Source organism: Ruegeria sp. CDSA221, assembly GCF_059611825.1.
In genome coordinates this window covers 1-56015 of record NZ_JBXWPK010000014.1, presented here as the reverse complement: position 1 = coordinate 56015, position 56015 = coordinate 1, and the positions used below count along the sequence as shown (strand labels likewise).

Annotated in this window: 56 protein-coding genes, 1 tRNA gene and 1 riboswitch (1 of these 58 running past the window's edge); of the genes, 32 read left to right on the top strand and 25 right to left on the bottom strand. The window is 56.7% G+C overall.

Annotation, left to right across the window (positions count from 1 at the left end; genetic code table 11):
- On the top strand, window positions 1-604 hold the 3' portion of the coding sequence (locus AC2FJ5_RS17660) for a hypothetical protein (protein WP_496794161.1). Its footprint begins 119 nt before the window's first position; 604 of the gene's 723 nt are visible here — the last part of the coding sequence; the start codon falls outside the window, past its left edge; it ends in the stop codon at window positions 602-604.
- Between the two features lie 20 nt (window positions 605-624).
- Here AC2FJ5_RS17660 and AC2FJ5_RS17655 read toward each other — a convergent pair whose 3' ends face one another.
- A complete protein-coding gene (locus tag AC2FJ5_RS17655; protein ID WP_496692932.1) occupies window positions 625-984 on the bottom strand; it encodes a DUF3307 domain-containing protein in 360 nt (119 codons plus the stop codon).
- Window positions 985-1228: 244 nt separating this feature from the next.
- On the opposite strand from AC2FJ5_RS17655, the gene AC2FJ5_RS17650 reads away from it, so the two are divergent.
- The gene (locus AC2FJ5_RS17650; protein ID WP_425595606.1) at window positions 1229-4225 is read left to right on the top strand and encodes an ABC transporter transmembrane domain-containing protein; all 2997 of its coding nucleotides are present in this window, start codon (window positions 1229-1231) and stop codon (window positions 4223-4225) included.
- Here AC2FJ5_RS17650 and AC2FJ5_RS17645 read toward each other — a convergent pair.
- From AC2FJ5_RS17645 to AC2FJ5_RS17605, 9 genes are all read right to left on the bottom strand, one after another.
- Window positions 4222-4515: an ArsR/SmtB family transcription factor gene (locus tag AC2FJ5_RS17645; protein ID WP_496794206.1), complete on the bottom strand. Its 294-nt coding sequence runs from the start codon at window positions 4513-4515 to the stop codon at window positions 4222-4224. The genes AC2FJ5_RS17650 and AC2FJ5_RS17645 overlap by 4 nt on opposite strands.
- 109 nt (window positions 4516-4624) lie before the next feature.
- The gene (locus AC2FJ5_RS17640) at window positions 4625-5857 is read right to left on the bottom strand and encodes a mandelate racemase/muconate lactonizing enzyme family protein (protein WP_496703535.1); all 1233 of its coding nucleotides are present in this window, start codon (window positions 5855-5857) and stop codon (window positions 4625-4627) included.
- A 24-nt stretch (window positions 5858-5881) separates the two neighbouring features.
- Window positions 5882-6976, bottom strand: a complete 1095-nt coding sequence (locus AC2FJ5_RS17635) for a Zn-dependent alcohol dehydrogenase (RefSeq protein ID WP_496794204.1) — start codon at window positions 6974-6976, stop codon at window positions 5882-5884.
- A gap of 82 nt (window positions 6977-7058) precedes the next feature.
- Window positions 7059-8258 (bottom strand): TCR/Tet family MFS transporter, encoded by a 1200-nt coding sequence (locus AC2FJ5_RS17630; RefSeq protein WP_496794160.1) that lies wholly within the window; start codon window positions 8256-8258, stop codon window positions 7059-7061.
- Window positions 8259-8331: 73 nt separating this feature from the next.
- On the bottom strand, window positions 8332-9057 hold the full coding sequence (locus AC2FJ5_RS17625) for an alpha/beta fold hydrolase (protein WP_496692935.1): 726 nt from the start codon (window positions 9055-9057) through the stop codon (window positions 8332-8334).
- Window positions 9058-9069: 12 nt separating this feature from the next.
- Entirely contained in the window at window positions 9070-9858 is a 789-nt protein-coding gene (pcaD, locus tag AC2FJ5_RS17620) for a 3-oxoadipate enol-lactonase (protein ID WP_496794159.1), read from the bottom strand.
- Window positions 9859-9915: 57 nt separating this feature from the next.
- The gene (locus AC2FJ5_RS17615) at window positions 9916-10890 is read right to left on the bottom strand and encodes a threonine ammonia-lyase (RefSeq protein ID WP_282022271.1); all 975 of its coding nucleotides are present in this window, start codon (window positions 10888-10890) and stop codon (window positions 9916-9918) included.
- The gene (locus AC2FJ5_RS17610) at window positions 10887-11714 is read right to left on the bottom strand and encodes an alpha/beta fold hydrolase (RefSeq protein ID WP_496794157.1); all 828 of its coding nucleotides are present in this window, start codon (window positions 11712-11714) and stop codon (window positions 10887-10889) included. The genes AC2FJ5_RS17615 and AC2FJ5_RS17610 overlap by 4 nt, the downstream gene beginning before the upstream one ends.
- Window positions 11714-12400 (bottom strand): haloacid dehalogenase type II, encoded by a 687-nt coding sequence (locus AC2FJ5_RS17605; RefSeq protein WP_496794156.1) that lies wholly within the window; start codon window positions 12398-12400, stop codon window positions 11714-11716. The genes AC2FJ5_RS17610 and AC2FJ5_RS17605 overlap by 1 nt, the downstream gene beginning before the upstream one ends.
- 109 nt (window positions 12401-12509) lie before the next feature.
- Between AC2FJ5_RS17605 and AC2FJ5_RS17600 the strand changes: the two genes are divergently transcribed.
- Entirely contained in the window at window positions 12510-12938 is a 429-nt protein-coding gene (locus AC2FJ5_RS17600; RefSeq protein ID WP_142639411.1) for an FKBP-type peptidyl-prolyl cis-trans isomerase, read from the top strand.
- 15 nt (window positions 12939-12953) lie between these two features.
- On the opposite strand, the gene AC2FJ5_RS17595 is transcribed toward AC2FJ5_RS17600, so the two are convergent.
- From AC2FJ5_RS17595 to fabA, 4 genes are read right to left on the bottom strand one after another with little or no spacing between them, the layout of a single operon-like run.
- Complete coding sequence (locus tag AC2FJ5_RS17595; RefSeq protein ID WP_496692941.1) at window positions 12954-13139, bottom strand: hypothetical protein; 186 nt, start codon at window positions 13137-13139, stop codon at window positions 12954-12956.
- A 59-nt stretch (window positions 13140-13198) separates the two neighbouring features.
- On the bottom strand, window positions 13199-13990 hold the full coding sequence (locus tag AC2FJ5_RS17590; RefSeq protein WP_496692942.1) for an enoyl-ACP reductase FabI: 792 nt from the start codon (window positions 13988-13990) through the stop codon (window positions 13199-13201).
- A 5-nt stretch (window positions 13991-13995) separates the two neighbouring features.
- On the bottom strand, window positions 13996-15225 hold the full coding sequence (fabB, locus tag AC2FJ5_RS17585; protein ID WP_142639417.1) for a beta-ketoacyl-ACP synthase I: 1230 nt from the start codon (window positions 15223-15225) through the stop codon (window positions 13996-13998).
- Between the two features lie 31 nt (window positions 15226-15256).
- A complete protein-coding gene (gene fabA, locus AC2FJ5_RS17580) occupies window positions 15257-15766 on the bottom strand; it encodes a bifunctional 3-hydroxydecanoyl-ACP dehydratase/trans-2-decenoyl-ACP isomerase (protein WP_496750987.1) in 510 nt (169 codons plus the stop codon).
- Between the two features lie 187 nt (window positions 15767-15953).
- Between fabA and irrA the strand changes: the two genes are divergently transcribed.
- Window positions 15954-16370 (top strand): iron response transcriptional regulator IrrA, encoded by a 417-nt coding sequence (irrA, locus tag AC2FJ5_RS17575; RefSeq protein ID WP_142639421.1) that lies wholly within the window; start codon window positions 15954-15956, stop codon window positions 16368-16370.
- A 2-nt stretch (window positions 16371-16372) separates the two neighbouring features.
- Here irrA and AC2FJ5_RS17570 read toward each other — a convergent pair whose 3' ends face one another.
- Window positions 16373-17263: a LysR family transcriptional regulator gene (locus AC2FJ5_RS17570; protein WP_496794155.1), complete on the bottom strand. Its 891-nt coding sequence runs from the start codon at window positions 17261-17263 to the stop codon at window positions 16373-16375.
- Window positions 17264-17349: 86 nt separating this feature from the next.
- Here AC2FJ5_RS17570 and AC2FJ5_RS17565 point away from each other — a divergent pair, with 86 nt between their 5' ends.
- On the top strand, window positions 17350-18147 hold the full coding sequence (locus tag AC2FJ5_RS17565) for a phytanoyl-CoA dioxygenase family protein (RefSeq protein ID WP_271951572.1): 798 nt from the start codon (window positions 17350-17352) through the stop codon (window positions 18145-18147).
- A 5-nt stretch (window positions 18148-18152) separates the two neighbouring features.
- On the opposite strand, the gene AC2FJ5_RS17560 is transcribed toward AC2FJ5_RS17565, so the two are convergent.
- The gene (locus AC2FJ5_RS17560; RefSeq protein ID WP_496794203.1) at window positions 18153-19016 is read right to left on the bottom strand and encodes a glycosyltransferase family protein; all 864 of its coding nucleotides are present in this window, start codon (window positions 19014-19016) and stop codon (window positions 18153-18155) included.
- 121 nt (window positions 19017-19137) lie between these two features.
- On the opposite strand from AC2FJ5_RS17560, the gene miaB reads away from it, so the two are divergent.
- The 19 genes from miaB (at window position 19138) to AC2FJ5_RS17465 (ending at window position 39116) form a co-directional block, all read left to right on the top strand.
- The gene (miaB, locus tag AC2FJ5_RS17555) at window positions 19138-20457 is read left to right on the top strand and encodes a tRNA (N6-isopentenyl adenosine(37)-C2)-methylthiotransferase MiaB (RefSeq protein WP_496794154.1); all 1320 of its coding nucleotides are present in this window, start codon (window positions 19138-19140) and stop codon (window positions 20455-20457) included.
- Between the two features lie 182 nt (window positions 20458-20639).
- Window positions 20640-21404, top strand: a complete 765-nt coding sequence (locus AC2FJ5_RS17550) for an outer membrane protein (protein WP_496794152.1) — start codon at window positions 20640-20642, stop codon at window positions 21402-21404.
- A gap of 142 nt (window positions 21405-21546) precedes the next feature.
- Window positions 21547-22569: a PhoH family protein gene (locus AC2FJ5_RS17545; RefSeq protein WP_142639428.1), complete on the top strand. Its 1023-nt coding sequence runs from the start codon at window positions 21547-21549 to the stop codon at window positions 22567-22569.
- A 39-nt stretch (window positions 22570-22608) separates the two neighbouring features.
- Window positions 22609-23103 (top strand): rRNA maturation RNase YbeY, encoded by a 495-nt coding sequence (gene ybeY / locus AC2FJ5_RS17540; RefSeq protein WP_496794151.1) that lies wholly within the window; start codon window positions 22609-22611, stop codon window positions 23101-23103.
- Between the two features lie 35 nt (window positions 23104-23138).
- Window positions 23139-24026: a hemolysin family protein gene (locus AC2FJ5_RS17535; RefSeq protein WP_142639432.1), complete on the top strand. Its 888-nt coding sequence runs from the start codon at window positions 23139-23141 to the stop codon at window positions 24024-24026.
- Window positions 24023-25519 (top strand): apolipoprotein N-acyltransferase, encoded by a 1497-nt coding sequence (lnt, locus tag AC2FJ5_RS17530; RefSeq protein ID WP_496794150.1) that lies wholly within the window; start codon window positions 24023-24025, stop codon window positions 25517-25519. The genes AC2FJ5_RS17535 and lnt overlap by 4 nt, the downstream gene beginning before the upstream one ends.
- A gap of 42 nt (window positions 25520-25561) precedes the next feature.
- Window positions 25562-25610, top strand: a riboswitch (SAM-SAH riboswitch).
- Window positions 25611-25615: 5 nt separating this feature from the next.
- Window positions 25616-26797 carry a methionine adenosyltransferase gene (metK, locus tag AC2FJ5_RS17525; protein ID WP_142639436.1) on the top strand — a complete coding sequence of 394 codons (1182 nt, stop codon included), beginning with the start codon at window positions 25616-25618 and terminating at the stop codon, window positions 26795-26797.
- Between the two features lie 129 nt (window positions 26798-26926).
- Entirely contained in the window at window positions 26927-27637 is a 711-nt protein-coding gene (gene trmB, locus AC2FJ5_RS17520) for a tRNA (guanine(46)-N(7))-methyltransferase TrmB (RefSeq protein ID WP_281973465.1), read from the top strand.
- A gap of 69 nt (window positions 27638-27706) precedes the next feature.
- Entirely contained in the window at window positions 27707-29059 is a 1353-nt protein-coding gene (gene aroA, locus AC2FJ5_RS17515; protein ID WP_496794148.1) for a 3-phosphoshikimate 1-carboxyvinyltransferase, read from the top strand.
- A gap of 5 nt (window positions 29060-29064) precedes the next feature.
- Window positions 29065-29682 carry a (d)CMP kinase gene (locus AC2FJ5_RS17510; protein ID WP_496794147.1) on the top strand — a complete coding sequence of 206 codons (618 nt, stop codon included), beginning with the start codon at window positions 29065-29067 and terminating at the stop codon, window positions 29680-29682.
- A 101-nt stretch (window positions 29683-29783) separates the two neighbouring features.
- Entirely contained in the window at window positions 29784-30299 is a 516-nt protein-coding gene (locus AC2FJ5_RS17505) for a hypothetical protein (protein WP_271951586.1), read from the top strand.
- 254 nt (window positions 30300-30553) lie between these two features.
- Window positions 30554-32239 carry a tryptophan halogenase family protein gene (locus AC2FJ5_RS17500; protein ID WP_496794146.1) on the top strand — a complete coding sequence of 562 codons (1686 nt, stop codon included), beginning with the start codon at window positions 30554-30556 and terminating at the stop codon, window positions 32237-32239.
- A 300-nt stretch (window positions 32240-32539) separates the two neighbouring features.
- Window positions 32540-34216 (top strand): 30S ribosomal protein S1, encoded by a 1677-nt coding sequence (rpsA, locus tag AC2FJ5_RS17495; RefSeq protein WP_142639449.1) that lies wholly within the window; start codon window positions 32540-32542, stop codon window positions 34214-34216.
- Window positions 34217-34486: 270 nt separating this feature from the next.
- Entirely contained in the window at window positions 34487-34771 is a 285-nt protein-coding gene (ihfB, locus tag AC2FJ5_RS17490) for an integration host factor subunit beta (RefSeq protein ID WP_037310872.1), read from the top strand.
- 6 nt (window positions 34772-34777) lie between these two features.
- Window positions 34778-35128, top strand: a complete 351-nt coding sequence (locus AC2FJ5_RS17485; protein ID WP_271951622.1) for a lipopolysaccharide assembly protein LapA domain-containing protein — start codon at window positions 34778-34780, stop codon at window positions 35126-35128.
- An 8-nt stretch (window positions 35129-35136) separates the two neighbouring features.
- Complete coding sequence (locus tag AC2FJ5_RS17480) at window positions 35137-35787, top strand: phosphoribosylanthranilate isomerase (protein WP_496703554.1); 651 nt, start codon at window positions 35137-35139, stop codon at window positions 35785-35787.
- A 92-nt stretch (window positions 35788-35879) separates the two neighbouring features.
- Window positions 35880-37127, top strand: coding sequence for a tryptophan synthase subunit beta (gene trpB, locus AC2FJ5_RS17475; RefSeq protein ID WP_281973469.1), 1248 nt, complete (start codon window positions 35880-35882; stop codon window positions 37125-37127).
- A gap of 366 nt (window positions 37128-37493) precedes the next feature.
- Window positions 37494-37568, top strand: a tRNA-Asn gene (locus AC2FJ5_RS17470).
- A gap of 402 nt (window positions 37569-37970) precedes the next feature.
- A complete protein-coding gene (locus tag AC2FJ5_RS17465) occupies window positions 37971-39116 on the top strand; it encodes a slipin family protein (protein WP_496794145.1) in 1146 nt (381 codons plus the stop codon).
- A gap of 42 nt (window positions 39117-39158) precedes the next feature.
- Here the strand turns inward: AC2FJ5_RS17465 and AC2FJ5_RS17460 are convergent, their stop codons facing one another.
- The 7 genes from AC2FJ5_RS17460 to AC2FJ5_RS17430 form a co-directional block, all read right to left on the bottom strand.
- The gene (locus AC2FJ5_RS17460; protein ID WP_142639459.1) at window positions 39159-39533 is read right to left on the bottom strand and encodes a DUF2237 family protein; all 375 of its coding nucleotides are present in this window, start codon (window positions 39531-39533) and stop codon (window positions 39159-39161) included.
- Window positions 39534-39542: 9 nt separating this feature from the next.
- Window positions 39543-40706: a serine hydrolase domain-containing protein gene (locus AC2FJ5_RS17455; protein ID WP_496692952.1), complete on the bottom strand. Its 1164-nt coding sequence runs from the start codon at window positions 40704-40706 to the stop codon at window positions 39543-39545.
- Window positions 40707-40788: 82 nt separating this feature from the next.
- Complete coding sequence (gene pth / locus AC2FJ5_RS17450) at window positions 40789-41469, bottom strand: aminoacyl-tRNA hydrolase (RefSeq protein WP_496794202.1); 681 nt, start codon at window positions 41467-41469, stop codon at window positions 40789-40791.
- Between the two features lie 137 nt (window positions 41470-41606).
- Window positions 41607-42260, bottom strand: a complete 654-nt coding sequence (locus tag AC2FJ5_RS17445) for a 50S ribosomal protein L25/general stress protein Ctc (protein ID WP_496692954.1) — start codon at window positions 42258-42260, stop codon at window positions 41607-41609.
- A gap of 242 nt (window positions 42261-42502) precedes the next feature.
- Window positions 42503-43669, bottom strand: a complete 1167-nt coding sequence (locus AC2FJ5_RS17440; protein WP_496794143.1) for an alpha-hydroxy acid oxidase — start codon at window positions 43667-43669, stop codon at window positions 42503-42505.
- 152 nt (window positions 43670-43821) lie between these two features.
- Complete coding sequence (trpA, locus tag AC2FJ5_RS17435) at window positions 43822-44613, bottom strand: tryptophan synthase subunit alpha (protein WP_496790183.1); 792 nt, start codon at window positions 44611-44613, stop codon at window positions 43822-43824.
- Between the two features lie 78 nt (window positions 44614-44691).
- Window positions 44692-45159: an acyloxyacyl hydrolase gene (locus AC2FJ5_RS17430; protein WP_496794142.1), complete on the bottom strand. Its 468-nt coding sequence runs from the start codon at window positions 45157-45159 to the stop codon at window positions 44692-44694.
- A gap of 212 nt (window positions 45160-45371) precedes the next feature.
- On the opposite strand from AC2FJ5_RS17430, the gene ychF reads away from it, so the two are divergent.
- Together ychF and AC2FJ5_RS17420 are read left to right on the top strand one after the other, a co-directional pair.
- Window positions 45372-46469, top strand: coding sequence for a redox-regulated ATPase YchF (gene ychF, locus AC2FJ5_RS17425; RefSeq protein WP_281995894.1), 1098 nt, complete (start codon window positions 45372-45374; stop codon window positions 46467-46469).
- A gap of 11 nt (window positions 46470-46480) precedes the next feature.
- Window positions 46481-46984, top strand: a complete 504-nt coding sequence (locus AC2FJ5_RS17420; RefSeq protein WP_496794141.1) for a GNAT family N-acetyltransferase — start codon at window positions 46481-46483, stop codon at window positions 46982-46984.
- A gap of 62 nt (window positions 46985-47046) precedes the next feature.
- Here the strand turns inward: AC2FJ5_RS17420 and AC2FJ5_RS17415 are convergent, their stop codons facing one another.
- A complete protein-coding gene (locus AC2FJ5_RS17415; RefSeq protein WP_496794200.1) occupies window positions 47047-48681 on the bottom strand; it encodes a GMC family oxidoreductase in 1635 nt (544 codons plus the stop codon).
- Between the two features lie 103 nt (window positions 48682-48784).
- On the opposite strand from AC2FJ5_RS17415, the gene AC2FJ5_RS17410 reads away from it, so the two are divergent.
- Window positions 48785-49663 carry a LysR substrate-binding domain-containing protein gene (locus AC2FJ5_RS17410; RefSeq protein WP_496704111.1) on the top strand — a complete coding sequence of 293 codons (879 nt, stop codon included), beginning with the start codon at window positions 48785-48787 and terminating at the stop codon, window positions 49661-49663.
- Window positions 49664-49667: 4 nt separating this feature from the next.
- Here the strand turns inward: AC2FJ5_RS17410 and AC2FJ5_RS17405 are convergent, their stop codons facing one another.
- Window positions 49668-50237 (bottom strand): helix-turn-helix domain-containing protein, encoded by a 570-nt coding sequence (locus AC2FJ5_RS17405; protein ID WP_282022285.1) that lies wholly within the window; start codon window positions 50235-50237, stop codon window positions 49668-49670.
- Between the two features lie 180 nt (window positions 50238-50417).
- Here AC2FJ5_RS17405 and glyA point away from each other — a divergent pair, with 180 nt between their 5' ends.
- The 5 genes from glyA (at window position 50418) to AC2FJ5_RS17380 (ending at window position 55922) form a co-directional block, all read left to right on the top strand.
- Window positions 50418-51671: a serine hydroxymethyltransferase gene (gene glyA, locus AC2FJ5_RS17400; protein ID WP_496794139.1), complete on the top strand. Its 1254-nt coding sequence runs from the start codon at window positions 50418-50420 to the stop codon at window positions 51669-51671.
- A 9-nt stretch (window positions 51672-51680) separates the two neighbouring features.
- On the top strand, window positions 51681-53063 hold the full coding sequence (lpdA, locus tag AC2FJ5_RS17395; RefSeq protein ID WP_496794138.1) for a dihydrolipoyl dehydrogenase: 1383 nt from the start codon (window positions 51681-51683) through the stop codon (window positions 53061-53063).
- A 14-nt stretch (window positions 53064-53077) separates the two neighbouring features.
- Window positions 53078-54022 (top strand): lipoyl synthase, encoded by a 945-nt coding sequence (gene lipA, locus AC2FJ5_RS17390; protein ID WP_496752447.1) that lies wholly within the window; start codon window positions 53078-53080, stop codon window positions 54020-54022.
- Between the two features lie 25 nt (window positions 54023-54047).
- A complete protein-coding gene (locus AC2FJ5_RS17385) occupies window positions 54048-55421 on the top strand; it encodes an alanine/glycine:cation symporter family protein (protein WP_282022286.1) in 1374 nt (457 codons plus the stop codon).
- Window positions 55422-55499: 78 nt separating this feature from the next.
- Entirely contained in the window at window positions 55500-55922 is a 423-nt protein-coding gene (locus AC2FJ5_RS17380) for a universal stress protein (protein ID WP_496794137.1), read from the top strand.
- Window positions 55923-56015: the final 93 nt, after the last annotated feature.

The following is a 56015-nucleotide window of genomic DNA, read 5'->3' as shown; positions in this document are numbered from 1 at the left end:
CCGCGCAGACTGGGATTTTCTGATCCACCCCGAGGATTTCCCGACCAAGAACATGCCCACATCTGTCAGTGACATTCAGCGTATAGTCACTGCAAATGAATACGTTCCGATACAGAACGATTTCGGTGGGTTTGTCTATGCCGGGGGTACGATGGCCTTTACCGCCGGATACTGGGCTTTGTCTGCATTACAGCCCTCGGTTCTGGCTTATTGCGGTTGCGATATGATCTATTCCGGACAGGGTCGGACGCATTTCTACGGCAACGGAGCCGCAGATCCGTTGCGACCCGATGTGACCTTGCGACTGCTCGAGGCGAAGTCGGCGCGACTAGGATTGTTTGCTGCGGCGCAGGGCTGTCGCACAGTGCGATTGTCCGAAGGGCCAAGCCGACTGGTTTACCCCTCGGCCAGCAGCGAAGATTTGTCTTCGGTCGAGATGCCTTCTACATCGGGGATGGCTGAGATCATACGGTCGGAGTCGGATCTTGGATATTTCGTGGAGTCTGGACGGTACTGGGAGGTTGAGACCGAGTTCGACCCGCAGAAGATTGATGCCTTGGACCAACGGTGGTTATCGCTCTATCCATCGGCCTCTCAGCTCTGAATTGCTGTGGTATTTCTGGTTCAGGCCGCGAATGTCGCCCAGGCCCAGACCATTGCCACATAGGTCAGATTATGCATGCACTGATCCAGCCCGGCTGCCCGCCAAAAGGCTGCCTGGGTTGGCATAAGCTGTTTTTTGTCGGAATAGCTGGCTTTGGCAAAATCGATGTTGAAATGAACTATCCACTCTAGCGCGGCAATGATCAGGATAAACGGCAGCGGAGCGCCGAAAACCAAAAAAACCAATACCGAACCAACAACATGCACAGCAGCATGTTGCGCGCGTCCCCAGTGAAAATACTCACCCCGGCCTGACAGCATCTTGGGCGTCTGGAGGTAAAAATCTGCAAACATATGTTTGATCTGCAATAAGCAGAGCATCAATAACACAGTGCCTAATGTGGCAGGCAAAAGACTCCTCCCGATATCGTCCTAAAGCGAACAGTAGGGGCTAATGTGAGGTTGCGCAAATGAACTTGTTCACATTCGGCAAATATCTGTTCAATTCGGAAACTATTTGCGTCTGCAGGCTTGATTGCGGTAAATTCAGACTGTTGAATTTACGAGAATTTCGTAAAGACCGGGTCAGTGATCCGCAGCAGGGGCAGGTTCCATAGAACGCACGATTTTCCGTTTTATCTGGAAATATTCAAAGCGCGACCAGCTGATTTTGCTGGCCGTAACCACGTCTTTGTTTCCGCTGCTTTACCTGACGCTGGAACTGCCCAAGCGCATCATCAATGACGCGATCGGGGCTGCGACCCCTGTTGTTGATGTGCTGGGCTACAGCCTGTCGCAAACGAATTTTCTGATCATATTATGCATTGGGTTTCTGCTCGCCGTTCTGGCGCATGGTTTGATGAAAATGCGCATCAACACCATGAAAGGCGTCCTGAGCGAACGGATGCTGCGCCGATTCCGGTATCAGATGATCAGCCGCGCCTTGAGATTTCCGCAACCCTATTTCGAACGGGTCAGCCAAGGCGAAATGGTGTCGATGATCACCGCTGAAAGCGAGCCGATGGGTGGGCTGATGGGCGATGCGATCAGCCAGCCGGTATTGCAGGCGGGACAGATGATCACGATCCTGTCCTTCCTGTTCCTACAGAGCTTTTGGTTCGGGCTTGCTGCCGTTTCCCTGATCCCGTTACAGGCCTGGTTGATCCCAAAACTGCAGCGCCAGATCAATCTGTTGAACAAAAGCCGCATCCAGGAAGTGCGCGTGCTGGCTGCACAGATTGGTGAAAACGCAGCAGGTGCGTCAACGCTGCGGGCAAATGGTGGCTGGCGGTATCGCCGGGCCATGATCTCGGATCAGCTGGGCCGGTTGTTTGAAATCCGCTTCGATATCTACCAGAAAAAGTTCTTTATGAAGTTCATCAACAACTTCATTTCGCAGCTTACCCCATTCCTGTTCTATCTGGTTGGCGGCATTCTGGTCTTGCAGGGCTCGGTCTCGTTGGGTGCGTTGGTTGCGGCTTTGGCGGCTTACAAGGATCTCAGTTCGCCTTGGAAAGAGTTGCTGACCTATTACAATCAGACACAAGATATGTCCTTGCGCTGGGATGTTGTGATCGAACGCTTTGCGCCCTCTGGAATGCAGGACGAAAGCCTGTTCGAGGGCGAGCCCGACAAACATCCCAGGCTGGACGGGGATATTGTTCTGAAACATGCGTCTGTTCGTGACATGGACGGGAATCTGGTTCTGGACGACCTCGATCTGACATTCCCAGGCGGTAAAACCATCGGAATCGCTGCGCCCAGCGAAGAAGACCGGCGTGCGGTTTCGGAATTGCTGACCCGAGAGATCCTGCCCAGTTCCGGCAGGGTAACGGTCGGGCAGGAAGATTTGTCAAAGCTGCATCAGGGAGTCATTGCTGCGCGGATCGGTTTTGCCTCATCGCGACCGGTTATGTTTCAGGGAACTTTGGGCGACAATGTGATGATGCCGATGCGTCTTCGTCCTCTGTCGACAGAATCAGACGACCCCGGCTTTGCTGAAACAAGACGAGCGGGCAACAGTACCGACCCGTTTAGAGTTGATTGGCTGGACCCGTCGCTGGCTGGTTTGAACACCGTGGAAGACCTGCGCGACTGGTGGTTACAACTGATCGACGGTCTAGGTTCGGGCGCTGCCCTGTTTCAGCGCGGTGCTGAACAGACATTCGAAGCCAACGAGCACCCCGAGTTGGTCAGAAAACTGGTTGAACTACGGCCCAAAGTTCAGGAGGCGGTGGTCAAGGCTGGGTTGCAACAGCAGGCTCTGATCTTTGACCGCAATGCATATAATGCGGCCTTGCCGGTCGCGGAAAACCTGCTTTTCGCGACACCCTGCGTTCCGGTCACTCAGGAAATACTGACCCGTCAGGGCGTGTTTTTGGGGCAGCTGCGCGAGCTGGGCTTGGACGAAACCCTGGTCAGCCTGACGCGCGATGTCATTGATATGTTGCGCCAGATCTTTGGATTGGACGGCACGGACCACCCGTTGTTCCGCAAGCTTGGCCTGCAGGCCGAAGTCTACGAAGCTGCAGTCGAACTGGTAGAGCGCACCCGAAACGAAGGTGTCAGCGGTCTGGATGATGGGCAACTGGCCAACCTTCTGGCGGTTCCGTTTGTCATCTCGGCAGAACAGATTGGCCCCGCGTTTACGGATGAATTGAAAAACCGCATACTTGAATTGCGGCAAAGCCACTCCGAAAAGCTGCTGCAACATCTGAATGATGTCTTCGTGCCGCTGAAGGAAACCGAGTTTGCCCCCGGTCTGACCGTGATGGAGAACGCTTTGTTCGGTAAGGTCAGCCAGATCGGCGGCGCGCGATCAGATGAGGTCCGTAAGCTGATCGTTGATGTCCTTTCTGAAAACGGTGCCCGACCTTTGGTGGTCGAGCTGATTTACGATGTACCGGTCTCGCTGGGCGGGCAGAACTTGCCTGCGGTTTTCGCCGAACCTTTGGCCTTTACGCGGGCTACGATCAAGAAACCCGACATTCTGATCCTTGATAATGCCTTGGCAAGCTATGACATGGAAACTCAGATTGCGGTCTATAAGAACCTGCGCGCCCTATTGCCAAATGCGACGGTGATTTATCTGAACGATCAGTACGAAAACCCTGACGTATTCGACATGTTCATAGAAATAAGGCAAGGTCGTGTGGTTTCAGACGAAGGACCCGCCGACGTGGAAGAAGATAGCGCAGCATCAGCCGATTTGGCGCGCAAGCTTCGTGCGCTGGAACAGACGCCGCTGTTTTCCGGTCTTGACCGCAGACAGCTGCGCCTTCTGGCATTTGGTGCGCGCTGGTTCCAGGCCCAACCGGGAGAGGTGGTGTTCCTGAAAGACGACCAGCCCACCGATGGGGCCTATGTCGTTTTGGAAGGCGAGGCAGGCCTGTATTTGCCGCAACCAGAAGGTCCCGATCAACTGATCGCAACGGTTGGCTCCGGCGCATTGGTCGGAGAGTTGGGGTTGATCCGAAAGGAACCCCGCGCCCTGAGCATGATTGCGGAAACCGACCTGTCTTGTCTGCGTATCGGTGAGGAAGAATTCCTGGCCGTGGTCGAAAACGATGCCGCAACCGCTTTCAAGCTGATGCAGGTGATCGCCGGCTATGTTTCGAACTAGGGGTTGGCTTCAGGTTTGCAGAACAGGTCGTATAGCAGCTGGATGACTTTCGCTGTATTTCCGTCCTGCAGGGAATAGTAGATGGTTTTGCCATCGCGCCGTGTCGACACCAGCTGTTCTTCTCGTAGGCGTGCCAACATCTGACTGACTGCGGCCTGCCGGATTTGCAGCAGTTTTTCCAGCTCACCAACCGATTTCTCGCCATCTCCCAGATGGCACAAAATCATCAGGCGGCCTTCATGCGCCAGCGTCTTCAGGAACGCGGCGGCAAGTGCGGCACTTTCTTGCATGCCGGGCGGAGTTTCGTCCGTATTCAGTGTTTCGTGGTCTTGAACTGTCACGCGCGTATAGGTTCCAAACTTGGCTTTGGCGCAATATGACTCAGAATTTCAGTACTTGTCACCCCTTTGCAGCAGGAGCACCGCCCTGAAAGGCGTTGCCGTTGGCATAGTCGCAAGGTTCTTCCTGCATCTGAAGGTGCAACCCATCGCCGGTATAGGGGTGTGAGCGGGCTAGATCTTCGTCCACTTCGATCCCCAACCCTGGCGCATTCGGTGCCACGACAAAGCCATTTTCAACGCGCAGTGAACCTTTGATCAAAGCGTCGTGATACGGCGTATCAATGGTTTCCAGCAACAGCAGATTTGGGATTGAGGCTGCCAGATGGATATTGGCGGCCCATTCAACTGGACCAGCATAGAGATGCGGAGCCATCTGGGCGTTGAATATCTCGGCCATGGCTGCGACTTTCTTCATCTCCCATATCCCACCTGCACGCCCAAGGGCGGGTTGCAGGATTTCTGCAGCACCTGCGCGCAAAACTGCACCGAATTCGGCTTTGGTGGTCATGCGTTCGCCGGTTGCCACGGGTATTCGCACGTTGCGAGCGACGCGGGCCATGTCTTCGATCATGTCAGGTGGGGTAGGTTCTTCGAACCAAAGCGGTGAATAGGGTTCCAGCGCTTGACCCAGCCGGATTGCGCCTGCGGTGTTGAACTGACCGTGGGTGCCAAACAACAGGTCGGCCCTGTCGCCGACCGCTTCACGGATCGCTTTGCAAAAGGCAACTGACATCGAGATGTCGGACATAGCAGGCATATGCCCGCCACGGATCGTGTAGGGACCAGCGGGATCAAATTTTACTGCCGTGAAGCCTCGGCTCACCATTTCAGCTGCACATTCCGCGGCCTGGTCGGGCGAAGTCCAAAAGTCGGCCAGGTCATGCCGGGGCAGGGGGTAAAGGTAGGTGTAGGCCCGGATGCGTTGATTAACCAGCCCACCCAAAAGCGCATAAACCGGACGGTCGCGATCTTTACCCAGAATGTCCCAACACGCGATTTCCAGCCCTGAAAACGCACCCATTACGGTCAGGTCGGGGCGCTGGGTAAAGCCGCTGGAATAGACGCGGCGGAACATAAGCTCGATATTCTCGGGGTTCTCGCCGAGCATATGCCGTTCAAAGACATCCCGGATTACGTGACACATAGCTTCAGGTCCAATGGATGAGGCATAGCATTCGCCCCAACCGGTGACGCCTGTGTCGGTGGTAACCTTTACCAGTATCCAGTACCGGCCACCCCAACCCGGAGCAGGGGGGGCCGTGACAATGATATCGAGATCCTGCAGTTTCATAGGATATACTCCAGCCGGGGCTGCTTAGGCCCTGTCAAACATGATGACGTTTCGTTTGGCCGATCCGGTTTTGGTATCCGCAATCGCCTCGTTGATTTGCGACAAGGACCAGCGGCCCGAGATCAGTTCATCCAGCCTCAGCCGCCCCTGTTCATACAGGTCGATCATCCAGGGAATATCACGTTGGATCACCACATCCCCCATCTTTGACCCGATCAGCCCCTGACCAAGTGCGGCCAGGACAACAGGTTCATAGCTTGCCATGTCGCCGGAATGGGGCATCCCGATCATGATGGCCTTACCGCCTCGGCCAAGATAGCGAACGGCCTGGTCATAGGCCGGGATTGCACCGACTGTGATCAGCACGGCATCGGCCCCTCGACCGCCAAGTGCGCGGTAAGCTGCCTTCCATGGTGCGTCCAAAGTGGCCAGAACGCCGTGGGTTGCACCAAATTCCTTTGCAATGGCCAGTTTGTCCTCGGTCATGTCGACAGCAACGATACGCCGGGCACCCGCAATCCGTGCGCCTTGTATGGCGTTCAGGCCAACGCCTCCGGCCCCGATCACGACGACATCCTGACCCGGGCGCAGACCGGCTGCATTCACGGCAGCGCCCACACCGGTGATCACCCCGCAAGACAGCAGACTGGCCACATCCTTCGGCATGTCCTTGGGGATTTTCACGATCTGCCGGTGGCTGACCACGACTTTTTCGGCAAAAGCCCCGCACGCCATTGCTTGCTCCAGCGGGCCCCCGTCAGCGGTGCGCAACGGACCTTTTACAGTGTCGTGGGGTGTTTCACATAAGGTTGGCTTGCCACCCGCGCAGGAGGGGCAGGAACCGCATGCACGGATCAGCGTCACCACGACGGAATCGCCAACCTCGAACCCTTCGGTCATGCCGCCCGTTGCGGTGATCACACCCGCGGCCTCATGGCCATATACAGCGGGCAGGAATCCACCCCAGGCGCCGCTGGCGAAAGAAATGTCGGAATGGCAGATCGCAACCGCATCTAGGGTGACCTCGACTTCGCCGGCGGCGGGCGGGGCGATCAGCACGTCTTCTATGACCAGGGGTTTGTCGAATGCCCGACATATGGCCGCCTTGATGGATTGCATGATGTCCTCGTATTCGGTTTTAATCACGGTGGCGCGGTTCGGAATGACCTGCAAGGCCGAAACCGTCATCGTCATGTCGTTGTTATGCAGAAATGGGGCGAGATCTGTAAAAGAGGATAAGGCCGACAATCATAAGGCACATGGCCAGAAGAAACGGCGCGCCGGGAAAATAGATGGCGGTGCCGGGCTTTGCGAACCAGGCAAATACGCTGCTCATGACCAGAGGGGAAATCACCATGGAAAGCGCGTGCAGTGAAGTTAGCACGCCCTGAAGCTCTCCTTGTTGCGAATCTGGTGTTGCGCGCGAGGCCAGAGCCTGGATTGCCGGGGTTGCGACTGCGCCGATAGCCGTGATCGGGATCAGCATCAGCGCGATTATTCCATTGGTCAGAAAAGCCAGAAGCAAAAAGCTGACAATCTCGAACACCATCCCGAGAAGGATTGTTACGCGTTCGCCGAGATAACGTGTGGCGGGGCGTATCAATCCGCCCTGAACCGCGGCCATTCCAATTCCGTAAAGACCCAGCGACACACCAATCATCTGGGGTGACCATCCAAAACGCTCGGCGGTGAAATAGGCCCAAATGGCCGGATAGACATAGATTGAGACAGAATAGAGGAAATAGACCCACAACATCGGACGGATCCCCGGCAGCGCCGCGATGGCACGCAGTGAATTCACGGGGTTAGCGCGGCGCAGGCTGAACGGGCGCCGGTTTTTATCGCTCACCGTTTCAGGCATCACTATCAAACCGACGCCGAATGTTATCGCCGAAAGCGCTGCGGCAGCCCAGAAGGGCGCACGGGTTCCATATTCGCTGAGCAATCCGCCGATGACCGGACCCAGGACAAAGCCAACCCCGAATGCCGCCCCTAACAGACCGAAATTCGCAGCTTTTTCGTGGGGTTTCGACACATCCGCCATGAACGCCGCGGCGGTGGAATGAGTTGCGGCTGTGATCCCGCCGACGATCCGACCGGCAAGTAATAGCCAGATACTGCCAGCAAGCGCCATGACCACATAGTCCAACGACATAACAAACAGAGATACCAACAATACCCCCCTGCGCCCGAAAGCGTCAGACAGGTTGCCCAGGATCGGTCCAAAGATAAATTGCATCGCTGCAAAAGCGGTGCTTAGGACGCCGCCCCAGATCGCCGCGCTGGCCAGCGTACCACCCTGAACATCAATAATGAGCTCGGGCATAATGGGCAGCACAAGGCCAATCCCCATTGCATCAATCATGACAGTGGCAAGAACAAACAGGAAAGGTAAGCGCATGGGAACCGACAAAGAAAGTTTCGGGCACCCTATCGGGGGTCAGGTTCAGAGGAAAGCCGCAAGATTTCGCAGATCAGTCAAGAGTATCAAAGCCCTGCGCGATGTCGTCCAATAGATCGGCCAGTTTTTCAGGGTGCGAAAAGAATGGCGAATGAGAGCTTTGGATGGAATGGCGCATTCCCTCGGGCATGCTGAGGCTCATGATGTGCTGGTATTCAGGCGGGATGGTATTGTCGTCGAGTGTTCGGATATATGCTTTGGGCATATCCTGAAAATGTGCTGTCAGGGTAAGCCGTGTCTCCTGAGGTGCAATGGCCTGCGGGCAAAGCCGAGCCAGCGCATAAAGCAGGACCTCTTCCGGGCAGTCGTGGTAAAACAAGGCCTTCACGCTATCGGGTTTGACCGTATAGGACAGCCCGTCAGTCGATTTTTCGACGGCATCAACTATTGTTTGCCGCGGTGATTTCCGGCGCATCTCGACCATCGACAATCCGTTCTCGGGGACGTAGGCGGACAGGAAAACAAGTCCGCGCATCGCATCCGGTCTCAATTCGGCGGCGGCACTAATGGGGTATCCCCCCCAAGAATGGCCGACGATGATCGTATCCGATCTGCTCGCAGCCAGAACGGCGTTCCGGCAACTGTCCAGGGTCACCTGGTCGATCGACGTCGGGTCAGATCCGTGGCTGGGCATATCAATTGCGCGGACCGAATGGCCGCGTGTTTCAAGTGCTGGGATCAAATCTCTCCAACACCAGGCACCATGGCATGAGCCATGGACCAACAGAAAATCCGCCAAAGCAATGCTCCTTCAGATATGACCGATGCCAGTCAAAAAGTCTTTTAGTAGGGCCGCGTATTCAATGGGTTGTTCGACGCAAGGCAGATGGCCCGCTTTGCGTATCAATTCGAAACGGGCACCGGGAATTAGATCAATGGTTTCTTTTACTAGATCCGGCGGGGTAGAGCCATCCTCACTGCCCGCAATGCCCAAAGTCGGCAAACGCAGGCCACTTGTCGGCGTGTAAAAATCGGTTCCGGAAATGGCGGCGCAACATCCCAGATAACCTTCAACAGGTTGCCGCACCATCATGTTGCGCCATAGCAGGTGCTGGGGCGACGCGTGGAAAGCCCGCGAGAACCAGCGCTCCATAGTTGAGTCGGCTAACATTTCGATGCCGCCGATCCGGACGGCTTCCATACGGTCCGCCCAAATCGCCGGGGTGGCTATTTTGGCCGCTGTATTTGACAGAACCAGCCCGCGAATCAAATCCAGGCGTTTGACGGCCAGACCCTGCGCGATCATCCCGCCGATGGACAGACCGACAAAAACGCAATCTCGGACCTTTAGGTGATCCAGAAGGCCTTCGGCATCGCGGATCAGCGCCCCCATCGAATAGGGCGCCTGAGGCGCCGAGGACAGGCCATGCCCGCGTTTGTCATATCGAATGACTCGCAGCCCATCAGGCAGGTATGGCAGCATCGCATCCCACAGGCGCAGATCGGTGCCCAGCGAGTTCGCGAACACGATCGGCGCGCCTTGTGGGTCGCCGTCGATCCGGTAATGAAGCTGTACATCCCCAAGGTCAGCTATCTGCATAAAAATCCTCAGTCTTTGCATGCTGAACTGACACGCTGCCGGAACCGACGGCGGTTGTCAGGTCAGGAACTCCATAGCTTTGGCAAAAACGTCCGGGTCCGCATTGCCACCCGATGCGACAATGATAACGGCGTCTCCTTGAATTTCGGACCTGCGAAACAACGCTGCGGCCAGGGAAACCGCACCGCCCGGTTCCAGCACGATCTTCAGGCGCAGAAAGGCCAAAGCCATGGCGCGCATCGCCTCTTCTTCGGTCACAGACAGGCCGGGACCGCACAGCCGTTGCAGGATCGGAAAGGTGATGTCGCCGGGTTGCGGGGTCAGAATGGCGTCGCAGATATTGCCAGATGTGGCCGCGTTGTTTTGTATTCGTCCCAGTGCCAACGAGCGTTTGACGTCGTCAAACCCTTCGGGCTCGCAGGGGCGGGCGCGCAGACCGGGTGCGTGCCCCTCGAGCGCAAGCGCAATACCCGAGGTCAGCCCCCCGCCGCCGCAACAGACCAGCACATCAGCCTGTTCGACGCCCAGCACAGCCGCCTGGCGCGCGATTTCCAGCCCGGTTGTGCCTTGCCCGGCGATCACCAGCGGCTCATCATAGGGGCGGATCAAGGTCAGGCCGCGCTCGGATGCCAGGGCTTCGCCGATCTCTTCGCGGCTTTCATTGGCGCGGTCGTACAGAACCACCTCGGCCTCCAGCGCGCGCGTGTTGTCGATTTTGAGCTTTGGGGCATCCGAGGGCATGATGATAACAGCCGAAATACCATGCTGTGCGGCGGCATAAGCCACGCCCTGAGCATGATTGCCCGAGGAATAGGCGATCACACCTTTCTTTCGGTCTGCTTCACTGAGGCCCGAAATGGCCGACCACGCCCCGCGAAACTTGAAACTGCCGGTGTGCTGCAGGCATTCCGGTTTTACCAACACGCGGCGTCCCGCGATTTCATCCAAAAACGGAGAGGTCAGGATTGGTGTTTCTCTGACGTGCCCTTGCAGACGCAGGGCTGCGGCTTCGATCATTTCAAGTGTGCTCATGCCGCGTCCAGTACTTTGCGAATAACGCCCAATGATTGAGGTTCGTCCAGAAACGGCACGTGTCCGCGATCGGGCACGGTAGCCGAGATCAACCCCGGATGCCGGTTCTGCATCTCGGCCAATGTCTGCGCGCTCAGAAGATCGGAATTTTCACCGCGAATGACACCCGTTGGGATGTCGTGCAGGGCCTCGAAGAACATCCACATATCCGGGATTGCCCCGGCTGCGGCCTGTTCCAGCAGCGCTGTGCGCAGGGCCGGATCATAGCGCAGGGTCAAACCCTCTGTCGTTTCCTGATTTTGAAATTCAGCAATCTGCCGCCATCTTTCCAGCGAAATCCCTGGAAACTGCGGGCCCATCATGTGCTGAAGCGCGTGCGCGGCCTCGTCATAGGTTTTCGAGACCGGTTGTTTGCCGACATATTCCATTATTTTGGCGATGCCCGATGGATTAAAGACCGGACCAACATCATTGAGCACAACAGCCGCCAGCCGCTTTGGGTTGGTGGTGGCCAAGGTCATCGCGATCAGGCCTCCACGTGAGGTCCCAATCACGGTCACCTGATCCAGGCCAAGATGATCCAGCAGATCGATCACGTCCTGAGATTCGCGTAACAGGCTATAGTTCCCGTGATCCGAGTCATGCTCGGATTGCCCGCGCCCGCGATAATCCATCGCGATCATCCGCCAATCGGTCATGTGCGGGGCAAGAAATGAGAAATCCCGGCTGTTTCGGGTAAGGCCTGCCAGACACAGGACCGGCCTGCCGCTGCCGGTGTCTTCGAAATAGAGGCGTTTGCCGTCGTTGGTCGAAAAAAATGGCATCAGAGTCCTGCAAGTTCCGGAATGGATGTCAGGTCGGACAGTACATGCGTTGGCTGCCATGGCAACCGATCCATTGGTTCGTTCGCTCGGTTGACCCAGGCGGTGACGAAACCATAGCCACTGGCCCCCGCTGCGTCCCAGCCATTTGAGCTGACGAACAAGACTTCGTCGCGCTCGCAGCCGAAGCTCTGCGCGACCAGATCATAAACCTTGGCATGCGGTTTGAAGACGCCGACGCTTTCGACCGACAGAATATCATCCAGAACGCCGCTTATACCTGCGGATTGAACCGCACCATCCAGCATCGGCGGTGATCCGTTCGACAAGATCGCAGTCTGCATCCCGCCGGCCTTCAGGGTGGCCAGCATTTCGGGAACCTCGGGATAGGCCTGCAATTCCCAGTAGAGATCAAGCAGGTGCTGGCGTAGGGCCGGGTGCTGGTCCAGCCCCGTTGCCTCTAGTGCCCAATCCAGACCGTCTTGGGTGACGTCCCAAAAATCTGCATGTGCATCGGCCACCGCACGCAGCCAGGTGTATTGCAACTGTTTCAGGCGCCAGTGATTGGCCAGATCCGGCCATTTCTGCTGTAACGCCTCAAAGCCGGGTTCTGATGCAGCTTGCCTTGCGGCTGCGGCCACATCGAACAACGTGCCGTATGCATCAAAAATGCAGGTTGTGATCGGCATCAATTCCCCTCCGTTCATTCGGTGCAGGTTTGCAAAAGTGCTAAGGGTTTACAATGTTGCTTCATTGCCTAGGTTTGACCGCTCAATTTTTTATCGGCCGGAGGCCAAAATGACAGCGATAAAACAGGGCGACACAGTTCGCATCCACTATACCGGTACGTTGCAGGACGGGAATGTCTTTGACAGTTCACAAGGGCGCGATCCGCTGGAATTCGAGGTGGGGTCTGGGCAGATCATTCCCGGATTGGACAGTGCTATGCCTGGTCTGGTGGCCGGGGACAAAAAACGTGTCGAGATCGCCTGCGTTGATGCTTATGGGCCGATCAATCCCGAAATGCGCCAGAGCATTCCACGCGAAGGTATTCCGGACGACATCCCGCTTGAACCCGGCACCCAGTTACAGATGCAAACGCCCGAAGGGCACGCATTGCCGGTAACTGTTGTCGAGGCTGATGAGGTGACCGTCACGCTGGACGCGAACCATCCTCTGGCCGGAAGGGACCTGATTTTCGAAATAGAAGTGGTTTCGGTGAATTGAGTTTCGTGATCTGGATCAGCCTGAAAACAGGCTGGTCCATGATGCAAAGATCTCGCGTACATGCGGCTGAGTGAAGAATACAAACAGCATCAGCAGCATTGTTAGGGTCATCAAGACGACGCGGCCCTTAAACCCCAGAAAACCCGGTTTTTGGCGGGAAACCCGCTTGCTGCTGGCGATGATTTGCTCTGCTTTGTTCATGCAACTATCCCTGCCTGCGAAAGATGGTCAAATCTTGGCACTGACAGGGAAAGAAATGGTCACATATGGTCCGGTTGAGGCATTCCCAGAACGTGGAAGCCACCATCAACACGAATAACTTCGCCCGAGGTGCAGGCCCCCGCATCCGAAGCCAGATAAACCGCGGTGCCGCCGACAGCCTCAAGCGTGGCATTGCTGCGCATTGGAGCGTTCTGGTCGCAGAACTTGAAAGTCTTGCGGGCCCCACCGATGGCCGCCCCGGCCAGTGTTTTCATCGGACCCGGAGAGATTGCGTTCACCCGGATTCCGTCAGGTCCAAGATCGTTGGCCAGATAACGGGTCGCTGATTCCAGCGCAGCTTTGGCCACACCCATTACGTTGTAGTTGGGCACAACCCGGTTAGACCCCTGATAGGTCAGCGTCAGGATCGTACCGCCGTTTTCTTTCATCATCGGATAGGCGCGGCGGGCCACTTCGATCAGCGAATAGGCCGAAATATCCATCGAATTCTTGAAATTCGCCCGGCTGGTGTCCAGGAACCGGCCTGTGAGCTCGGATTTGTCAGAATAGGCGACGGCGTGGACAACAAAATCTATGGTGGGCCAGCGCTGGGCAAGCTCGTCAAAAGCGCGATCCAACGACTCGTCATCGGTGACGTCCGCATCGACCATGAAATCGCTGCCAAGGTTCTGCGCCAGCGGTTCCAGCCGCTTTCCGAATGCCTCGCCCTGATAGGTGAATGCCAATTCGGCGCCCGCTTCGTGCATGGCCTTTGCGATGCCCCATGCGATCGAACGGTCATTCGCCACGCCCATAACGAGGCCGCGTTTGCCTTTCATTAGATCTGACATTCCATTCACCCGTTATACTTTGAAAGAACCATGGACCCGTTCGTCCCACCAAAGCCGAAGCTGTTGGTCATGACGCTGTCCAAACCTGCATTTTCAACTAGCTGAGTTGCAATTTCTCCGGGCTGGATGCCCTCGGCAAGCGTGTCGACGTTGATCGACGGCGTTATAAAATCATGTTCGAGCATCAAAAGGCAGAAAATAGCCTCGAGCGCGCCAGCCGCACCTTGTGCATGGCCTGTCATCGACTTGGTCGAGGAAATCGGCGGCACGCTACCCTCGCCAAAAATACGGCGTACAGCTTCGACTTCGCCGACATCTCCGACCGGGGTCGAGGTGCCATGGGCATTGATGTAGTCGACCTTGCGGCCTTCGGGCAGGGTGTCCAGCGCCAGACGCATGGCGCGTTCGCCACCTTCGCCAGATGGGGCTACCATGTCGTGACCGTCGGAGGTTGCTGCAAAACCCGTCACTTCAGCATAGATTTTGGCGCCGCGTGCCAATGCGTGTTCCAGATCTTCCAGCACGACAATACCGCCTCCGCCGGATATCACGAACCCGTCGCGGTCTTGGTCGAATGCACGAGAAGCTTTTTCGGGCGCATCGTTGTATTTCGACGACATCGCACCCATTGCATCGAACAGACAGGACAAGGTCCAGTCCAGCTCTTCCCCGCCGCCCGCGAACATTACATCTTGTTTGCCCATCATGATCTGTTCTGCGGCATTGCCGATGCAATGCAACGAGGTCGAACAGGCCGAAGTGATCGAGTAATTGATGCCCTTGATCTTGAAGGCGGTCGCAAGGTTGGCCGAAATGGTTGAGCACATGCATTTAGGAACTGCAAACGGGCCGATCCGCTTGGTCGCGCCGTTTTTCAGCACGGTCTGATGTGCGGTCAGCATAGCGCTGGTCGACGGTCCGCCCGATCCGGCGACAAGGCCGGTACGTGGGTTGGCAACCTGGTCTTCGGTCAATCCTGAATCGGCAATCGCCTGGCTCATCGCGATATGCGCATAGGCCGCTCCGGGACCCATAAAGCGCAGGGTGCGCTTGTCCACATGTTCGCTAACGTCGATTTTGAGCGACCCGGCGATCTGGCTACGAAAGCCATGTTCGACCATCTGGTCATTGGCCACGATGCCGGACTTGCCGGCCTTGAGTGAGGTCAGAACCTCTTCGGCATTGTTCCCGATGGAAGAGACAACTCCCAAGCCGGTGACAACTACTCGACGCATGTGCGTGCTCCTTATTTGGGGCCGGTCAGGCTCAGGCTTCGGACAGAACTACTTTCATGTCCTTGACATCGTAAATCATCTCACCGTCGGCTTCGACGATACCATCTGCGACACCCATAGTCAGGCGGCGGGTCTGGATCGCTTTCTTGAAGTCGATTTTATAGGTCAGCATCTTGCGGTCCGGGCGTACCATACCTGTCAGCTTGACCTCGCCCACTCCAACGGCCATGCCGCGCCCTTGCCAGCCGCGCCAGCCCAGGTTGAATCCGGTCAGCTGCCACAAACCGTCCAAGCCCAAGCAGCCGGGCATGATCGGGTTGCCGGGGAAATGGCAATCAAAGAACCAAAGGTCGGGCGTAATGTCGAATTCAGCAAGAATATGACCTTTGCCATGGGCGCCACCATTGGCCGAAATCTCGGTGATCCGATCCATCATCAACATCGGCGGGGCGGGCAACTGTGCGTTCCCGGGGCCGAATAGTTCGCCGCGGGCGCATTTCAGCAGATCGTCCTTGTCAAAGCTGCTTGGGAATTGGGCCATTCTGCGCCTCTCCTGCCAGGGGTCTTTCCATCTAATTTGGTCTCGTCTAGCACCCGTATGCAAGGTCCTGCAAGAGCAGTGGCCTACATCATGTTGTGTTTACATTATTCTCTGCGAATGAAATTCATTTGAAATTACCTGACTACAGCACTTATATATACCTCAGCAACAAATTGGTATTGGACTGATGACAGCAGATTGCCAGAGCATAGCCACAGGTTGGTTGGTTCACGCCGGATTACGTCCGACGCGTCAGCGCGTAGCATTGGCAGAGCTGCTGGTCGGTGATGGCCGCCATCGCCACGTCACCGCCGAAAGCCTGTTTGAATCGGCCAAACAGAACGGAGATGCTGTTTCTCTGGCGACGGTTTACAACACGTTGCGCGCCTTTTGCGATGCCGGGGTTCTGCAAGAAATTACCGTTGACGGATCGAAAAGCTATTTCGACACCAACACGCATGATCATCCGCATTTCTATTGGGAAGATGAGGGCCGGCTCAGCGATGCTCCGTCCGAACAGCTGGTCATCCAGCGACTGCCCGACGCGCCTGAAGGGGTTGAGATCGCGTCAGTCGACGTTGTGATCCGTCTGCGTAAAAAGTAAACTTAAGTCATCAGTCCGGTCAGGATGTGCTGTGCCTTTTCGCTATGCGGATCCATAGGGCCTGTTCCATGCCGTGCCACAACAACGGGTTCTGCTGCGATTTCATCTGACACAGGTATGCTGACCAACGGCATCCCGTCATAGCTGGTCTTGGCAGGAATGTTGGCATAGCTGATGGCAACGCCTTCGCCATGCGCCGCGAGGCTGCGTTGGATCTCGGGCGACGCGGCCCGATGTGCGACAGTTGGGTTCTGTCCGAGTTGACGGAACAGACCAAGGAAATGCTGCGCAGAGAGCCCCTCGTTCGACAGGATCAGCGGGTGGGCCACGATATCGTGCAATGACACCTGTGCATGATGTGCTAGCGGATGGCCTTCTGACATGACTGCGATGGGTCGGTTGGTGAACAAGGTGGTGGTGGAAAAGGCGGCATCCAGCGTTAGACCATAGGTCAGCGCAAGGTCGATCTCACCATTGACGAGGCCGGAAATCAGGCCCTGAAATTCGTCTACGCGATACGTGATATCAACTTTGGGCATGTTCTGTCGCAGGCTATGCAGAGCTTTTGCCAGCAGGAAAGGCGCGAGGTCGTCGAAACAGCCCAGACGCAGGCGCGTGGTTGCGGTCCCGTCTGTTCCAGAATTTTCCAAACGTGCGGCACGTGTCAGCAGGGCCTCGGCGTTTTCAATAAAGCTGCGTCCCTGCGGTGTCAGCGCCATGGCCGCTCCGCGCTTTCGGATAAACAGCGGATAGCCCAACTGGTCTTCGACCCGGGTTAGCGCATTCGACAGGGCTGGCTGCGAAACATTTAGATGCAACGCTGCAGCAGACAGGCTGCCATGCCGTCCGATGGCGCAGACATATTCATATTGGCGCAGGGTAACGTATAACATAAGGTTAACTATACATTTCAAAGATATTATTTGAATAGGTGAAAATTTCATGAGCAAATTCAGGTTAAATTCGAACGGAGGCGCAGATGGCACACCCCCTGGTTACGCAAGAGATGATTGACACATATCAACAGGACGGCGTGGTTCTGATCAAAGGTTTGTTCGCCGACTACGTGGATACGCTGCGTGACGGCATCGCGGCCAATATGGCTGAACCTGGACCATATGCGTCGGACAACCAAAAACAGGGCGAGACCGGTCTGTTCTTTGATGATTACTGCAACTGGTCGCGTATCGAACAGTTCCAGAACGTGATCCACAATTCACCGGCAGCCGAGGTCGCAGCGGATCTGATGCAGTCGCAAACCGTACAAATGTTCCATGACCATGTTCTGGTGAAAGAACCAGGCACGTCGATGGCAACGCCGTGGCACCAGGATGGGCCATACTATTTCGTCGAGGGCAGTCAGACGATCAGTTTCTGGTCGCCATTGGACCCGGTGACACAGGCCACCCTTCGTTGTGTGGCGGGTTCACATAGATGGGAGAAAGAGGTTCTGCCCACGCGTTGGGTCTCGGAAGAAGGGTTTTTCGCGGATGAAGGCCAGTACATCCCCATTCCCGACCCCGATGCCGAAGGTATGAGGGTGGTTGAATTCGAAATGGAACCCGGTGACGCGGTTGCCTTCAACTACCGTACGCTGCATGGCGCGCGTGGAAACCAGTCTGACAGCCGCCGCCGTGCTTTTTCTTTGCGGTTGGTTGGGGAGGATGCGCGATATGTGGAACGTCCGGGGCGCACTTCGCCTCCGTTTCCGGGCCACGACATGCAGCCCGGGCAGCGTTTGCGGGAAGATTGGTTCCCGGTTCTGCTGCGACGCTGAGCTGCCTAGAACCACTGCCCCGATTCGATGAGCCCCAATTCTAACAGCTGCTGGGATGACCACTGGAACCGAGCCGAATTGCGCCAGCGGAAGCTGGGGATGTCGAAGGTCGACCCCGCGTTGCTTTTAAGCGCCTTGGCTGCGCGGAAGGAACAGATCGCCGCCGTCAGATTGTGGTGCCAGGGGCAAGAATAGGTGTTGTACTCGGGCTCATTGAACGTGTGGTCGGGCAGTAACAACAGATCATTTCGCGATTTGAACAGCCCGATTCTGTCGATGCGGCGGCGTTCATAGGGGATGTGATCTTCGAACCGCCAGCGCAATCCGCCGGATATGTCCAGCTGTCTTTCCAGCGGGTGTCCTTCGGCATTGTGTCGGGCATGTGCGTAATACCCGGTGCTGTCCAGCATGGCTTGGTCAGGGGCAACCCCGTTTGGAAACGCGCCCAGGTCATCAGCATACAGGTCGATCACATGGGTTAGCATGGCGTTTCTGCGTTCTTCGGTGTGAAAGGCCAGTAACTCGCCGATCGTGCGCGTTTCGCAGAAGGGGAAGAACAGGTATTCAGCGTTATAGCAGTAATACATCCAAAGGTCAGGAGCGGCCCGGATGACCTGATTAATCGTGTCAAAGACGACGGTTCTCGGTGCGCAGGTCAGTGTCACTCTGTGGATACGCTCGGTCAGTTCAGAATCCAGCGTAAAGGCTTCGGGCATGAACACGATCAGTGATTTGAAGCCAAGGTTCAGATGGTGCCGGATGGTGCCGTCGATCTCGACATCGTCTTCGGCGAAGATCATCGCAACCGGACCTTTGGCCAACGCGGCCTTGCCGGATTGAAGGAAAGAAGTGAGACTGTCGTACTGCATTGCCTGTCCGGCCCCGTCCAACTGGAGTTTTCGGCCAAAATCGGGTAATCGCGCTGGCATTGCAAGCGGCGTTCGTTGGGTATAGATGACGCCGATCCCGCGAACGCAAAGGCCCAACCCCATGTCAGAACCCAAAAAGCTGTACATCAAGACCTATGGTTGCCAGATGAACGTCTATGACAGCGAGCGTATGGCCGAGACCCTGGGCGGGCAGGGCTATGTCGAAACCCAGAGCCCGGATGACGCGGATATGATTCTGCTGAACACCTGTCACATCCGGGAAAAAGCAGCCGAAAAGGTCTATTCCGAGCTGGGGCGTTTCAAAGGGTTGAAAGCCGAAAAACCCGATCTCAAGATCGGGGTCGCGGGCTGCGTCGCGCAGGCCGAGGGCGAAGAAATCATGCGCCGTCAGCCCCTGGTCGATCTGGTGGTTGGCCCACAAAGCTATCACCGTCTGCCTGAGATGGAAGCCAAGACGCGCGAAGGTGCCAAGGCACTGGACACGGATTTCCCCGAAGAAGACAAGTTCGAAAAGCTCAAGAATCGTCCCAAAGCCAAACGTGGCCCCACCGCTTTTCTGACCGTTCAGGAAGGCTGCGATAAATTCTGTGCCTTTTGTGTCGTGCCCTATACCCGAGGCGCCGAAGTCAGCCGTCCGGTGGACCGTATTATCCGCGAGGCACAGGATCTGGTCGAACGTGGCGTGCGCGAGATCACTCTGCTGGGTCAGAACGTCAACGCCTATCACGGTGCTGGACCGAACGGCGACATGACGCTGGCGGGACTGATCTGGGAGTTGAACAAGGTCGACGGGCTAGAGCGCATCCGCTTTACCACGTCGCACCCGAATGACATGGCCGACGACCTGATCGAGGCGCACGGCACCTGCGAAAAACTGATGCCCTATCTTCATTTACCGGTCCAGTCGGGTTCGGATCGCATTCTGAAGCGAATGAACCGCAGTCACACAGCCGAAAGCTATTTGCGTCTGATCGAGCGTATCCGCGCTGCGCGTCCGGATATTGTCATGTCTGGTGATTTCATCGTTGGGTTCCCTGAAGAAACCGACGAAGATTTTCAGGCCACCATGGATTTGGTCGAGCAGGTCAAATACGGCTATGCCTATTCGTTCAAGTATTCGACGCGCCCGGGAACGCCCGCAGCCGAGCGGTCTCAGGTTGATCCTGGGGTGGCGGATGACCGCCTACAGCGGCTGCAGGGATTGATCACGCGTCATCAGCGCGAAATTCAGGATGCCATGGTTGGACGCAAAGTCCGCGTTCTGTTCGAAAAAACCGGCCGGTTGCCGGGACAGATGGTGGGAAAATCTGAATATCTTCATTCGGTTCACGTCTCTGACGCGGATGTGGAGATTGGTGCGTTGCGGGACGTTTTGATCACCGGATCAGGTGCGAATTCTCTGGCGGGGCAGTTGCTCTGACCCGTCCTTTATCTGTGATGCGGATACCATCGCTGGTATTTGTTTCCAAGATTTACCCTTGATTTATCACTTGGAATTATGTTCCGAGAAAAGTCAGGTTTTTTCGGGGCCTAGGCTAACGCCTCCTGAAACGGCATATCAGTGCTGATCCTGGTGTCGGATCGGGATGACGGAGGGTGCGAGTGAAACTTTTGAGATTTAGTGCAGGGCCTAATATCAGGGTTGCTCTTCCCGCAATGGCCGCGTTGTTTCTGGTACTCAATTCCGCTGCCGCAGGGAATCTGGATCCGGATTTATCTGAACCGCCGGTAATATCGTCAGCACGGTATGGCAGCGATGTCAGCGCCTTCTATCTGGGTTTGACAGCCGGCTATTCGACCAGCGGCTCGGACCGCTTTGGCCTGACGACGCCTACAGATACGTTCGCTGTCGGCGAATTGGACCTCACCGGCAGTTACGGTGGTATTCGGGGCGGTTGGCGCGGTCTTCTGCCCGCAAAAGGCGGGCGTGACTACGTCTATGGGGTCGAGTTGGGCTATGATTTCGGATTTCTGGACGATGAAGTGTCGACGCAGATCGGAACCTCGGTCGTCAATGGCGGTTCAGAGATTTCGGATGTCATCTCAATTCGCTTTCGGAACGGTCTGACAAACCCAAGTGGCAGAGTGTTATACTTTATTTCCGTTGGTTACGTGCATGGCGATATAACCACGACCAGTTCGATTACATCCGGGGCAACAACCCAGTCCTTTCAGGATAAAGACAGTCGAAAAGGGTTCTCGGCCAGCATTGGCGCCGAGCACAAATTGAATGAGAACTGGTCGATCACTGGGGAATATGAATACGTCCGGTTCGATTCTGAAACCGTCGAATTTGACAACGGGTTTACGACCAAATCGACGCCCCGTTACCGTGGTTTGCGGTTTGGCCTGAACTATCAGTTCTAGGTTTGCCTGTTTAGAACGTTCGCGTTGCCTCCAACTTGATCGGCGGTTTTACCATTCTGTACGGAAAATTTGAATCTCTGGCTTGCGCCCACCAAGAAATGTTGTCTACGCTTGGGGTGAAACGCCCAGACAGGAGAGCGGATTGGCCATTGGTGCCCTGAACCCACCGCAAAATGAAACGCCCCAGCGGGAAGCGTTTGTTGAATTTCCAGACAATCGGTTATTGATAGATCTTTGCGGCGAATATGACCGCAACCTGACCGAAATCGAACAGAAGCTGACCGTGCAGATCGTGCGCCGTGGCAACCAACTGGTTGTCATGGGTGACGACGAATCCCAAAAACAGGCGATCGAAGTTCTGCAAGCGCTGTATACCCGCCTGGAAGGTGGTCGTGACGTAGAAGCAGCGGATGTAGACCGCGAACTTCGCATGGGCGGGTCGGAAACAGGAACCGGCAGCCGGGATGGCGATCAGCTTGAGATGTTCAAGGGTGGTTCGGTTGAAATCAAAACCCGCAAAAAGCTGGTCGAGCCGCGTACTGACGCCCAGAAGGTCTATGTTCAGTCCTTGTTCAACAATGAGCTGGCCTTTGGCATAGGTCCGGCGGGCACAGGTAAGACCTATCTGGCCGTGGCCGTTGGCGTATCGATGTTTATCGGCGGACATGTCGACCGCATCATCCTCAGTCGTCCCGCCGTCGAAGCGGGCGAAAAGCTGGGATATCTACCTGGCGACATGAAGGACAAGGTCGATCCCTATATGCAGCCGCTCTATGATGCGCTGAATGATTTTTTGCCCGGGAAACAACTGGCCAAGCTGATCGAGGAAAAGCGCATCGAGATTGCACCTCTGGCGTTCATGCGTGGCCGTACGCTCGCGAACGCCTTCGTTGTGCTGGATGAGGCGCAGAACGCCACGACCATGCAGATGAAAATGTTCCTGACCCGTTTGGGCGAAGGCAGCCGCATGGTCATAACAGGCGACCGGTCACAGGTTGACCTGCCGCGCGGGGTTCAGTCGGGATTGGCGGATGCAGAACGGCTGTTGAGCACGATACCAAATATCAGCTTCAACTATTTCACCTCCAAGGATGTTGTCCGGCACCCACTTGTCGCCGCGATCATCGAGGCGTATGAGGCCGATACGGGCCGTGAAACGGGTTGATCTTCTGGGTCCCGGTATCGGGATTTTGGACATGGCGGCATGAACCTGGAACTATCGGTTGAAGACCCGCGCTGGGACGGGCTCGAATTTTTGGCAGAGCGCGCCACAAGGGCGGTTTTGGATCATTGCGATCTTGATGCGGACCTGTGTGAGGTTAGTCTGCTGGGATGCGACGATGCACGGATCGCCCAGTTGAACACGGAATTCCGCGAAAAGGCGTCACCGACCAATGTGCTTAGCTGGCCAGCCGAAGATTTGGCTGCGGACTCCGCCGGGCAGACTCCGATACTCCCTGAACCCGATTTCTCAGGGGAAATTGCTCTGGGCGATATCGCGATTTCTTATGATACTTGTGCTCGCGAGGCGGCGGAGGCAGGGAAAAACATGGATGATCATGTCACACATCTGATTGTTCATGGCCTGTTGCATTTGCTGGGTTATGATCACATTCGTGATCTCGACGCCACGCTGATGGAGGGTGTTGAGGTGGAGATACTTGGCAAACTGGGTATTGATGACCCATATAATGCTTAGAGCGAGCCTTTCGGCTTATCATTTGGAATGGGAAAATGGGCGAAACAGACGGCAGTTCTATGGCGGCGCAGGGCGCGCAACCGAAGGACGGCAACGAAAATGTCACTGAGAGACCAGGACTTTTCTCTCGAATAGTGGATGCGTTCTCAACGCAGAGTGAAGACTCGGCTTCTGAGGTCAATGGGCAAGAGGTCGATCCGGCTCAACCTCGCGGCATGATTAACCTGCGCCGGATGCGGGTCGAGGATGTGGCGATTCCCACGGTCGAGATCGTGTCAGTACCGTCGACGATATCCAAAGATGAGCTGGCCCAGGTTTTCCGGGAAAGCGGTCTGTCCAGGATACCTGTATATGAAGGAACGCTGGATACGCCTTTGGGTTTTATCCACCTGAAAGATTTCGCGTTGACGCACGGGTTCAACGGCGGCTCGACTGAGTTTGATCTGGTGTCGATGTTGCGGACATTGCTGTTCGTGCCGCCTTCGATGCCGATCGGTGTGCTGATGACCAAAATGCAAACCGAGCGCCGCCACATGGCATTGGTGATCGACGAATATGGTGGTGTCGACGGGTTGCTGACGATCGAAGACCTGATCGAACAGGTTGTTGGTGAGATCGCGGATGAACATGACGCGGATGAAAGCCAACTTTGGGTTCAGGAAAAACCTGGATGTTATGTGGTGCAGGCGCGGATACCCCTTGAAGACTTCGAAGCCGAGATCGGGCGATCCCTGACCAGCCACGAGGATGTCGATGAAGAAGAGATCGACACGCTTGGCGGGTTGGTCTTCATGTTGTCCGGACGGGTTCCGGCACGAGGAGAGGTTGTTCTGCATCCGGAAGGGCCTGAATTTGAGGTGATTGATGCGGATCCGCGGCGCATCAAACGGCTGCGTGTCATGCTGCCGGATATCGTTGCATGAACCTGATACGGGCTTGGCCCATTTGGCTTAGATTTGTCCTTTCTGGTTTGTTGGGAGGGCTGGCTGCATTTGGTCTGGCTCCCTTTGGGTATTGGGTGGCTTCTGTATTGGCGCTGGTGTTGGTCGCACCGATATTTCAGAGCACCGAGACACGTGCGCGTGCGGCGTGGATCGGTTGGGCGTTTGGGACCGGGTATTTCGCACATGCACTCAGCTGGATTGTCGAGCCGTTTCTGGTGGACGCCGATCGTCACGCTTGGATGGCTCCGTTTGCTTTGGTCTTCATGGCTGGTGGTTTGGCGCTGTTCTGGGCGCTGGCATTCTGGGTTGCTCGCAGGCCCGGCACGCGCGGGGTTTCACAGGCGTTGTTTCTCGCCTTGGCAATTTCGTTGGCGGAATGTGCCCGCGGTTATGTTCTGACCGGGTTCCCCTGGGCCGGGCTGGCGCAGGTCTGGGTCGAGACCCCTGTTGTGCAGCTACTGTCACTTTTTGGGCCTTACGGGCTTGGGGCGCTGACCTTGGTGGCGACGCTGCCACTAGGGGCGGCTTTGGCGCTGCGTTCCGGAGTATTCGTGCCCTTGGGCATCAGTGTGGCATCGGTCGCATTGGCTTTGGGCTATGCGGGGACGCGGCCCGCTGTGGTCGAAACGGGACATATCGTTCGCTTGGTTCAGCCCAATGCGTTGCAACATCAGAAATGGGATCCAGAGTTTGCACCTCTTTTCTTCGCACGTCAGATCGAGTTTACTGCCGCCGAACCACAGCCAGACCTGATCGTTTGGCCTGAAACCTCGGTTCCCGCCTGGCTGGGCAGCGCGCAGCCGTATCTGGATGCCATCGCCGAGGCGGCGCAAGGCACGCCGGTTGTTCTGGGAATTCAACGAGGCGACGGGCCGCGTATCTACAACTCGATGATCTACCTTGATGTGGATGGGGCTCAGCAGGGGCTGTACGACAAACATCATCTGGCGCCTTTTGGCGAATATGTACCGTTTGGCGACGTGATGGCGCGGTTCGGGATCTATGGCATGGCTGCAACCACCGGACATGGGTTCAGCGCCGGGTCGGGGGCGGCGCTGCTGGATGCAGGCCCATTGGGTAAAGCGCTGCCGTTGATCTGCTACGAAGCTGTGTTCACCCAGGATGTCCTTTCCGCGCCGGGGCGCGCTGATTTCCTTCTGCAAATCACCAATGATGCGTGGTTCGGAACGCGCTCGGGACCGTATCAGCACCTGGCTCAGGCACAAATGCGCGCCATCGAGCAGGGGCTGCCCATGATGCGTTCGGCCAATACCGGCGTCTCCGCCATGATTGACCCGCTGGGCCGGATCACCGAGGCCCTGCCGCTTGGGCAGGCGGGCTATATTGATGCCGGGCTTCCGGCGCCTCTTCCACCGACAGCTTATTCCCGAATGGGAGATAATCCTGTCTTTGCCGTGTTATTGGTGCTGTTTAGCCTGTTTTGGTACGGGCTGCAGCGGCGAAACCTATGATTTCGCATTGACCCTCAGTTTCGGGGGGCTTATCCCCTCTTGTGCCCATCACAACGGCTTCCTGGCGTGACGGGGTAATCTTAATGGAGCACTTGTATGTCCCGACAGAACTATACCTTTACTTCGGAATCCGTTTCCGAAGGGCATCCGGATAAGGTTTGTGACCGTATTTCCGATGCTGTACTTGACGCATTTCTGAACGAAGAACCCGAGGCACGCGTTGCGTGCGAGACCTTTGCGACAACGGATCGCGTGGTGATCGGCGGCGAAGTGGGGCTGTCTGATCAGGACAAGCTGCATGACTATATGGGCCGCATCGACGAGATCGCCCGCGCCTGTATCAAGGATATCGGCTATGAGCAGGATAAGTTCCACCACGAGACGGTAGAAGTTACGAACCTGCTGCATGAGCAATCTGCACATATTGCGCAGGGCGTAGATGCGTCGGGTGACAAGGACGAAGGTGCTGGTGATCAGGGCATCATGTTCGGCTATGCTACCACCGAGACACCCGCGCTTATGCCTGCGCCGATCCAGTATTCCCATGCAATCCTGCGCCGTCTGGCCGAGGTCCGCAAGAACGGGACCGAGCCTGCGCTGGGCCCGGATGCGAAATCGCAGCTGTCAGTGATCTACCAGGATGGCAAGCCGGTTGGCGTCAGCTCGATCGTTCTGTCGACCCAGCATCTGGATGAGACGCTGAGCTCGGCCGATATTCGTGCCATTGTTGAGCCGTATATCACCGAAACTCTGCCCGAGGGTTGGCTGACCGATCAGACCGATTGGCACGTCAACCCAACCGGCAAGTTCGTCATTGGCGGTCCGGACGGAGATGCGGGTCTGACCGGTCGTAAGATCATCGTGGACACTTATGGTGGTGCAGCGCCTCATGGTGGCGGAGCGTTTTCGGGTAAAGACCCGACCAAGGTGGACCGTTCGGCGGCTTATGCCGCGCGCTATCTGGCCAAGAATGTCGTAGCCGCGGGAATGGCCGAGCGTTGCACGATCCAGCTGAGCTATGCCATTGGCGTTTCCCGGCCTCTGTCGATCTATGCGGATACGCATGGCACGGGGCAGATCGCGGATGATCGGATTGAAAAAGCCGTCGGCCAGGTGATGGACCTGACCCCACGCGGCATCCGTCAGCATCTGGAGCTGAACAAGCCGATCTATCAGCGCACAGCAGCCTATGGCCATTTTGGCCGCCAGCCGGAAGCGGATGGAGGTTTCAGCTGGGAGCGCACAGATCTAGCAGACGCGTTGAAAGCGGCGGTTTGATCTGACTGTTATTAATAGGTGCGCCCTTGCGGGCGCGACTATTTCTTGGGAATTGTATGAGAGGCGGCGGCTATTCTGCTCTGCCGCCGCCCCTTGCCTCTGAGCCGTCCCCGCAGTATGGGCACCGCCATGAGCACCCAGACCCCCCAACGCCCCCGCAGAAACTTTTATGGCCGCTTCAAAGGCAAGACCCTGAAGCAAAGCCAAAAGACGTATCTAAGCGAAGACCTCGTTGCGCTGTCTCCGGGTGCTGTGGACTGGGAGAGCAATCCTGAACGCAGCCCGCTGGATCTGAAGGCCCTGTTCGGTGGCAAGGATGTCTGGCTTGAGATCGGCTTTGGCGGGGGCGAGCATCTGGTGCATCAGGCGGCCAGCAATCCCGATATCGGTATCATTGGGGCTGAACCCTATATCAACGGTGTTGCCATGTTGTTGGGCAAGATTCGCAAGGCTGGGGTCGAGAATCTGGCGGTGCATCCCGGCGATGCGCGCGATCTTTTTGATGTCTTGCCCGAAGCCAGCATATCACGCGCCTTTCTTCTGTACCCCGATCCCTGGCCCAAAACCCGGCATCACCGCCGTCGGTTCGTGACCCCAGAGCATCTGGAGCCGTTGGCGCGGTCGTTGAAACCGGGCGCGATCTTTCGTGTTGCCACAGATATTCCCGACTATGTCCGCCAAACGTTGGAAGAGGTGCCGGGCGCTGGTTTCGAATGGTTGGCGGAACGCCCCACCGATTGGCGCGAGCCCTGGGAAGACTGGATTTCCACGCGCTATGAGCAGAAGGCCCTGCGCGAAGGGCGGACACCGCATTACCTGACCTTCCGCCGCAACGACTGATTGCGGCTGGACCAAGCGGCCCCAATTCGCTAATCGGCTTGGGAACTGATAGCGAAAACAGGAGCCCCCATGTCCGGACACGGCACGCCCATCCCGATGACCTCGCACCCTTGCGGTCCGCTGACCGGAACGGCCGAGGTGCCTGGTGACAAGTCGATCTCGCACCGATCGCTGATCCTGGGCGCGATGGCCGTGGGTGAAACCCGGATCACCGGTCTGTTGGAGGGTGAGGACGTTCTGGACACCGCAAAGGCGATGCGTGCATTTGGGGCTGAGGTGACGGATCACGGGGGTGGCGAATGGTCAGTCCATGGTGTGGGCGTCGGTGGCTTTGCCGAACCCGATCAGGTTATTGACTGCGGCAACTCGGGCACCGGCGTTCGGTTGATCATGGGTGCGATGGCGACCTCTGCGATTTCCGCGACATTCACGGGGGATGCCAGCCTCAACAAACGCCCTATGGCGCGGGTAACCGATCCTCTGGCGTTGTTTGGTGCGCAATCTGTGGGACGCACCGGGGGGCGCCTACCTATGACGATTGTGGGTGCAGCAGACCCTGTCCCAGTAAAGTACGAGGTTCCTGTTCCCTCCGCACAGGTGAAATCTGCCGTTTTGTTGGCAGGTCTGAACGCACCGGGCAAGACCGTGGTGATTGAGGCCGAAGCGACCCGGGACCATTCCGAACGGATGCTGGCCGGGTTTGGTGCCGAAATCACAGTCGAGGATACCGATGAGGGGCGCGTTATCACCCTGACCGGGCGGCCCGAATTGAAGCCGCAGGTGATCGCGGTCCCCCGTGATCCCTCCAGCGCGGCCTTCCCGGTCTGTGCGGCGCTGATCACCCCCGGGTCTGATGTTCTGGTTCCGGGCATCGGCCTGAACCCGACCCGCGCGGGTCTGTTTACCACTCTGCGTGAGATGGGTGCTGACCTGACCTACGAGAATGAGCGCGAAGAGGGCGGCGAACCGGTTGCGGATCTGCGCGCGCGTTATTCGCCCGATATGAAGGGAATCTCGGTTCCTCCGGAACGGGCGGCGTCGATGATTGACGAATACCCTGTTCTGTCTGTGGTCGCGGCAAATGCCACTGGCACCACGATGATGGGCGGCGTGAAAGAGCTGCGCGTCAAGGAAAGCGACCGTATTGATGCGATGGCCCGCGGCCTGCGCGTTAATGGCGTCACCGTCGATGAGGGCGATGATTGGTGGTCGGTGGACGGTCTGGGAATTGGCAATGTTCCCGGCGGCGGCACCTGTGAGAGCTTTCTGGATCACCGGATCGCGATGTCCTTTATGGTTATGGGTATGGGGGCGAAAAATCCGGTCGGAGTCGACGATGGCGGCCCGATCGCAACGTCTTTCCCGATCTTCGAACCGTTGATGGCTGGCCTTGGTGCGCGGCTGCAGCGAAACAACCGGTAAATGCGATGGCAGTTGCCAGTTTCACCATAGCAATCGATGGCCCGGCAGCAGCGGGGAAGGGCACGATTTCCAATGCCGTTGCCGCCCATTTCGGGTTTGCGCATCTCGATACCGGCCTGCTTTACCGTGCGGTTGGCCGCAGAACGCTGGAAGGTGCCGACCCGGTTAGTGCCGCGCAAACGCTGACAGCCGAGGACCTGGATCAGGGTGATCTGCGCACGGCTGAAATCGCGCAAGCGGCCTCGAAAGTTGCAGTTATCCCCGAGGTGCGGGCTGCATTGGTCGATTTTCAGCGCGCCTTTGCGCGCCGCGCGGGCGGTGCAGTGTTGGACGGTCGTGACATCGGAACCGTTATTTGCCCGCGGGCCGAGGTTAAACTGTTTGTCACCGCCAGCGCCGAAGTGCGCGCTGAGAGACGGTTTCTGGAACTGGACGCCAAGGGCCATGAGGTTACACGCGCACAGGTGTTGGCCGATGTGCGTGAGCGGGACGCTCGGGATGCCGAACGCAGCAATGCACCTATGAAGCCAGCTGAGGATGCGGTCATACTGGATACCTCGGACCTGAGCATTGACGCAGCTCTCGCCCGCGCGATTGAGGTCATCGAACCAGTTCTGCCCTAGGGCCGTTTGCCAGAGCAAACACAACTTTGTTCACTAAGCTTTGTTTGGCCAGTGCCCGAGGCGTCGATTACCTTTGTATCGACATCTGCCGGAGGTAATCGATGTTCCGCCTGATTTTGATTTTTACCTTTCTCGCCAGTGCGCTTTCAGCGCAAGAGGCAGAACCGCCAATGACCTACGAGCGTTTGGGCAAGATATTGTTTGCGCTTGACCCCGAGACAGAGCCTCTTGGGCCGGGCTTTCAGCTTACCATCGCGGAGGTTCCCGTTCTGGTGATTACCGACGTCAATGCGGACCGGATGCGGGCCATGGTGTCGATCCAAAGTGTCGAAGATCTGAGTGCTCAGGACATGCAACGGATGATGCAGGCGAATTTCGACAGTACCCTGGATGCGCGATATGCGATTGCCAATGGCACCTTGTGGGCTGCGTTCATCCACCCCTTGTCGCGGCTGGAAAGGGATCAGTTGATCTCGGGGCTGGCCCAGACGGTGAACATCGCCAACACCTACGGCACCTTGTATTCCAGCGGAGTTGCGGAATTTGGCGGCGGCGATAGCAATGATCTTCAGCGCGCTCTGATCGAAGAGCTTCTGAAAAAAGGCGAGGATATCTGACGCAGGGCCGGTACTTGCGCATTTCCTTTCTCGCAGCATCCACCATCCTAAAGAAAGTCGCGCAGTGGCGAGCGGCCTGTGTTGCCGGGTCTGATGACCCGACATGTATGTAGGTTCGGCCGTCATAGTGCCTAGCTGGATGCAGGAAAGCTGTTATAGTTTCTCTCAGGCAAAAAGGGAAAGCTGCTTTACAAGCCCCAAAATCAAAAAGGGCAGGCGGCTAAAAAACCCCAAAACCAACAGGGACAGAAAATATGAATAATCGTTTGCGCAAGATCACCATTGTGGGTGGCGGCACGGCAGGTTGGATGACCGCGCTGATCCTGGAAATGGTGTTTTCACGCACGTCAGCACCCAAGGATCGCCCGCGTATCTGCCTGATCGAAAGCCCCAATATCTCGACTGTGGGCGTTGGCGAGGCCACGGTTCCACGGATGCCGATCACGCTGCGCCAGGCCGGCATTTCAGAGCGGGATTTCTTCCGTGAGACCAACGCCTCGTTCAAGCTGGGCGTGAAGTTTTGTAATTGGAACAAGGACGCCAAAGGCAATCGAATTGATTACGTGAACCCTTTTGCGCATGGCCAGTTGTTAGAGGGGTTAGAGCCCGCAGAATACTTCCTGCGCTTTGGCAATGGCGATAGGGATTTCACGCAGTCCATCTCGCCCCATGATGATCTGGCGCGCCTATGCAAAGGTGGGCGGCCACTGGGTCAGCCAGAGTTTGAGCAGCGGTTCGGTTATGCCTATCATCTGGATGCTGTGAAGTTTGCAGGCATGTTGACCAGGGTTTGCACCAAGCGCGGCGTTGAGCATATCCAGGACGAGGTGAAATCGGTCGAGCTGGATGAGCAGGGCAATGTCAGTCATCTGATGCTGGAAAAGAAAGGCCGCCATGACATTGAGATGGTCGTGGATTGCACCGGGTTTCGCGGCTTGATTATCAACAAGGCGCTGGGCGAGCCTTTCATGGACTATTCTGACTATCTGCCCAACGACCGCGCCATGGCGTTGCAGATCGAGCACCCGGATCCAGAAAAAATTGAAAGCGTCACACGGTCCACCGCACTTGGCGCGGGGTGGACCTGGCGGGTGCCACTCTTTAACCGTGTGGGCACGGGCTATGTTTACTCATCTGCGCATCGCACGGATGAACAGGCGGCGGATGAATACCTCGAATGGCTGGGCGACAGCGGCAAAGGTGCGACGCCGCGTGTGATCCCGATGCGTATCGGACGCGTGCGCAATGCCTGGGTCAAGAATTGCGTGGCGATCGGACTGGCCGGAGGGTTCATCGAACCGCTGGAAAGTACAGCGATCCACATGATTGATCATGCGGTGCGCTGGTTCGCCGAGCATCTGCCTACGCGGGACATCGAACCGTCGCTGCGGGCGAGATATAACAAGCAAATGGATAAGCTCTATGACGAGGTTCTGGATTTCATTTGTCTGCACTACCGCTTGGGCAACCGCACGGATGATCAATATTGGATCGACGCGCGGACCGAAATGAAGATACCGGATCGGCTGGCCGAGAACCTTGAGCTGTGGCAGCACCGCCTGCCTTTGGAACGAGATATCGAGTTTGCAACGCTTTTCGATTTCCGCGTCTATCAAACGGTTCTTTTGGGTAAGCAGGTCTATGATACGGGCTATGGTGCCGGCATCCGCGATCGCTTGCGGCCGTTGAAGAAACCGATCTGGTTCCAGTGGTGGAAAGGCGCGAAAGTGGATCTTGCGCAGATACTCAGATCAATGCCTGATCACAAAACCCTGCTGCGCGATATCCGGGGCGAGCTAGAGCGCCCTGCCTTTGGAAAGGCCGCAGCAGCGAAGCCAACAGTCGCGATGCCGGGCGCGGCCCCGGTACCTTTGGCGGTCCAGAACATGCCGAATTTTGCCGAAATCCAAAGCGGCTCAAAAGATCTGCAACTGTTTTAGGCGCTCTGTCCTTTCGGAGCTGAAGAAGAATACAAATCGACCCGACCTCAGCCATGCAAGGCTGGGGTTTGCGTGTTATTTTGTGATATGCACGGTAAAACTTGCAGCGCCTGTGCGAACCCGTTATAGAGCGCGCGTCGACAAGGCGATTTGAGCCATAAAACAATGAGACGAGCAGGGTCGGACCAACCGGCCCTCTTTGTTTTGCGGTATATGTCAGGTCGTCTGACCAATCCACTAAGACCGGCGGAGACAACCGCTCGGCCAGCAAAAACGTTATGTAAAGGAAAACACTGCCAGATGGCTGATACAACCATGGAGGAATTCGAAGCCCTCCTTAATGAAAGCTTCGAAATGGACACGCCCGAAGAGGGTTCTGTTGTCAAAGGTAAGGTTCTGGCGATCGAAGCCGGCCAAGCCATCATCGACGTCGGCTACAAAATGGAAGGCCGCGTTGATCTGAAAGAATTCGCAAATCCTGGCGAAGCCCCTGAAATCACTGTTGGCGACGAGGTTGAAGTTTACCTGCGCGCCGCAGAAAACGCCCGTGGCGAAGCTGTCATCTCACGTGAGATGGCCCGCCGTGAAGAGGCATGGGACCGTCTGGAAAAAGCATATGCCGACGACCAGCGCGTCGAAGGTGCAATCTTTGGTCGTGTCAAAGGTGGCTTCACCGTCGATCTGGGTGGTGCAGTTGCGTTCCTGCCCGGCTCGCAGGTTGACGTGCGCCCCGTACGCGACGCTGGCCCTCTGATGGGTCTGAAGCAGCCGTTCCAGATTCTGAAAATGGACCGTCGCCGTGGCAACATCGTTGTTTCGCGCCGCGCAATCCTGGAAGAATCGCGTGCCGAACAGCGCGCCGAGGTTATCGGCAACCTGACCGAAGGTCAGACCGTAGAAGGCGTGGTCAAGAACATCACCGAATACGGTGCGTTTGTTGACCTGGGCGGCGTTGACGGCCTGCTGCACGTCACCGACATGGCATGGCGCCGTGTGAACCACCCGTCCGAGATCCTGACGATCGGCGAGACCATCAACGTTCAGGTCATCAAGATCAACAAAGAGACCCACCGCATCAGCCTGGGTATGAAGCAGCTGCAGGAAGATCCGTGGGATCTGGTTGCAGCCAAGTATCCGCTGAGCTCGGTTCATCAGGGTCGCGTCACCAACATCACCGACTACGGCGCGTTCGTCGAGCTGGAAGCCGGTGTCGAAGGTCTGGTGCACGTGTCCGAGATGTCCTGGACCAAGAAAAACGTCCACCCCGGCAAGATTGTTTCGACGAGCCAGGAAGTCGACGTCATGGTTCTGGAAATCGATGGCGCCAAGCGTCGCGTGTCTCTGGGCCTGAAGCAGACTCAGCGCAACCCGTGGGAAGTGTTTGCAGAAACACACCCCGAGGGCACCGAAGTCGAAGGCGAAGTCAAGAACATCACCGAATTCGGTCTGTTCATTGGCCTCGAAGGCGACATCGACGGCATGGTTCACCTCAGCGATCTGTCCTGGGACGAGCGTGGCGAGGATGCCATCCAGAACTACCACAAGAACGACGTGGTACAGGCCGTTGTGTCTGAAGTGGATGTCGAGAAAGAGCGTATCTCGCTGTCGATCAAAGCCCTGGGCGGTGACAAGTTCGCCGAAGCCGTGGGCGGCGTGAAGCGTGGCTCGATCATCACCGTTGAGGTCACCGCGATCGAAGATGGCGGCATCGAGGTAGAGTACGAAGGTATGAAGTCGTTCATCCGTCGTTCCGACCTGAGCCGTGACCGTGCCGAACAGCGCCCCGAGCGTTTCTCGGTCGGTAACAAGGTCGACGTCCGCGTCACCAATGTCGACAGCAAGACCCGTCGTCTGGGTCTGTCGATCAAGGCACGTGAGATCGCCGAAGAGAAAGAGGCCGTGGAACAGTACGGTTCTTCCGACTCGGGCGCATCGCTGGGCGATATCCTGGGTGCAGCGCTGAAGTCGGGCGACTAAGTCCGAGCCTCAGTCAAGCCGAATTTCCGGCCCCGCGTGAAAGCGCGGGGCCGTTTTTGTTGCGAATCAACATGTTCGCATTTTCAGGCTAATTGAGGCTTAGGTTCATGCATTTGTCGGGCAAATTACATGAACTGGCAAAAATTCGCGTTACTTAACTGTAATTTTCAGCCTTTGCCCGCAGAGTTTACGTTCCCCCGAACCCAGTTTTTTCCTATACTGTTCAGAATAATAGGCATGGTTAACCGGTCGCCTGGGAGGGTAACGCACATGATCCGTTCAGAACTGATTCAGAAAATCGCCGACGAGAACCCGCATCTTTATCAGCGTGACGTCGAGCGAATCGTGAATACCGTGTTCGAAGAAGTAACGGATGCGATGGCGCGAGGGGATCGGGTTGAACTGAGAGGCTTCGGGGCGTTTTCAGTGAAACAGCGCGATGCCCGTGTGGGTCGTAACCCGCGCACCGGCGAAACTGTGCAGGTCGAAGAAAAATGTGTTCCGTTTTTCAAAACTGGCAAGTTGCTAAGGGACCGGTTGAACGGTAAAGCCTAGGCCATGATGCGCTACCTTCGATATGCTTTTCTCGCGGTCCTCGGGATCGTCTTGATTTCAGTCTCTCTGGCCAACCGCGAAGCGGTTGAGCTGACGCTTATTCCCTCGGCTATAGCCGATTTGCTTGGCTTCAATTTCAGCGCCTCGTTGCCGCTGTTCGTGGTGGTTCTGGGTGGCATCGTCGCTGGCCTGGTCATTGGCTTTCTTTGGGAATGGCTGCGCGAGCACAAGCACCGCCGCGATGCTACCGCCAGCAAAGGTGAAGTGCGCAAGCTTGAGCGTGAGGTCAAGAAGCTCAAGAAAGCGCAGAACGAAGGACAGGACGAAGTTCTCGCCCTGTTGGATGAGGCCAGCTGAGGCCCGGAATGTCGGATGTAGCGGTTAAAATCTGCGGCCTGACTGCACCAGATCACGTGCGCGCAGCAGCTGATGCGGGTGCACGGTATCTTGGTTTCAACTTCTTTCCGAAATCGCCTCGATATGTTTCGCCTCAACAGGCAGCAGCTTTGTTCGAGCATGTCCCCGTTGGGGTTGCAAAGGTCGCCTTGGTTGTGAACGCCACGGATGAGTTGTTGGACAGTATCACCGCAGTCGCCCCTTTTGACATGTTGCAGCTGCATGGCTCAGAATCTGTCGAGCGGGTGCAGGAAATCAAGGCGCGCTATGGGTTGCCTGTTATCAAGGTGGTTGGTGTTGCAGATGCCGAAGACCTGGCCGACATTGATACTTATTGCGATGTTGCCGATCAGTTGCTGATAGATGCCAAGGCGCCAAAGAGCTCGGTTCTGCCGGGTGGAAACGGGCTGGCGTTTGACTGGCGTTTGCTGGCTGGGCGCAAATACTGGCGCAAGCCCTGGATGCTGGCCGGTGGGTTGAACCCCGGCAATGTGGCCGAGGCCATCCGTATGACGGGCGCGCGTCAGGTCGATGTCGCCTCGGGCGTGGAAAGTGCACCGGGCATCAAGGATGCCGCGATGGTTCGTGCGTTTGTAGACGCTGCAATTCGGGCCGGCTGAGGTATCACATCTAAGGATTCCCATGTGCGTTTTGCCATGGCAAATCCCGCCGCTACCTCCTATGAACAACGGGTACGACGATGGAGACACCCATGGCCAACGATCTTTTCAATTCCTTCATGTCCGGCCCAGACGAGCAGGGCCGTTTCGGCATTTTCGGCGGGCGTTTTGTCAGCGAAACGCTGATGCCGCTGATCCTGGCGCTGGAAGAGGAATATGAAAAGGCCAAGGACGATGCCACATTTTGGGCCGAGATGGACGATCTGTGGGCCAACTATGTGGGACGCCCCTCGCCATTATATTATGCCGAACGCCTGACCGAGCATCTGGGTGGCGCCAAAATCTATCTGAAGCGCGATGAGCTGAACCACACCGGCGCGCACAAGATCAATAACGTATTGGGCCAGATCATTCTGGCGCGGCGCATGGGCAAGACCCGGATCATTGCCGAGACCGGCGCCGGACAGCATGGCGTGGCCACAGCCACCGTTTGCGCCAAGTTCGGTTTGAAATGCGTGGTCTATATGGGCGCGCATGATGTGCAGCGACAGGCCCCGAACGTGTTCCGCATGCGCCTGCTGGGGGCCGAAGTGATCCCTGTGACGTCAGGTCGTGGCACATTGAAAGACGCGATGAACGATGCGTTACGTGACTGGGTGACCAACGTGCGCGATACGTTTTATTGCATCGGTACAGTTGCTGGCCCGCACCCGTATCCGGCGATGGTGCGCGACTTTCAGTCGATCATCGGCAAGGAAGCAAAGGAACAGATGCACAAGGCCGAGGGCCGTTTACCCGACACGCTCATCGCCGCCATCGGTGGTGGATCGAACGCAATGGGTCTGTTCTATCCGTTCCTGGATGATAAATCCGTCAACATCATCGGTGTCGAAGCCGGTGGTAAGGGCGTGAACGACAAGATGGAACATTGCGCCTCGCTGACCGGCGGCCGCCCCGGTGTTCTGCATGGCAACCGCACCTATCTGTTGCAGGATGATGACGGGCAAATCCTCGAAGGATACTCGATCTCGGCTGGTCTGGATTACCCGGGCATTGGCCCTGAACATTCATGGCTGAATGATATCGGCCGCGCGCAATATGTGTCGATCACCGACAAAGAGGCGCTTGAGGCGTTCCAGCTTTGCTGTGCAACCGAAGGCATCATCCCGGCGCTTGAACCTAGCCATGCGCTGGCTCATGTGATGAAGATCGCGCCGGATCTGCCCAAGGATCACCTGATCTGCATGAATATGTGTGGACGTGGTGACAAGGATGTTCAGACCGTGGCGAAATATCTGAACTTCGACATGTCGGATACCGAAGGCCGCAGCGCCGATTGACCAGGCGGTAAAATTTGAAATTTCTGACAAAAGCTGTGTGCCTTTGAACGGTGTGCAGCTTTGGTTTCCAGCCTGCGGCTTTTCGAATGTTGCGCAGCTGGGTAATTTTGTTGCGCACTCGCCACAGGTGCATTTCCACCTCTCAGAATATCATTGAGCGAATCCTGCCCCTTCGCCTAAACCCGCCGTTACCGGTCAAAACGGGCCGGACCCTAGCGAGCAGAGGTGATCACTCTCTCGGTGCGGACGGCGCTGCCGAAACCGTATGCCAGGGCCGAAACCGGGGATTGGTACATGCTTTGTAGCTCAGGTGGAAGAGCGGCAGATGGCAAGTCTGTGAGCGAAGGTTCGACTCCTTCCAAAGCTCCAAATGTAGCTCATTCTGGTTAGAGCAATCGACTGTTAATCGATGTGTAGCGGGTTCGAGTCCCGCCATTTGAACAAACGCTGTTAGGTCAGCACCGGCCTTCAACGCCGGTCCGTGAAAACGGTCCAAATCATTAAGGTCCGGGTGTTCCCCAGCAGGGGTGGCACCGCGCTATGTCAGGCTTTGGCCGGGCGGGGCAGGGGTCTTCGCTGCTCTGGTCTTGGGCCAGAGGGCAGATGACGGTGTCGCCGGATTGGCGCCCCGCTTGATCCCTTGGGAGCAGGCGGCGCATTGGTCCCGCGCCCCTCTCTCTGACCCTCTCGCAAAAGGACACGGCGCGGGGGATGCCCGGGTCTTTCACAGCCTTCATCCGAAGGCTTCACACCTGTCACCCAATCGGGGTGCAAACCACTGAAAACATGAAAAGGAGTTCGCTTTTGCGACGACGATAGAGCGAGACGAAAAGGAGAAATGAAATGACACTATTCCAAGATCTGATCGACCGGCTGTCCGGTCATCAACGGCTGACCCTGACCGAGACCCAGCGGATGCTGGTTTTGCGCAAGGGGGTAATTGACACCCTCCTCGGCCCCGGGAAACACCGGCTGCCACGCAGGGATGTGCTGACCGAGCTGCACGATCTGGAGGCTCTCTTTTTCGTGTCGCCCTATGAGCGGGCGCTGATGCAGAACCGGCCCGAACTGGCCGAGGCGCACCTGACCGAGTTTCGGGCAGGGCCCGACGAGGTTCTGGTTCTGCTTCGGGATGGTGTGCCCGCACTGGTGCTGATCCCCGAAGTACGGGCGCTGGTTTGGAAGGTTGCCGGCCCTTGGGCCGTTGAGCAACACGCGCTGACCGAGTCCATGGTTGTGCCCAAAGCGGTCGCGCAGCGGCTGGTTCGGGTGGGGCTGCAGATGCACCTGACGCGGGTCGAGATTGTCGAAGGGCATGTCGGTTTGCTGACCGTGGATGGCGTGCTAGTGGATCGGCTGAACCCCGGCGCCCATGCCTTCTGGAAGGTGGGCCGGAACGTCGAGGTCAAGCAGATCGACCTGCGGCAACGAACCCATGAGGTAACGGGTCAAGAGATACTGACCAAGGACCGGGTGACCATCCGGGTCAACCTCAGCGCCGATTACCGGGTCGTCGATCCGGTCAAGGCGATGGGGGCGGTGAAGGATTTTGATCAGGCCCTGCACCGGGCCCTGCAACTGGCGTTCCGGAAGACCCTTGGGTCGATGACGCTTGACCGGCTACTTGCCGAGAAGGTGGGCGTTGACACCGAGGCTGCAGATCGGGTGCGGACACAAATGGCCGGGATCGGCATCGAAGTGGGTGAGATCGCGTTGAAAGACGTCATCCTGCCCGGCGAGATGCGCGAAATCCTGACCGCCGTAGTCGCTGCCGAGAAACAGGCCGAGGCCAACGTCATCCGGCGGAGGGAAGAAACCAACGCCACGCGGTCTTTGCTGAACACCGCGAAAGTTATGGCGGAAAACCCGGTGATGCTGCGACTGAAAGAGCTGGAAGCGCTGGAAACCATCGCCGGCAAGGTCGAGCGGCTGACGGTTCATAACGGAACCGAGGGTCTGATGTCTGACCTTGTGAAATTGCGGGATTGATCCCGAATAAGGGCTGGTCCGGGTGATCCCGGGCCGGTCTGCCTAGTCCTGAACCGCGTGTTGGTTGAGAATGCGCAGAGGCACGATGTCCAGCGCCCGTTGATGTGTCGCCTCAAGATGAACCTTGGGCGCGCATCCTTCGTCATGGGCTTGCAGGAAGCGACCCGCACATAAACACCAGCTGTCACCGGCACGCAGCCCTGGAAAATTAAACTCGGGGCGCGGCGTGCTGAGGTCATTGCCGACATATTTCGAATAGGCCAGAAACTCGACCGTCATTACCGCGCAAACCGTGTGGCTGCCCTGATCCTCGGGGCAGGTATTGCAGGCGCCATCGCGAAAGAACCCAGTCAGCGGATCGCGGGAGCAAGGGGCGAGCACGCCCCCCAGAACATTTATGCTTTCCTGTTTCTGCATAAGAGCATCTTACAGGCTTTGCGCAATCTTGCGGAACATTTCTATGTTAATCTCATTCACGCCAGGGTCTCGAAACTTGCGATCGGCCCCGGTGGACACGATCAGCACCCCGCGCGGCTGGTCGAAATAGATATACTGACCATAGACGCCGCGGGCCATGAACTCGCCCTCATGCGCGCCCACGGGAATCCACCACTGATATCCATAGCCGATCTTGCCCGATGCGGTCGGGGCACTGGGCAGGACCGAAGCGGCGATCCATTCAGCCGGTACCAGTTGCTGCCCATCATGAACCCCGTTTTGCAGGATCATCTGACCGAAACGCGCATAGTCGCGGGTGGTGAAATTCAAGCCCCCCAGAACAAAGGCAACTCCGGCCCCGTCGGTCACGTAATAGCCATCCCGCTCCAACCCAAGCGGCTGCACAATGCGCTCTGTAAGCAGTTCGGCTACGCTGCGACCGGTTGCTCCTCGGACCACCATACCGATAACATGGGTGTCGATTGACACGTATTTCCAGGTTTCTCCAGGTGTTGCGAAACTGTCCTGCAGCGAGGCGGCAAAATCGTCCAGTTCTCGGCCTAAGGCGACCACTCGACCCATCCGGTTGATGTCAGAATTGTAATCCAGATAATCCTCGTTGAAGGTCACACCGCTGGCCATGTTCAACACGTTGCGAATCGTCGTACCATCATAGGCCGTGCCTTTTAGTTTGGGCACGTATTGCACGACAGGATCGTCCAATGAGGCGATTGCGCCTTCGTCCAGCAATATGCCGAACAATGCAGAAAGATAGCTTTTGGCAACCGACCACGAAATGCGTCGATCGTCTGGTGTGGTGCCCAGATAGTATTCCTCAAACCGGATCTGCCCGCCCTGCATCACAAGCAAGGATGTGACCGACCGGTCTTCGATCCATTGATCCGTGCCTGCTGGCAGGTCAAACCCGGGCCCGTAAGGCAATTCCCATGTGGCCCCATCCCCGCGCGGCAAGTTGACGGTTTTGAAAGCTGCATCCATATGCGAGAAATTGTGAACGATCTTTTCGGGGGAAAACAATGAGTTCACCGCCATCAAGCGTTGAATTTCCTCGCGTTTCCAGAACCCGACAACGGCGGCTGCCAGCACAAGCATCAGCGCGATACGCAGCACCCATTTAAACAAAGCTCTCATTTGTCGCCTCCCATGATTGCCGGTATTGGAGCCTGCCCGGGAAAATTCCGCAATCCGGACGTAGGGGCAACGGCAAAGGGTGCTATTTGAACTTGTCCATCAGCTTCTGCATGGCTGACCTGCTGTCCTCGGCGGGTTCGGTAATGGTCTGGGCCGTTGGTTTTGGGTGCTCGGACGGTGACTTGGACGAACGCGGCGGTGCCGTTCGCTGGGCAACGGCGTTCATGAACTTACCGCCATCGCCATTGGCCAGGTGCCTTGCGCCATCTGCAACGCCGCGCAGGACTTCTTCCAACCAGTCGTTGTCAGCCTTCGCGAAATCGCCCAAGACATATGGCGAAACCAATTCTTTCCGCCCGGGATGACCGATCCCAAGGCGCACCCGATCATAGGCTGGGCTGATATGTTCGTGGATTGACCGAAGCCCGTTATGACCGGCATGGCCTCCGCCTGCCTTGACGCGGACCTTACCGGGCGCCAGATCCAATTCATCATGTAGGACAGTGACGTCGGTCGAATCCAACTTGTAAAACCGCATGGCCTCGCCCACCGATTGACCGGACCGGTTCATGAAGGTCTGAGGCTTGATAAGCAAAACCTTTTCTTGACCCAGCCGCCCTTCGGCGATTTCGGCCCGAAATTTGGATTTCCAAGGACCAAAGCCGCAATCCTCGGCGATCCGGTCAACGGCCATAAAGCCAATATTGTGCCGGTTTCGAGCATATTTTGATCCGGGATTTCCCAGGCCGACAAACAGCTTCATCGTCATGTCCTTGTCTCAAGCGCGATATCGCAACTGGTTGATGGCACGGATCGGGGCCGATTTTCCAGCCCAATGGGCAAAAGAAAACGGGACCCCAATGGGGCCCCGTCACAAAAACCGAAACTTTGGATCCGGCCTTATTCTTCTTCGCTTCCGACGACTTCGACTTCATCGGGTGCAACATCACCCTCTTCGCCATCTTCGTCATCGCTTGTAGCCAGGCCGGTTGGGGCCGAGATGTTGGCGATCACAAAGTCACGGTCGATGGTCGGCTTGGTGCCAGCAGGCAGATCGACCGACGAGATGGTGACAACGTCGTTGATGTTCAGACCGGTCAGATCAACGGTGATCTTCTCAGGAATCTCACCAGCGGTACACATCAGCTCGACCTCAGGACGGACAACGGTCAGAACGCCGCCTTTCTTGATGCCGGGGGCCTCTTCCTCGTTGATGAAATCAACCGGAATAAACAGTGCGATCTTGGTGGTCCGACGCAGGCGCATCAGGTCCAGGTGGGTCGGCAGGTCTTTGACAACGTCACGCTGAACGTCGCGGCAGATGACGCGAACGTCTTCCTGGCCTTCAACCTTCAGGTTCCACAATGTCGACTTGAACCGGCCCGCTTTCAGGCGCTTGAACAGTTCGTTGAACGGGATCTGGATCGGCAGCGGCTCTTTGTCGCCACCAAAAACAATGCCCGGAACCATGCCGTCGCGGCGTGCCTGACGAGCGGCGCCCTTGCCTGTCCCCGTCCGTTCCAGAGCTACGAGATCAGGAATCTCTCCAGCCATGATATTTCTCCAATGTTAGGGCGGGTATCCTCCAAGGCTGTATACCCGCGTGAAGCCGCGTCCTTAGCTTGATTCATTGAGTTTGGAAAGGGGTTTTTGCAGCTCGTCTATTTTACGAGGCTCCGTCTCGCGCTCCGAAGTATTTTCGGCCAGATGGAGCAAGGAATCCTTTCTTCAACTGGCTCTAAATATATCGGGCGAGGCGGCCAAAGGGCGACTGGGGTAGAGCCCCATGCGCGCGATCAATCTGTCCAGCTCCCTCCGAAGTCTTTCGGGACAAGCAAATTGTGCCGGCCCAGATCGCTCACATTGCGTTCACCGCAAAGCGCCATGGTCGTATCAAGTTCTTTCTGAATGATCTCAAGTGCCGTGGTCACGCCTTTCTGGCCCATTGCGCCAAGACCGTAAACAAAGGCGCGCCCGATAAAGGTGCCCTTCGCGCCAAGTGCCAGTGCTTTCAGAACGCCCTGGCCAGACCGAATGCCACTGTCCAGATGCACTTCGATGTCGTTTCCGACAGCGTCCATAATCTCGGGCAGGACACGAATGGAACTGAGCGCCCCGTCCAACTGGCGTCCGCCGTGGTTTGAAACCACGATGGCATCGGCGCCCAGCTTGGCGGCCATCTTGGCATCCTCGGAATCCAGGATACCTTTGAGGATCACCTTGCCGCCCCATTGGTTCATCAGCTTTTCAACCTTGCCCCAATCCAGGCTGGGGTCGAATTGTTCCGCCGTCCATGTGCCCAGCGATCTTGTATCAGTGATATTATCAACATGGCCAACAATATTGCCGAAGTTCCGCCGTTTGGCGCCTAACATTTCGATGCCCCAGGCCCATTTTGTCATCAGATTGGCGATGGTCTTGGGCGTCAGCTTTGGCGGCGCGGACAGACCATTCTTTAGGTCCTTGTGGCGCTGCCCGAGTATTTGCAAGTCCAGGGTGATCACAAGGGCCGAACATTTTGCATCCTTGGCGCGTTGGATCAGTCGAGAGACATAGTCCTGGTCCTTCATGGTGTAGAGTTGGAACCAGAAGGGCGCAGTGGTGTTCTCGGCCACCTCCTCGATAGAATTGATTGACATCGTGGACAGGGTAAAGGGGACGCCAAAAGCCTCGGCTGCTTTGGCGGCTTTGATCTCACCATCCGCGTGCTGCATGCCGGTCAGACCAACGGGGGCAAGGGCAACAGGCATGGTAACATCCTGTCCGATCATCTGCGACGCCGTCGTGCGCCCGGTCATATCAACCGCTACTCGCTGGCGCAGGCGGATATCTTCGAAATCCGAGCTGTTATCGCGAAAGGTCTGCTCGGTCCAGCTGCCGCTTTCGGCATAGTCAAAGAACATGCGTGGGACGCGTCGTTCATAGATGTGTTTGAGGTCTTGGATATTGGTGATGACGGGCATGAGATGCGGCTTTCGAAAGATTGGTCCTTTTTCTTTACCAATTTTTCGAAAGCCTCGCAACGCCACGTTTCCGTGCGCAACGTTAGGTGCAATAGAAAAACCGCAGCCGGGTTGCGCCGACTGCGGTCAAGATTGCGAAACTGGTCGTTGGATCAGGCCGAATGTGCCCCATCTGCCAGCGATTTGACAAAATCCAGAACTTCACCAACCGACTTCCCGGCGGCGATCTGGCTGACAATGGCCGAGCCGACCACAGCGCCATCGGCAACAGTTGCGATTGCCCGCGATTTTTCCGGGGTATTGATTCCAAAGCCCACGATCACTGGCAAATCCGTGGCGGATTTGATCCGAGAGACCTCGGGGCCTACATTCGTGGCTTGGGCTTCGGCTGCGCCTGTGATCCCCGTGATCGAGACGTAATACACAAATCCCGAAGTGTTCTGAAGAACGCGCGGAAGCCGTTTGTCATCCGTTGTCGGCGTGGCGAGGCGGATAAAATTCATTCCAGCCGCCTGTGCAGGCAGACAAAGTTCGTCATCTTCTTCGGGGGGCAGGTCAACGATGATCAGGCCGTCGATGCCAGCCTCAGTAGCGTCCGCCAGAAACCTTTCCACGCCGCGGCTGTAGATGGGATTGTAATACCCCATTAGCACAATAGGCGTTGTATCATCCGTTTCCCGAAAAGCACGTGCAAGATCCAGTGTGCGTTGCAGGGTCATCCCGCCCTCTAGGGCGCGTTGTCCTGCTGCCTGGATGGTCGGACCATCCGCCATCGGGTCGGTGAACGGCAGCCCAAGTTCGATCACGTCGACACCGGCACCGGGCAAGCCCCTGACGATCTCAAGCGAGGTGTCGAAATCGGGGTCACCGGCCATGATGTAGGATACGAAGGCCTTTTTGCCCTCGGCCTTGAGGGCGGCGAACTTGGCGTCGATACGGGTCATCTGCGGTCCTTGCATACGGATTTGAACCTGATGTGCAGAAACTTTGCACGGAAATCAATCCCGCCGCGCCAGATTGCTTCAGAACCCGTAGTGATAACGCATGAACACTGAGTTGACGCCGGGATTGAAACTGTCCGTGCTCGCGTTCGAATTATGGGTGATGGCCAGCGAGAGCTTGTTTCCATTTTCCAGGGCATATCCAATTCCGAAAAGGCTGCGGATCTGGAAATTTCCGCCGAGATCATTGTCATCATTTGAGGCGTTGTAGTAGCCAGGCATCACGCTGGCCTCTGCGAACCACCGGTCAGAGATAGTATAGAGACCGACCAAACCGGCGCCAATATGCGTGTCGGCTTCTGCATCCACCGTCAGAGCCACACCCCAGCCAGCACTGAGGCGCGTGGCTTTGTGAAACGGGCTGTGCTGATATTCCAGTGACACGACCGCCTGATCATTGCTGCTGGTGTGGGTGAAATCCGCATATCCTGCTCCCAATACGATGGACTGCCCGTGTGCCATGGTCGTGGTGGCCAGCAAAGTGCTCATTAAGAAAAGTGTTTTCATCTCGGTACTTCTTGGTTTTCTCAACTCCCTGTCAGTTGGTGACGCGGCAGTGGCAAAATCAAGTATTCGAAGTACACGTTTGATTAACAGATAAGTGATGTTGCAACTGGGACTCGACCTGTTGCCGCCGTCCGGGTTGCGCATTTGCCCGGACGTGAATAGAAGACGCCGTCGTATCGCTTCAGGAGGCCGAGATGGGCTTTAAAATGGGAATCGTGGGTTTGCCGAATGTGGGCAAGTCGACTCTCTTCAATGCGCTGACCAAGACAGCGGCTGCTCAGGCGGCGAATTTCCCGTTCTGCACCATTGAACCCAATGTGGGCGATGTGGCGGTGCCCGATGACCGGCTGGACAAGCTGGCGGCGATTGCAAGTTCAAAGCAGATCATCCCGACGCGAATGACGTTTGTGGATATCGCGGGCCTCGTAAAGGGCGCGTCAAAGGGCGAGGGGTTGGGCAACCAGTTTCTGGCCAACATCCGTGAGACTGACGCCATCGCTCATGTGTTGCGCTGCTTCGAAGATGGTGATGTGACCCATGTCGATGGCCGCGTCGATCCCGTGGCGGATGCCGATACGATTGAGACCGAACTGATGCTGGCCGATCTGGAAAGCATCGAAAAGCGCCGTGCCAATCTGGTGCGCAAGCTGAAGGGCAACGACAAAGAGGCACAGCAACAGGAACGTTTGCTTGCCGAAGCGCAGGCCATGCTGGAAGACGGCAAACCCGCGCGTCTGGTCGAAGTTAGCGACGAAGACGACAAGGCGTGGAAAATGCTGCAACTGCTGACCACCAAACCGGTTCTCTATGTCTGCAACGTCTCGGAAGAAGAGGCTGCCGAGGGCAATGAATATTCAGCCCGTGTGGCTGAAATGGCCGCAGCGCAAGGCAACTCGCACGTCATTATCAGTGCCAAGATCGAAGAAGAGATTAGCCTGCTGGAAGAGGACGAAGCGCAGATGTTCCTCGAGGAAATGGGGCTGGAAGAGCCAGGTCTCGACCGTCTGATCCGCGCAGGCTACGACCTGCTGAAGCTGGAAACCTATTTCACCGTCGGCCCGAAAGAAGCCCGTGCCTGGACCATCCGCACCGGCACCGCCGCGCCGCAGGCTGCTGGCGTCATCCATGGCGATTTCGAAAAGGGTTTCATCCGTGCTGAAACGATCGCCTATGACGACTATGTTTCGGCAAACGGAGAGCAAGGCGCCAAAGAGGCAGGCAAGATGCGCGCCGAAGGCAAGGGCTATGTCGTCAAGGATGGCGATGTGATGCACTTCTTGTTTAATACTTAAGCGCCTTGGCATTGCGAACTGCAGAAAAGTCAGATGCCTCCAGTATCGCTGCCATCTCGATTGAGGTATGGATCGGAACCTACCTCAAACATGGTGTCAGTGGGATTTTTGCAGATTTCGCCTTGTCGGAATTCACGGCAAGCAAAGTATTAGAACAGATTCAAAACCCGCATGAATTCGTTCTGGTGTCCGACAATAACCAGGGGATTGACGGGTTAATCCGTGTTTCCCCTGCACGCAGCGCCCCTGTTTCCGGGGGGTGGGGAATGGAGATATCGACATTCTACGTCCAGCCGCGCCATCACGGAAAAGGCATCGGAAGTCGTCTTTTGGCAGCCGCGCTGGAACATTGCCGGGATCAGGGGGCAGATTTGGTCTGGCTGATGACCAATGCTGAAAACGCCTCGGCCATCAAGTTCTATCTGGCCAAGGGTTTTGAGTTCATTGGAGAGACCCACTTTCAGATCGACGATCAGAAGTATTTGAACAACGTCTATGCGTTGCACTTTTCCTGATCAGGGAATGAGGCCTCTTTCCAGACCAAATATTCTGGAAGATGGTCTTCTTTCTCTCTGCTTCAAGCGTTCATGCGCTTTGTGGCATCTTCCAGAATGAGGTCCGCGCCGCGCACGGCCAGCATCATCACAGGCGCATTGGTGTTGCCTGAGGTGATGCTCGGAAACGAGGACGCGTCGACCACCCTAAGGCCTGCCACCCCATGCACCCGCAGTCGAGAATCCAGAACTGAATCCTGTTCCGATGTCCCCATGCGACATGTACAGCTTGGATGAAATATAGTTCCGGCGTTGGCGCGGAAATTCTCTAACATCTGGTCGTCATTCATCCGCGTAACATCTGGTTCTATCCTGGTCCGCGTAACACTGCGGATCGCCTCAGTCTGCGCTAGTTTCTGTAATACCCGACCCGCTTTGATAGCCATGTCGCAGTCATGGTTTGTGGAGAGAGAGTTCGGTTGGATGGCGGGTGCATCCATGGGATCTGCCGAACGGATGTTGATCTCCCCTCTGCTTGTCGGCCTGCAGGGCTGGGCGCACAGAAGAAAGCCTGCTTCGGTATCAACGCCCGGCTGTCCTTTGGTGTCGGTCTTATAGGACATCGGATTGCAATAGATTTGCATATCAGCAAATTCGGCGGTTTCGTCCGAACGCACAAAGCCGCTGACCTGGTTGACGGGGACGCTGAGTGGCCCGCTGCGGGTCAACAGATAACGAATACCTGACAACATCTGTCCCAACCGATTGCCAAGCGTATTATTCAATGTCGGCTCGGTCGCATGAAAGAAATGGGATATGCCAAGATGATCCTGCAATCCCTGTCCAACCTGCGACAGGTTATGGCGCACTTTGATGCCGTGCCTTTTCAACAGGTTCGCAGGCCCGATCCCCGAAAGCTGCAAGAGCTGTGGCGAGTTTACGGCTCCAGCAGATAGGATAACTTCACGGGTCGCCATGGCCTCGGCCATTTGACCCCCGACACGATAGCGAACACCGGTGGCTTTGCCTTGATCCAGAATGACGTTCTGCACCAGAGCATTAGATACCACCCGCAGATTGCCGCGTTTCAAGGCAGGGCGCAGGAACGCAGCAGCGGATGACCAGCGGCGACCTTTTTTGACGGTGCTGCGAAGGTTCATCATCCCTTCGGCGTCCTGACCGTTCAGATTGTCCGAAACATGCCAGCCCATCTGCCGTGAGGCCTCTAGAAAGTGGCGCGAAAACGGGTGTATGCCCTCACTGACATCACTGACCACAAGGGGTCCGCCCGTTGACGAAGGTGTTTCGTGGCCCTGGCCTTTTTCGACGTGGGTCTCGATCGCCTCATATGTCTGGCGAACTGTTTCCCAGTTCCAACCCTCTGCGCCTGCCTTGGCCCAGTCATCAAAATCATGCGAGAGGCCTCGCAAATATGCCATGGCGTTGATCGAGCTTGATCCGCCAATAACCCGTCCGCGCGGCCAATAGGCCTGACGGTTGTTCAACCCGGGATCAGCCTGGGCAGAGTAACACCAGTTCACCTTGGGATCGTTGAAGGTTTTGCCGTATCCCAGCGGTACATTGATCCAGAAACGGCGATCGGTTCCGCCGGCTTCTATCAGCAACACTTTATGGCTGCCACACGCGCTCAGCTTGTTTGCCAGCACGCAGCCGGCAGATCCGGCGCCCACGATGATATAGTCGAAGGTCTGCGTCATCTCGAACCGTTTTGGGTAATAGGCTCCATGATTTGCACGCAAAGATTGTCAATACAAACAATGTATATTATCCATTAGGCATAATATTCATTGAAGGTAAGAAATGGCGAAACTGCCCCATGTCACCTGGTTGCGGGCTTTTGAAGTTGCCGCGCGTCACAACAGTTTCTCTGCGGCAGCAGAGGAGCTGGGGCTGACATCAGCGGCCGTCAGTCAGCAGATACGGTTGTTAGAGAAGCATCTAAACGTATCCCTGTTCGAACGCTTGCCGCGCGGGGTTGCCCTGACCGAAATCGGGCGGGCCTATGCGATGCCGGTTCAAAAGACGTTTTCCGAGTTAAGAGACGCAACCAGCGGCCTTTTCACCAATTCCCGCAGGCGGGTGGTCAAAATACGGGCCTCCATCTCATGTGCGGGGCTGGTAATCGCACCAAGACTGGCTGAGTTTGAAGACCTGCACCCCGACATCAAAGTGGACCTCTCCACCTTCGTCTGGGCGAACCGGTTTGGAGAGGAAGAAAGCGATATTGATATCCGGTTCGGCTATGGTGACTGGGATGACGGGATCGTCTCGCATCTGGGCCATGAATGTGCGGTGCCGGTCTGCCATCCCGATTATGCGGCATCTTTTGGCGCAGATCTGAGCATTCAAAATCTGGCCCAGGGCCGGGTCGTCACAATCAAAGGGTCCGAGAATGACTGGATGAGATTGTCCGATCAATACACGCTCAATTTGGGCGCGCCCTCCAGAACGCTTCGAATGGATTCGTCACTTTTGGCCTTGCAGGCCGTCACGGCGGGGCAGGGCGCGGCCATGGTATTAGAAAGCTTTGCCCATGAGTACATTAAGCAGGGTTTGCTGGTGGCACCCTTTGATTACCGCCTGCCCATTCAGCCTTCGCACTATCTGGTTAAACGCAAAGGCGCTGAAGACCGCATCGAGGTACAGGTTTTCGCAAGTTGGGTGACGTCACTCTATTAGCGGGCTATTCCAGCGATACCCAAAGCACACGGGCATCTTCAGTACTGGTTGAAATACAGCCGTGCCCCATTCCACTGTCATAATAGAGCGAGTCCCCGGCTTTCATCGGCAGCGGACGGTAGTGTTCCGACACAAAAGTCAGCTCTCCGCTGAGGACAAACATGAACTCTTCTCCAGAATGGCGAATCCAGTTATCAAATTCGGAAATGTCGCGCGCCTTGATTGTCGCGATATAGGGCAGCATCCGTTTGCTGGTCAGCTCTGAACACAGCAACTCATGGATATATGTGGAGGTGTCCTTGATCTCACCGTCGCCCTTGGGCGTATAATCGCGACGGCCTGATATACCCGATTGACCGGACTGTAGAAACAGCTGCGGTGTACTGAGGTCAAGCGCCTGTGTGAGCCGCCGAACAATATCAAAGCTGGGCTTTGTCTGGTTGTTTTCGATTTTTGACAGGGTTGATCGACCGATCCCGGCAGCACGACCGGCTTCTTCCAATGTCCAGCCTTTTGCACGGCGCGCGTCGCGGATCGAGCGGCCCAGAGCCATACCCTCGTCCTGATCGTCCATTCCGGAAACATCCGTTAAATTCTCTTCTGCCACGTGAAATCCCCCTGTTTTATCGATGCTTGCATAATTTCCAATCAAAATCAAATTCACCATTGTAAGAAAAATGTTGCCTTAAGGATGAAAATTCCACTATAGGAAACAAAGTTTCGCAATTTGGATTCGGAACCGTGGGAGGAGACCATGTTTAAAACGTCGCTGGCTGAGGCCGATCCGGTAATCTCTGCGTCGATTTCCCGTGAGGGTGGCCGTCAGGCGGATCAGATCGAACTGATCGCATCTGAAAACATCGTCTCGCAGGCGGTGATTGATGCGCAGGGGTCTGTGCTGACCAACAAATACGCCGAAGGGTATCCCGGTCGCCGGTATTACGGTGGCTGCGAATATGTCGACGAGGTCGAATCCGAAGCTATCGAGCGGTTGAAGAAACTGTTTGGGTGCGAATACGCAAACGTACAACCTCATTCCGGTGCTCAGGCGAATGGAGCGGTCAAGCTGGCGCTGCTTAGCCCCGGTGACACGATACTGGGTATGTCGCTGGATGCTGGCGGGCACCTGACCCACGGCGCGAAACCCGCGCAATCGGGCAAATGGTTCCGTCCGGTGCAATACGGTCTGAACGATGCCGGGCTGATTGATTATGATCAGGTCGAGGCATTGGCAGAAGCTGAGAAGCCCAAGTTGATCATCGCGGGCGCATCGGCCTATTCGCAGAAAATCGACTTTGCGCGCTTTCGGGCAATCGCTGACAAGGTTGGGGCCTGGCTGCTGGCAGATATGGCGCATATCGCGGGGCTGGTGGCGACTGGGCTGCATCCGTCGCCTGTTGGCCACGCTCATGTGGTAACGTCGACCACTCATAAGACCCTACGTGGACCACGCGGTGGGATCATCCTGACCAATGATGAAACACTCGCCAAAAAGATCAACTCGGCTGTGTTTCCGGGTCTGCAGGGTGGCCCGCTGATGCATGTGATCGCGGGCAAGGCCGTAGCCTTTGGTGAAGCTTTGAAGCCTGAGTTCAAAACCTACATGCAGCGCGTAGTCGACAGCGCGGCGGCTTTGGCGAATGTGATGATGGCGCGAGGCTGTGACATCGTTTCTGGCGGAACCGAGAACCATCTGATGTTGGTCGATCTGCGCCCCATCGGCGTGACCGGCAAAGATGCCGAAGCCGCTCTTGAGCGTGCAGGTTTTACCTGCAACAAAAACAGTGTTCCCGGCGATCCGCAAAAGCCAACGATTACCAGTGGTATTCGTCTGGGCACCGCTGCCGGATGCAGCCGTGGATTTGGCCCCGAAGAGTTTACGACGATCGGTCATCTGATTGGCAACGTGCTGGACGCTTTGGCTCAGTCTTCTGACGGGGATGCGACCGTCGAAAAAGAAACTCGTGAAAAAGTCCGCGCCCTGTGCGCGAGCCATCCGATCTATTGAGGTTAAATCATGAGCACCTATGACCTGATCGTTATTGGCGGTGGCCCCGGCGGATATGTAGCGGCCATTCGTGCCGCTCAACTGGGCATGAATGTCGCTTGCGTCGAGGGGCGGGGTGCTCTTGGCGGGACCTGTCTGAATGTGGGGTGCATACCCTCCAAAGCGTTGCTGACCTCCTCGGCCAAATATGCCGAGATCAGCCATCTCTCCTCCCATGGCATTGAGGTCGAGGGGGCCAGCATCGACATCGGCGCGATGATGGGGCGCAAGGACAAGATCGTTGGTGACCTGACCAAAGGGATCGGATTCCTGTTCAAAAAGAACGGTATCGACCTGATCGAAGGTTGGGCCAGTATTCCGGCTGCAGGGCAGGTTCAGGTCGGCGACACGATCCATGAGGCAAAGAACATCCTGATCGCCACCGGGTCCGAGCCGACCTCGCTGCCGGGGATTGAGATTGACGAGCAAGATATCCTCAGCTCGACCGGGGCGATTGCGCTGGACACCGTGCCGGATCATCTGGTGGTGATCGGTGCCGGTGTCATCGGATTGGAACTGGGTCAGGTCTGGGCGCGTCTGGGTGCCAAAGTCACGGTGGTTGAATATCTCGACCGTGTTCTGCCCGGCATTGATGGAGAGATCGCCAAGCTGGCACAGCGCGCCCTGTCAAAGCGCGGGTTGAAATTCCAACTGGGCAGGGCGCTGAAATCGGTCGGGAAAACCGACGCCGGCTTGTCCCTGATCGTGGACCGGGTCGGTAAGGACAAGGAAGAAGTGATTGAGGCCGACAAGGTCCTGATCGCTGTAGGCCGCCGCCCTGTGACGCGCGGACTGGGGTTGGACGCGCTTGGCGTTGCCCTGAGCGCGCGCGGCTTCATCGAGGTTGATGGCACATTCCAGACTTCGGTGCCCGGTATCTATGCGATTGGTGATTGTGTGCCAGGGCCAATGCTGGCGCATAAGGCCGAAGAAGATGGCGTCGCCTGTGTTGAAATACTGGCCGGTCAGGCCGGACATGTGGATTACAACACTGTTCCGGGCGTGGTTTATACCGACCCCGAAGTTGCCTCGGTCGGATTGACCGAAGAAGCGCTTAAAGAAGCGGGGACAGAATATTCCGTGGGCAAGTTCGCCTTCATGGCCAATTCTCGGGCGCGTTCGACCGGTGAAACGGATGGTGCGGTCAAGGTTCTGGCTGGCGATGACGGTCAAATCCTGGGCGCGCATATCTGCGGCGCGCATGGCGGTGACCTGATTGCCGAGCTGGTTCTGGCCATGACCAAAGGCGCAACAGTTGCTGAAGTTGCCGCAACCTGTCATGCACACCCTGCCATGGGCGAGGCGGTCAAAGAGGCCTGCCTTGACGCCCTGGGCCGTGCGATTCACGCTTAACGAGGATCAGCCAGATGACCATCCAGCTTCGCCCTCGTCACCCGGAAAAAGCCAAAAAGGCTGACAGTGTCATTCCGCGTAAACCGAAATGGATTCGGAAGAAACGGGTTGAAAGCGCAGAATATTACGAAACCCGCCGCCTGATGCGTGACCATAATCTGGCGACCGTTTGCGAAGAAGCTGCTTGCCCAAATATCGGTGAATGCTGGTCCAAGCGCCACGCCACCATGATGATCATGGGCGAGGTCTGTACCCGCGGCTGTTCCTTCTGCAACGTTGCAACTGGCCGCCCCGACGCTCTGGACCAGTTCGAACCCGGCCGTGTGGCCGTTGCGGTGAAAAAGCTGGGCCTGCGTCATGTCGTGATCACCTCGGTTGACCGGGATGATCTGGCTGATGGCGGCGCTGAACATATTGCCCAAACCATCCGTGCTGTGCGCCACCAGAATCCCGGCACAACGGTAGAAGTTCTGACCCCCGACTTTCTGGGCAAAGGGGACGCGGCCGATCTGGTATTTGCGGCCGCCCCCGACGTATTCAATCACAATCTCGAAACGGTTCCGCATCTGTATCCCACGGTGCGTCCGGGCGCGCGGTATTACACTTCGCTGCGTCTGTTGGACGATGCCAAGCGCGCCAATCCCGAGATCTTTACCAAATCCGGCCTGATGGTCGGGCTGGGTGAAAGCCTGAGCGATGTACGGCAGGTGATGGATGACCTGCGCGCCGCGAATGTCGATTTTCTGACAGTGGGGCAATATCTGCAGCCGACCGCAAAACATCACCCGATTGACCGGTTTTGGACACCGGAAGAATTCGCCCAGCTTGAGCAGATCGCACGCTCAAAGGGCTTTCTGCACGTGTCAGCCACGCCGCTGACCCGTTCGTCGTTCCACGCGGACGAAGACTTTGCCGCCCTCAAGCAAGCTCGCCAAAGGGCGATTGCTGCCGGGGCATAATCCAAACGCGCTAGGGAGGAATACCATGGAAGCGTTAAATTCAATCGTAGGGGCCATCAATGGCGTCGTGTGGGGGCCGCTGATGCTGGTCCTCATTCTTGGCGTTGGCTTCTTCCTGCAGGTGGGGCTGAAATTCATGCCGATCCTGCGTATCGGCACGGGCTTTAAGCTGCTGTTTGCCGGTCGAGAAAGTCAGGGCGATGGGCAGATCAGCCCGTTCAACGCACTGATGACGTCGCTGTCGGCGACCATTGGTACGGGTAACATCGCCGGTGTTGCTACTGCTGTCTTCCTGGGCGGTCCGGGCGCTTTGTTCTGGATGTGGATGACCGCCCTGGTGGGCATGGCCACCAAATATGCCGAGGCTGTTCTGGCGGTGAAATACCGTGAGAAGGACGAGCTGGGCAACTTTGTCGGTGGTCCGATGTACTACATCAAGAACGGTCTGGGTGCGAAATGGGCCTGGCTGGGTGTTGCATTTGCCCTGTTCGGCGCAGTTGCAGCCTTTGGTATCGGCAACGGTGTGCAAGCCAATGGTGTTGCACAGGTTCTCGAAGCCAATTTCGGCCTGAATACCTCGGTCACCGGTGTGGTGCTGATGGTTCTGACCGCCGCTGTAATCTTGGGTGGTATCACGCGTATCGGTGCCGTTGCCGGTAAACTGGTTCCGTTCATGGCGATTGCCTATATCATCGCGGGTCTGCTGGTTCTGTTGATCAATATCGGTGAAATCGGCAATGCTGTGTCGTTGGTCTTCACCTACGCCTTCACACCCTCGGCCGCCGAAGGTGGCTTTGCGGGCGCCGCCGTTTGGGCCGCCATTCGCTTTGGTGTGGCACGCGGTGTCTTTTCGAACGAAGCCGGTCTGGGTTCCGCCCCGATCGCGCACGCAGCAGCCGAAACCAAAGGTCCGGTAAACCAGGGCCTGATCGCGATGCTGGGAACGTTCATCGACACTATCATCGTCTGCTCGATCACCGGTTTGGCAATCATCGCCTCGGGTGCGTGGACCACGGGTGAATCCGGTGCCGCGTTGACTTCGGCCGCCTTCGAAATGTCGTTGCCGGGCATTGGTGGCTACTTGATCGCCATTGCGCTGTCGATCTTTGCCTTTACCACCATCCTCGGTTGGTCGTTCTATGGCGAAAAATGCGTCGAGTTCCTGTTGGGTGTGAAATCTTTGGTGCCATACCGCGTCTTGTGGATTATCATGATCTACTTTGGTGCAACCGCGGATCTGGGTTTCATCTGGCTGCTGGCTGACACGCTGAACGCCATGATGGCCATCCCGAACCTGATCGCCCTGGCCTTGCTGAGCCCCATCGTCTTCAAACTGACGAAAGAGTTCTTTGCCTCCGGTGGCAAGTCTGAAGAGCCGGGTGGCACGCCTGCCGAATAAACCGGGCACTGAAAACCTACGGGGGGCCATTCCGGCCCCCCGACTTGAAACAGAATTCCTATCTCGAGGAGAGGCGTGATGGCCACGAAAATCCTGCTGCCGATTGATCACTCTGACGACCGTTCCTGGAAACAGGCATTGCCGGTCGCATTGGAACAGGCGAAATTCTACGGTGCCGAACTGCACGCGGTCGCCGTCATCCCCGAGATCATCCAGCTTCCGAACCTGCCTGCCAATTATGGCGCGGGCGCCAGAGAACATGTGCGCAACGCGGTTCAGACCATTTTGGACAATGGTGGCGCTGCGGGCGTAGCTATCCATGTCCAAGAGGGCAGCGTCTACCGCGAAATTCTGAAGTTCGCTCACAAAGAGAGCTTCGACATGATCGTCATGGCGTCGACCAAGGGCGATTTCCCGAATTATGAAATTGGTCCGAACCTGGCACGCGTGGTGCGCAATGCGCATTGCACCGTCATGGTTGTTCGTGACCAGTCCCGCTGATCGAAAGGTACCTGAAATGACGGATATTAAGCGCACGCCTTTGCATGGTTTGCATGTTGAGTTGGGTGGGAAGTTGGTTGATTTTGCGGGCTG

What these genes read in the sequence shown, in the direction of transcription:
- AC2FJ5_RS17380 (WP_496794137.1), top strand. Translation starts at nt 55,500, where the DNA reads ATGGCCACGAAAATCCTGCTGCCGATTGATCACTCTGACGACCGTTCC.
- AC2FJ5_RS17505 (WP_271951586.1), top strand. Translation starts at nt 29,784, where the DNA reads ATGTTCCGCCTGATTTTGATTTTTACCTTTCTCGCCAGTGCGCTTTCA.
- irrA (WP_142639421.1), top strand. Translation starts at nt 15,954, where the DNA reads ATGACAGCAGATTGCCAGAGCATAGCCACAGGTTGGTTGGTTCACGCC.
- ihfB (WP_037310872.1), top strand. Translation starts at nt 34,487, where the DNA reads ATGATCCGTTCAGAACTGATTCAGAAAATCGCCGACGAGAACCCGCAT.
- metK (WP_142639436.1), top strand. Translation starts at nt 25,616, where the DNA reads ATGTCCCGACAGAACTATACCTTTACTTCGGAATCCGTTTCCGAAGGG.
- AC2FJ5_RS17615 (WP_282022271.1), bottom strand. Translation starts at nt 10,890, where the DNA reads ATGAGCACACTTGAAATGATCGAAGCCGCAGCCCTGCGTCTGCAAGGG.
- AC2FJ5_RS17510 (WP_496794147.1), top strand. Translation starts at nt 29,065, where the DNA reads ATGGCAGTTGCCAGTTTCACCATAGCAATCGATGGCCCGGCAGCAGCG.
- AC2FJ5_RS17630 (WP_496794160.1), bottom strand. Translation starts at nt 8,258, where the DNA reads ATGCGCTTACCTTTCCTGTTTGTTCTTGCCACTGTCATGATTGATGCA.
- AC2FJ5_RS17590 (WP_496692942.1), bottom strand. Translation starts at nt 13,990, where the DNA reads ATGTCAGATCTAATGAAAGGCAAACGCGGCCTCGTTATGGGCGTGGCG.
- ychF (WP_281995894.1), top strand. Translation starts at nt 45,372, where the DNA reads ATGGGCTTTAAAATGGGAATCGTGGGTTTGCCGAATGTGGGCAAGTCG.
- AC2FJ5_RS17485 (WP_271951622.1), top strand. Translation starts at nt 34,778, where the DNA reads ATGCGCTACCTTCGATATGCTTTTCTCGCGGTCCTCGGGATCGTCTTG.
- lipA (WP_496752447.1), top strand. Translation starts at nt 53,078, where the DNA reads ATGACCATCCAGCTTCGCCCTCGTCACCCGGAAAAAGCCAAAAAGGCT.
- lpdA (WP_496794138.1), top strand. Translation starts at nt 51,681, where the DNA reads ATGAGCACCTATGACCTGATCGTTATTGGCGGTGGCCCCGGCGGATAT.
- AC2FJ5_RS17640 (WP_496703535.1), bottom strand. Translation starts at nt 5,857, where the DNA reads ATGAAACTGCAGGATCTCGATATCATTGTCACGGCCCCCCCTGCTCCG.
- AC2FJ5_RS17500 (WP_496794146.1), top strand. Translation starts at nt 30,554, where the DNA reads ATGAATAATCGTTTGCGCAAGATCACCATTGTGGGTGGCGGCACGGCA.
- ybeY (WP_496794151.1), top strand. Translation starts at nt 22,609, where the DNA reads ATGAACCTGGAACTATCGGTTGAAGACCCGCGCTGGGACGGGCTCGAA.
- AC2FJ5_RS17430 (WP_496794142.1), bottom strand. Translation starts at nt 45,159, where the DNA reads ATGAGCACTTTGCTGGCCACCACGACCATGGCACACGGGCAGTCCATC.
- AC2FJ5_RS17405 (WP_282022285.1), bottom strand. Translation starts at nt 50,237, where the DNA reads ATGGACGATCAGGACGAGGGTATGGCTCTGGGCCGCTCGATCCGCGAC.
- AC2FJ5_RS17645 (WP_496794206.1), bottom strand. Translation starts at nt 4,515, where the DNA reads ATGCAAGAAAGTGCCGCACTTGCCGCCGCGTTCCTGAAGACGCTGGCG.
- pth (WP_496794202.1), bottom strand. Translation starts at nt 41,469, where the DNA reads ATGAAGCTGTTTGTCGGCCTGGGAAATCCCGGATCAAAATATGCTCGA.
- AC2FJ5_RS17465 (WP_496794145.1), top strand. Translation starts at nt 37,971, where the DNA reads ATGACACTATTCCAAGATCTGATCGACCGGCTGTCCGGTCATCAACGG.
- AC2FJ5_RS17610 (WP_496794157.1), bottom strand. Translation starts at nt 11,714, where the DNA reads ATGCCATTTTTTTCGACCAACGACGGCAAACGCCTCTATTTCGAAGAC.
- trmB (WP_281973465.1), top strand. Translation starts at nt 26,927, where the DNA reads ATGAGCACCCAGACCCCCCAACGCCCCCGCAGAAACTTTTATGGCCGC.
- miaB (WP_496794154.1), top strand. Translation starts at nt 19,138, where the DNA reads ATGTCAGAACCCAAAAAGCTGTACATCAAGACCTATGGTTGCCAGATG.
- AC2FJ5_RS17535 (WP_142639432.1), top strand. Translation starts at nt 23,139, where the DNA reads ATGGGCGAAACAGACGGCAGTTCTATGGCGGCGCAGGGCGCGCAACCG.
- AC2FJ5_RS17455 (WP_496692952.1), bottom strand. Translation starts at nt 40,706, where the DNA reads ATGAGAGCTTTGTTTAAATGGGTGCTGCGTATCGCGCTGATGCTTGTG.
- trpB (WP_281973469.1), top strand. Translation starts at nt 35,880, where the DNA reads ATGGCCAACGATCTTTTCAATTCCTTCATGTCCGGCCCAGACGAGCAG.
- AC2FJ5_RS17565 (WP_271951572.1), top strand. Translation starts at nt 17,350, where the DNA reads ATGGCACACCCCCTGGTTACGCAAGAGATGATTGACACATATCAACAG.
- AC2FJ5_RS17560 (WP_496794203.1), bottom strand. Translation starts at nt 19,016, where the DNA reads ATGCAGTACGACAGTCTCACTTCTTTCCTTCAATCCGGCAAGGCCGCG.
- AC2FJ5_RS17480 (WP_496703554.1), top strand. Translation starts at nt 35,137, where the DNA reads ATGTCGGATGTAGCGGTTAAAATCTGCGGCCTGACTGCACCAGATCAC.
- trpA (WP_496790183.1), bottom strand. Translation starts at nt 44,613, where the DNA reads ATGACCCGTATCGACGCCAAGTTCGCCGCCCTCAAGGCCGAGGGCAAA.
- AC2FJ5_RS17385 (WP_282022286.1), top strand. Translation starts at nt 54,048, where the DNA reads ATGGAAGCGTTAAATTCAATCGTAGGGGCCATCAATGGCGTCGTGTGG.
- fabA (WP_496750987.1), bottom strand. Translation starts at nt 15,766, where the DNA reads ATGGCCCAATTCCCAAGCAGCTTTGACAAGGACGATCTGCTGAAATGC.
- AC2FJ5_RS17410 (WP_496704111.1), top strand. Translation starts at nt 48,785, where the DNA reads ATGGCGAAACTGCCCCATGTCACCTGGTTGCGGGCTTTTGAAGTTGCC.
- lnt (WP_496794150.1), top strand. Translation starts at nt 24,023, where the DNA reads ATGAACCTGATACGGGCTTGGCCCATTTGGCTTAGATTTGTCCTTTCT.
- AC2FJ5_RS17605 (WP_496794156.1), bottom strand. Translation starts at nt 12,400, where the DNA reads ATGCCGATCACAACCTGCATTTTTGATGCATACGGCACGTTGTTCGAT.
- AC2FJ5_RS17570 (WP_496794155.1), bottom strand. Translation starts at nt 17,263, where the DNA reads ATGTTATACGTTACCCTGCGCCAATATGAATATGTCTGCGCCATCGGA.
- AC2FJ5_RS17440 (WP_496794143.1), bottom strand. Translation starts at nt 43,669, where the DNA reads ATGCCCGTCATCACCAATATCCAAGACCTCAAACACATCTATGAACGA.
- AC2FJ5_RS17635 (WP_496794204.1), bottom strand. Translation starts at nt 6,976, where the DNA reads ATGCAATCCATCAAGGCGGCCATATGTCGGGCATTCGACAAACCCCTG.
- AC2FJ5_RS17445 (WP_496692954.1), bottom strand. Translation starts at nt 42,260, where the DNA reads ATGGCTGGAGAGATTCCTGATCTCGTAGCTCTGGAACGGACGGGGACA.
- glyA (WP_496794139.1), top strand. Translation starts at nt 50,418, where the DNA reads ATGTTTAAAACGTCGCTGGCTGAGGCCGATCCGGTAATCTCTGCGTCG.
- fabB (WP_142639417.1), bottom strand. Translation starts at nt 15,225, where the DNA reads ATGCGTCGAGTAGTTGTCACCGGCTTGGGAGTTGTCTCTTCCATCGGG.
- AC2FJ5_RS17415 (WP_496794200.1), bottom strand. Translation starts at nt 48,681, where the DNA reads ATGACGCAGACCTTCGACTATATCATCGTGGGCGCCGGATCTGCCGGC.
- pcaD (WP_496794159.1), bottom strand. Translation starts at nt 9,858, where the DNA reads ATGCAGATAGCTGACCTTGGGGATGTACAGCTTCATTACCGGATCGAC.
- AC2FJ5_RS17600 (WP_142639411.1), top strand. Translation starts at nt 12,510, where the DNA reads ATGACAGCGATAAAACAGGGCGACACAGTTCGCATCCACTATACCGGT.
- AC2FJ5_RS17595 (WP_496692941.1), bottom strand. Translation starts at nt 13,139, where the DNA reads ATGAACAAAGCAGAGCAAATCATCGCCAGCAGCAAGCGGGTTTCCCGC.
- AC2FJ5_RS17460 (WP_142639459.1), bottom strand. Translation starts at nt 39,533, where the DNA reads ATGCAGAAACAGGAAAGCATAAATGTTCTGGGGGGCGTGCTCGCCCCT.
- AC2FJ5_RS17655 (WP_496692932.1), bottom strand. Translation starts at nt 984, where the DNA reads ATGCTCTGCTTATTGCAGATCAAACATATGTTTGCAGATTTTTACCTC.
- rpsA (WP_142639449.1), top strand. Translation starts at nt 32,540, where the DNA reads ATGGCTGATACAACCATGGAGGAATTCGAAGCCCTCCTTAATGAAAGC.
- aroA (WP_496794148.1), top strand. Translation starts at nt 27,707, where the DNA reads ATGTCCGGACACGGCACGCCCATCCCGATGACCTCGCACCCTTGCGGT.